The sequence below is a fragment of the Gilliamella sp. B2889 genome (assembly GCF_026536885.1).
GTDB lineage: Bacteria > Pseudomonadota > Gammaproteobacteria > Enterobacterales > Orbaceae > Gilliamella > Gilliamella apicola_E.
Genome location: NZ_JAFNNF010000001.1, coordinates 57,672 through 115,342 on the forward strand (window position 1 = coordinate 57,672; position 57,671 = coordinate 115,342).

A 57,671-nucleotide genomic window follows, 5' to 3' on the forward strand; every position below is an offset into this window, starting at 1 on the left:
ACTTTTGATTATTAATTCGATGGCACTGTTTAATGCATGAGTATTAACAATGGAATGAGTTTCGTCTATAGAGGATTTTTCCATAGCTTGAACTTTGCTATTTACTTCCTCAAGAGAGTCATTCAAATTAATATCATCTTGAAGAATTTCAGTACTAAGCTTTTGAGGAATTGAGCCGATAAGATCGACCTTAAAATCACTAAAACCTTTATAACCTAATTTGTTACAAAGTCGTAAAATGGTCGTTGTGCTAACATGATTGTGTTTTGCTAAGGTTTGTATACTCATATTTTTTAGCGCTTGAGTATTTGCAATAATATATTCGGATACTTTTAACTCCTTAGTTGATAAGTCTTTTTTTACTTCTCTGAGTTTTAGTTCAATCATTGCACACCTCAAAAAACTATTTTAGTGAAGCAAGTATATAAAATTCGTCTTAGAAATTAAAAATAATTTTATAATTTATTAATCAAATTTACTTCACATAATCCTATTAGTTGCTATCAATAATAAAAAAGTATTCAATAATATTAGACTTTTCCATAAAAAAACCCGCAAAAGCGGGTTTTTAGTGTAATAAAAGAAAATTATTTATCAAATTCACTGATAATTTCTTTTGCTGTTTTTCCATCAAGTTTATTTTTCATTTCAGTAAAGATTTTATTTTGATCGCCAGCATTAGCTTGGTTAAGTGCTGCAGCAGAAGCTACTTTAGTTACTGCTCGTCCAAAAGCAAGTTTATCAGAGTCACTTAATTTTTCAGTAGCTTTTTGAATAGAAGTCGCATAAGTTTCTTGAGTAGATAAATCAATTTTAGGTCCATCGTCACCACAACCAACTAGGACAAAACTTAATAATGATACAGCTAGTAATTTCTTGAACATTTCCTTTCCTTAAAAATATATTGTTAAATGCAGCGCTATTTTTATACTAAATATGGTCAATTATCAAGTGATAAATCAATTTCTATACAAAAATAAATATTATTTTAAATAATTTGGAATCTATAACACGAATTATATTCTTTTTATTTCTAGCTATATAAAAAGGTAATTTTTTACGTATAAAGTCGATTTTTAAACTCAAAAACCCCGTTCCTCAACTTTTTTTGCAATAATTTATCTTGACCTAGGTGATTTTAAATTTTTTATTAATGTCCTAAATATAGGACAATTGAAATAATCGCTACGACTGCTGTATTTATAACCTATTTAACCTTGACGATAGAGTAAGCCAATGCTAATATTTGCCACCTATTCAGATAGACCTCTACGGCGCGTTGGCAGAGTGGCCATGCTGCGGATTGCAAATCCGTCTACCTCGGTTCGACTCCGGGACGCGCCTCCATTAAAATCCCAAGAATTTTATTTTGCTCATAAAACAATATAGGCTAAATTTTTTATTAATAGTATTGGGTTAATGTATCCAATCCACAAGAAGTTTTTTAAAATTTTCTTTTCTTAATGTTTAAAATTATCAAAGATAAAAGTAACGCGACAATAGATGTTCGTGAGCTTACTATAGGCTATGAACTATTAACCAACAAAATATTGTTTGGTACCAACAAAAACCACAAAAACGGGTAGTATACAAAACTCTTTATTAATTTCATTTAACACATTGATAAAATTATAGATTTAACCGATTGAGGTTTAAGTGTCATCTGATTAAAAAAACATCAAAAAAATTGGTGGAATTTTATACCTTGCTATTTTAATTAATAAACAATAGGTTATAATAAGGGTGTTCCCTATATATATAGGGATAAACCTCAAACTCATTTCGCAAACGCAGGAGGTAATACGTGTTCCCTATATATATAGGGATAAACCGTATTACCGCCCTGCTGTCTCCTGCTGAGGAGATGTGTTCCCTATATATATAGGGATAAACCGCAGGAAATCATTGCGCCACAGGTTTGGATCGGGTGTTCCCTATATATATAGGGATAAACCGGCTAAGGAGTATTTGCTTGGGGACTATGAAACGTGTTCCCTATATATATATAGGGATAAACCGTTGAAATATCTATATTCAATAACACTAATGGTGTGTTCCCTATATATATAGGGATAAACCGCAGAATTCAACGGAATACTATGCCGGCCGATAGTGTTCCCTATATACATAGGGATAAACCGGTTTTCGAAGTTAGCAAAGAATTATATGCAACGTGTTCCCTATATACATAGGGATAAACCGGTGATATATTCAATATAAAACATTATCAAATCGCGTTCCTATGTACCTAGGTAAGTAAAATACCTGAGTGCGTAATAAAAAATAAATTACATAATAAACTGAAAAATAAGGAATAAATTTAAGTAAATTAAAAAATCAAGATAAGGCTTTTAAAATGGATTTTTCTTTAGTGAATGATACAGATGATAATGAAAATCGAATCAATAAAAGCACACACAGAGATTATATTGATCGCTTAACGTATTTTTCTTTAAATGAAATCAGTATAACCCCATGCAATAAAAGTTTTTATTTAAGTCCTAATAAAGTTGGTATTTTTTTAGTGCGAGTGAATATGTAATATATTATCAAATATATCCATACAGCTTTTAAACATTTATAAATTTATATTAACAGTTGATCAGTAATATTTATAAAAGTTAGTTATTTGAGTAAAAATTATGAGTAATAAAAAATCTTACACAAGGTGATATGTTTTTTTTGTGTGCTTAGTTAATGAAATTAATTAAATTTGTCAAAAACTAATATCCAGTTATAAAAGATTTATTATAACAACGTTTAGGCGAATTGAAAAAATGTTAGGGTATGTAAGAATTAAAATTATAACAAATTGAAAATCCGTCTACCTCGACTTGGGGACTCGTCTCAATTAAGGTCAATGTTTTAATTAATTAAAATTTCTATGATAAAACTAAGTTGCTATAAATTAGTGGTAGAGATATCTACCTCAATCCAAATCCTTTTAAAATAATTATATAATTCAATAAGTTAACAAGGTTCGCTGATGGTTTTATGTAATATTTATTTATATCATATTATCTAATATTGCTCGATAATCGGAATTTGCCATATTATTAATAAACTAAATTAAGCCGTTGCATTTTATTTTTATTAAATCTTTGTGGTTAGCACTTTTAGCCATGGTTCCGATTTTTATTTTTAAAAATTAACTTTATATCTTCAATGAAGATTTATCATTCAAAATTCAAAATTGATTAATTTGCGTTTTTCTATAATTTTGATTAATAGTTAGGATAATATAAATTATGAGTTATTTTAATTATCACGCTAAAGCCAAAAAATTGATAAAAGAGGGTTTTCTTACTCGATATGAGTTTGTCGATAATTGGAATGGTATCAAACCAGCACTAGTTTTATATTTTGAGAATTCAAATCCAATGCCGATACGAGAATATCGCTGGCAAGAGTATTTGCCGCTTATTGAGGCTGGTGATGAATAATTTAATTATATTTAAAAATTTAAGGTTATTTATCGAGTTGTAGTGCAATATAAAGCAGTACACGATCATCAAATTTCGATAAATCTAATCCAGTCAGTTTGGCAATATTATTCAATCTATACTCAAGTGTATTGCGATGTATAAATAGATTTTTGGCAGTATTGCTATTGTGCAAGTTATTAAAAAACCAAGTTTCAAGCGTATTTTGCAATAAACCATTTGTATCAGATGCTTTTAATTTATTTAAAGGGGAAAGTAATTCTTCAGCTTGCCAATCTTGATTTAAACCATCTAATAAAACCGGTAAGATAAGATCTTGATAATAGTAGTTACGGCATTCTGGTAATCTTTTTTTACCGATTTCTAAAGCTGTTTTAGCTGTTTGATAAGATCTTGCTATTGTGTCGTTTCCTTGATGAAAATATTTCCCTAAAGATATTTTTATTGCAAATTGACTAAGCAATTTTGTATGGTTAACTAGTTTTTCTAGTTTTGTTTTATGTTCTGAAAAATCCCATCGGTTAAACTTATTTAAAGCAGGTAGTAATATAACAATTTCGGTTAGTGACTTTATGGCCACTAGTTTGGTTAGTGTTTCGAGTTCATTTCGGATTTGTTGTAACTCCTCCATTGCTGTTTGAATTCCTAGCTGACCACTCTCGATTTCAATAATAACAGCAACATAAGCTAACGATAAGTCAATATTTAATTTTCGACTCCATTCATTTATATTTGAAAGCGTTTTATCTGATTGAATTACTGATAATATAAACTCTTCTTTTAACCGATTCTCTTGAGATTGTTGATTGAATGATAATGCTTGTTCCATTATCATCTCTGCTGTCATACTAACAAGTTCAGCAAATTGGATTATTTGTGCTGGTTCACCTGTTACGCCAATAACGCCAACAATTTCTTTTTTTAGTTTTAATGGAAAATTAACACCAGGTTTAACACCTTTAAGTTTTTTTGCAGTTGGATTGTCAATGGTAACAACCCTACCTTGTGATATTGCTAACACTGCACCTTCATGTAATTCGCCAATACGTTGTGTATCACCACTACCTATAATTTCACCATGATTATTCATTATATTGACATTACAATTGATGATTTTCATAGTTTTATCAACAATATATTGAGCAAGTATTGGTGAGATGCTTTGCGATTTCATAGCGATAAACCTTATATTATTAACAAGTTCTAATTTATAACTTATTGATTCTAATTTTATTACTATAATTCTTGTTGAGATCGTGTTAAAACTTTTTAATTATAGCAGACTTTAGGTCTGTTACTTTAAGATTAAGATTTATTTATGTTTAATTAGATAATAATTGGGGAATAAAGAATAGCCTCTTTATTTCCCCATGCTTTTGTTTGTTAGTGTCTAAAAATGTTAAAGTTAAGTAATACTAATTAAGCGACCAATATTTTCACTGGTTCGTTCAATATTTTTGAATCCATCAGCCAATAAATCTTCAATCTTAGATAGAGATGGGATAATTCCAAAAATGGCATTAATTCCTTCTGGATAAAGTTCTTCGATGTTTTCACCAATCATTCCTGCTAATGCAATAACTGGAATATTGTGTTTTTTGGCAGTTTGTGCAACACCATAAGGCGTTTTTCCAAATTTGGTTTGAAAATCAATTCCACCTTCTCCTGTAAAACAAAAATCGGCACCAATTAATTGGTTTTCTAAATTACTATATTTGATAACAATATCGATGCCTTTTTCCATTTTACTATTGGTAAATGCCATTAATCCTGCCCCTAATCCGCCAGCAGCACCAGCACCAGGAATAGTCGCAACATCTTTATTTAACTGAGATTTTATGATTGATGCATAATGTTGTAAGTTCGCATCCAATTGTTCAACCATCTCAGGGGTTGCTCCTTTTTGTGGTCCAAATACTCTTGAAGCACCTTTTTCACCACAGAGTGGGTTGGTAACATCACTTGCAACAATAAATTCTACTCTATCAAGTTGAGGATTTACTTCAGACATATCAATTCTAGCTAAATTGCCTAATGCTCCTCCACCTTTAGGGAGTAGTTGGTTGTTTTTATCGTAAAGCTTTACGCCTAAGGCTTGTGCCATTCCGGCTCCACCATCATTTGTCGCGCTACCTCCAATACCCAAAATAATTTTTTTAATACCCTGTTTTAAGCAGGCAAGAATCAATTCACCTGTACCAAAGGTTGTAGTAATTAATGGATTACGTTGTTCTTTGGTAACAAGATGGATACCACTTGCTGAGGCCATTTCAATGACTGCAGTGGTGTTATCTCCTAGGATTCCATAATAAGCCGTCACTTTGTTACCAAGTGGACCAGTAACTTCACAAGCATGTAAAGTTCCATTAGTCGCATCGACTAGTGATTGTGTTGTACCTTCACCACCATCGGCCATTGGGACATGAATATATTTGGCATCAGGAAATACCTTTTTTAAACCTGACTCCATTGCTTGACACACTTCCTTTGCTGTTAAGCTTTCTTTAAATGAGTCAGGAGCAAGAACAAATGTTTTCTGTTTCATAAAAATTACTCTTAATATTACATAATAAATTGATAGAAAATAATGGCAATAATTGTCATTGTTCCACCAACCATCGCTTCATATGGAATCAATTTCATACGTTGTTTAATTGTCATATTCATACTACCACCAGTTACATGAAAGTAATTCCCTTGCGGTAATGAATCAATAACTGTTGCACCAGTATGCATCATAACAGCTGCACTAAGAGCTGGTATTCCTAAATCTGTGATGGTTGAACCAAATGTACCTGTTGCTAAAATTACACCTGTTGAAGTTGATGCTGTAGCTGCTGCCATTAAGATACCTGAAATTGGTGATAAGTAATAACCAGAAATTCCCATTGAATCAATGATATTGATAACTTGAGCTGCTAGGTTTGATGAACCAATTAAACCTGCGATAGCACCAGCACCGACAAGAATAAGTACAGTTGGTGTCATTTTTTCAATCCCAGATTTGGTATACATTGCAATGTTACGATGTTGTCCCATTGCTAACATGCCGATGATCCCTGCTACAGGAAGCACATATAATGCATCAATCTTTAAATTAGCTAGTGCTTCAATATGGAAAATATTGCCTATAGGGCTAACCATTAATAGAAGGATTGCTGTTACAGGAGCAACGATTGCTTTGCCTAATGATGGATTTTTATTTTTCTGTTCAGCATCATTTTTTTGTAATGCAACGACTTCGTCGTTAGCAATTTTATCACCTTTATTTTTTATCAATGAAGCGATAACGACAGTTGCAATTAAACCAAATAGAGCAGGAATAAAACCCGCTATCATCACATCACTTAAGCTTAAATTGAAGCCATTGGCAACAGCGATAGTATTTGGGTTAGGTGATATAATATTCCCAGCTTTACCACCACCAGAAAGTGCTAATAATAACGCTAATCGAGAAATGCCCATTTTATTACCAACAGATAAAGCAATAGGTGCAACGATTAATACAGCAACTGGAATAAATACGCCTGATGCAGTAATAATACCTGTAGCTAATGCTAAAGCGAGTAATGCCTTTTTCTCACCTAATTTTCTAACGACAGCTTGAGCAATAGTTTCCGCTGCGCCTGATTCCATCATTACCCCTGCTAGAATACCCGCGGCTAATACTCTAATCACCGTGCCCATAATACTTTGTGTACCAGTAGTTAAAATCGTGACAGTTTGTATTAGATTTGCTCCACCAATGAAAGCACCAATTATCGCCCCAAAAAATAACGAATAGACTGGGTTTATTCCACGTAATATAAGAAAAATTGCAAGAAAAAGTCCTATTATAGCTCCATACCAACTAATGAGTTCAGTCATTTAAATTTTCCTCATGTTTTTATGACTATTAAAAAATATTGCGCTAATTTTATTATCGAATTAGTTTGCTATCTATGTGGTTTTGCACAAATGTGAGCTATAAAAACAAAAAAATATTGGGCTTTATAATAGCGTTATGTGATCTTCATCACAAATTTAGTGCGTTTTACATATCTAATTTTATAAAAATCTTGGTCAACAGTTTATTTAAAATTAGGCGATAAAATTAGATTTGAGAAATTTTTGTTTCTTATTGTGATTTTTCTGTTTCTTATTGTAAATACAATTAATTTGCCAATCATATAGCTAAAGCGTAAAATGCCCATCCTATTTTGCTTAATCTATTACCTAATAGGGTAATACTGACTTGAAATCAGAGGCATTTTTTAATGACAAATTTATATTCAAAACCAGAATTACTTTCTCCTGCTGGTTCGCTTAAAAATATGCGGTATGCTTTTGCCTATGGGGCAGATGCAGTTTATGCTGGTCAACCCCGCTATAGTTTGCGTGTTCGAAATAATGAATTCAATCATGAAAATTTAGCGATTGGAATTAATGAAGCACATGCGCAAGGCAAAAAATTTTATGTTGTTGTAAATATAGCTCCTCATAATTCAAAGCTGAAAACCTTTATTCGAGATTTAGAGCCTATAGTAAAAATGAAGCCTGATGCATTTATCATGTCTGATCCTGGCTTAATTATGTTGGTACGTGAGCATTTTCCTGAAATGGAAATTCATTTGTCTGTACAATCAAACGCCGTTAACTGGGCAACGGTAAAATTTTGGCACAATATTGGATTAACCCGCGTTGTATTATCACGAGAGTTGTCTCTTGACGAAATAAAAGAAATTCGTGAAAAAGTACCCGAGATGGAACTTGAAGTTTTTATTCATGGTGCGCTTTGTATGGCTTATTCGGGACGATGTTTATTATCTGGTTATATTAATAAACGTGACTCTAACCAAGGAACTTGTACCAATGCTTGTCGTTGGGAATATAAAGTGTCCGAAGGTAAGGAGGACGAAGTAGGGCAGATAGTACATAAATATGAACCAATTCCTGTAAAGCAAATTGAACCGACTTTGGGCATTGGCACAACAACAGATCAAGTCTTTATGTTAGAAGAATCAGGTCGTCCTGGCGAATATATGCAAGCTTTTGAAGATGAACATGGAACTTATATCATGAATTCCAAAGATTTAAGAGCGGTTGAATTAGTTGAAGATTTGACGAAAATAGGCGTACATTCATTAAAAATTGAAGGGCGGACAAAATCCTTTTATTACTGCGCTAGAACCGCTCAGGTTTATCGTCAAGCTATTGATGCAGCGAGTGAAGGTAAGCCATTTGATCCTCGTTTATTAACTGAACTTGATTCACTCGCTCATCGAGGATACACCGAAGGCTTTTTGCGTCGTCATAAACATGAAGATATGCAGAACTATGTTCATAGCCATTCAGTGTCAGATAGACAACAGTTTGTTGGTGAGTTTAGTGGTCAACGTTTAAATGGATTAGCTGAAATTATTGTGAAAAATAAATTTTCAGTAGGTGATAGTGTTGAGATGATGACACCAAAAGGTAACACAACGTTCATTATTGAACGAATGGAAAATAAAAAAGGCCAACCTGTTCCTGCTGGACTCGGTGATGGCCATATTGTTTATATTCCGGTAGCTGAAGATATCGATTTAAATTATGCGCTTTTAATGCGTAATTTTGATTAGTCCATCTCTATTTAGCTAACTGTTTGATTTTATAAACAGTTAGCTAATATCATCATTGGCGGATTAAATCTTCACCATAACCAATCCATTTATAAGTTGTTAATGCTTCTAGACCCATTGGTCCTCTGGCATGTAATTTTTGAGTACTGACAGCAACTTCGGCGCCTAAACCAAATTGTGCACCATCCGTAAATCGAGTTGATGCATTAACATAAACAGCAGCCGCATCAACTAGCTTAATGAATTGCTCCGCATTAAGTAGACTTCGAGTTAGAATGGCTTCTGAATGGCCACTTCCATATTCACGAATATGTTCAACTGCTAATTCAAGTGAATCAACAATCACTATGTTCAGATCTTTGGAAAGCCACTCTTGTCTAAGTTCGTCATCTTCTACTGGAAATAGATTTGCTACGCCTGAATTTAAAATTTTATAAGCATCAGGATCAGCATGTAATATGACGTGATTGTCAGCCATAATTTGACTAAGCTTAGGCAGAAAAGTATTTGCAATTTCAGTATGTACGAGTAATGTTTCTACAGAGTTACATGTACTTGGTCGTTGAGTTTTGGCATTTAGAATGATTGAAAAAGCTGCGTCAAAATCTGCGCTTTCATCGACAAAGATATGGCAAACTCCAATACCGCCAGTTATGACCGGAATGGTTGAATGTTCACGGCAAAGTTTATGTAGAGCCTCACCGCCTCGGGGAATAATCATATCTACATATTTATCAAGTTTGAGTAACTCAGTGATATATTTACGATCAGGATTATCGATTGATTGAATAGCAGTTTCAGGTAAGCCGGCTTGATTTAATGCTTGTTGAATAATGGATATGATAGCCGCATTAGTATTAACCGTTTCTTTTCCACCACGAAGTATTGCTGCATTACCTGTTTTTAAACAAAGAGCAGCAATATCTATAGTAACATTAGGGCGGGCTTCATATATTACACCAATTACACCCAGCGGAACTCGGTGACGTTGTAACTTTAATCCGTTCTCTAAAACTGACCCATCGATAGTTTGCCCAATAGGATCGGTTAAGGAGACAACTTTGCGAACATCATTAGCAATAGAGGATAGTCGCTCTGGAGTTAATAATAAACGATCAAGCATTGCTTCACTCAATCCTTGATTTTTTGCTATAGAAATATCTTTTTGATTCGCCTCTAAAATGCTTTGAGAGCTTTGCTCCAATAAATCAGCAATACTAATTAAAGCCTGATTTTTGATTTTAGTTGGGCATTGTGCTAATTGATATGAGGCTTGTTTTGCTAACTTTCCAATTTGGTTTATCATTGCTTAACCTTAATAGATTTTACTCACAACTGTGTTTGACAGAATACAGATTCTCTAAAAATAATTTGTCTAATGATATTATACATCCCACTCTAATTCTTATTTATAAAACTTATAGAATAAATAATAGAGCTAAAGAGGTATGAGCTGTCACCTTAAACAAATTTTGCTAATAGGAATCAATTTATTCCAACAATAATGTATTTTTCAGGCGATTGTCAATTATGAAGCTTAAAAGCAAGCTGAGATATATTCGATAACTTGAGTTGTATAGTGAATTCTAGTAAACAATTAATACACCTAACCAGTTGACTATTACGCCACCTATAGCTAGTTCCATTTAACCTCCTTATTATTTGATAATCATATCATTCCGATGTACGGCTACAGATCCATATTCATAGCCAATAATTTGACTAATTTCTTGTGAGTGATGTCCTGCTATTTGTTTTAGCGCATCACTATTATAACGGCTTACACCTCGTGCGATTTGTTTTCCTGACTTATCACAGATATTTATTACTTCTCCCCGCGAAAAATCTTTTTCAACCGCTATAATTCCTTTTGGTAAGAGCGAACTACCATTATTCAAAATAGCATTTATAGCACCATCATCAACTAACACCTTTCCTGCATTAGGTGCACCATATAGCCAATGTTTACGATGCTCTAATGGGGTTTTCTGTGATAAAAAACGCGTGCCTACCGATTGATTATTCACTGCATCAATAATCACATTTTCTTTATTCCCAGCGGCAATTATTACTTCTATTCCTGCACTACCTGCTACTTCAGCTGCTTGAATTTTTGTGCTCATACCACCGGTTCCCAGCCCTGAAACACTATCACCAGCTATGTTTCGTAAACTTTCATCAATATGAGAAACTTCTTTTATTAATTGAGCATTAGTATCAGATCTTGGGTCGGCAGTATATAATCCTTCAATATCTGTCAGTAATATGAGTTTATCTGCTTCTGCTAAAATTGCCGCTAGTGCTGATAGGTTATCATTATCACCCACTTTAATTTCGGCTGTAGCTACGGCGTCATTCTCATTGATGACCGGCACAATATGATTATCTAGCATCGCTTTTAGAACATCTTGTGCATTTAAAAAGCGTTCACGATCTTCTAAGTCAGCTCGTGTCAGTAACATTTGTCCAATAAAAATTTTATATATTGAAAACAGCTGTTCCCAAAGCTGGATAAGTTTACTTTGCCCAACAGAAGCAAGTAATTGTTTTGATGCAACAGTATTTGGAAGGTTAGGGAAGTTTAGATACTCTCGACCAGCAGCAATTGCTCCCGATGTAACTATTATAATTTTGTGACCAATTTGATGTAAATAAGAACATTGCCGAATCAGTTCAACAATTCGAGCACGATCTAACTGTTTAGTTCCACCAGTTAAAACACTGGTACCTAACTTAATAACGACAGTTTGCTTTTTTTTATTAGTCATAGCAATAATCTTATTTAAATCATCTCTTACAAAATAGATTCCATCCATTTAACTGATTGAGTTAAAGCATTTTGTAAGCCTTTTTGTAATGGTGTTTTAGGAATAGTCACAATTTTGCTTTGCTTTGAAGATTGAATTAATTTTGCTTCTGTTAAATTACTTAACTTATCATCTTCAAAGATGACATTCATAATTGGCACAGGACAAGAATGAGTTAATAATCCCTGGTTTTTTAGAGAAAAGTAATTTAATTCAGCAGCTAACTGCTGATTTGAAACTGATGTTAAACCTAATCGACAAGCTAGCATATCCTTATAACAATTTGGTAGATTTTGTTGTAAGGTTTTATCAACAAATATTTGATGTACAAAAGGTGTAAAGTTGAAAAGTCCTTTTATTTTATTTGGCATTAAATAAGCAAGACGTGTAGCAATGTGTGAACCAAAACGGAATCCTGCCACAATTACACGATTGCTATCAACCCAAGGTACTGTCGCTAGTTGTTCAATTATAGCTTGATGAATTTGGCTACTATTTTGTGTTAATACAAAATTTCGACTAAAGCCCACTGTTGGCAAATCTACTGTTAGCATTGCAAAACCTTGTGGCGCTAGGTATTCACTAAAGTAGCAATAATAGTCGATTTGTAAATTACCTAATGCATTACAGACTAACACGACAGGGCATACGCCATCACAGTTCTTAGGTAAATGTAAAATTGCTTTAACACTGCGATTTTCAACTTTAAATTCTATCTGTTTTGTCGTGTAAGGCGAAAACTCAAGTGCTTTTATATAAGATTGATATGCACAAGTTTGTGCATACATGGCAAGCTCATCATTTTTAAAATGAGGATAGCTAGCAATACTAGCAAATTCACTCGCAATTAAATAATCTTGATGTAAGTTATTTTTTGCTTCTTCAGATAAGTCAGATTGATCTATTGAATCCGCTTTAGCTTGCCATTTTGCAGCTTGATTTAAAAACTCATAAATCCAATTGCCAGGTTGATAACCAATAACCGAATCTAACCACTTTTCATTGGTATGACGTTTAGTCGAAATTGCGATTTGCGATAAAACTTCTTCGATTTCCAATTTCGGTAAGCCACGCCAAAACCATAGGATAGGATTAATGATTCGGTACCATTTTGAATCTACTTCACCATCAAATGGACTAATACTGCTACCATCGCTACTATCTAACCGATTGATTAGCGATGATGTTTCAGGATAATCATATTGTGGTTTAAATATCTTTTCAGAAAGGTTTTCAGTCATAGCAACCTTATTAAATTAATTATTAATGATCACTAAGTGGCTTAACAAACATAACGCCAGTATCCCATGGCTGTTCGATCCAAGTATCTTGAGCGATATCGACAACATAATCATCAACTAATGGTTTGCCAGCAGGTTTAGCAAAAATAGTTACAAAGTGAGCCTTTGGATACATTTCACGAATAGTATGAGCTGTGCTTCCGGTATCAACTAAATCGTCAACAACAATAAAGCCTTCGCCATCACCTTTCGCTTCTTTTAAAATTAGTTTTTCACGTTGATGATCGTGGTCATAACTTGAAATACAAACGGTATCGACATAACGAATGCTAAGTTCACGAGCTAGAATAGCCGCAGGAACTAAGCCTCCACGACTAACGGCAATGATGCCTTTCCATTGTTTGGCGGGTAATAATCTTTCAGAAAGTTGACGACCATAAGCTTGAAGCATTTCCCAAGTAACGTTGAATTTTTTCTTTTCAGCGATGAGCTCTGCTTTATGCTGTTTTTTGGCTTTGATTTCTTCTTCTGTTAAAGTTTGTTCTATTGACATGTGTAACCTGCAATTTTAATCGAATAAACGAATTTAATAAATTAATATTAATGGACTTGAAATAGATGTAAAATTGCACCTTATTATAGAGTGATTAGATAAAAAAAACCACTGATTAATTTGTTACCTAGCTAATACTGAGGATAAATTATGCTATCAACCCTAAATCCAAAATTTGTTTGGCAGATTTTTAATGATATTTGTAACATTCCCCATCCTTCTCATCATGAACAAATGATAACCAAATATATTGTCGATTTTGCAGCAACTCATCACATTGATTGTCAGCTTGATAAAACTGGAAACATTTTATTGAGCAAAACCGCAACTAAAGGTATGGAAAATTGCCCATCTATTGCTTTACAAGCCCATATGGATATGGTTCCTCAAAAAAACGAAGGTACAGAGCATGATTTTCTAATTGATCCAATCCAAGCTTATATAGACGATGAATGGGTTAAAGCAAAAGGTACAACATTAGGTGCTGACAATGGTGTAGGGCTTGCATCTGCTCTAGCTGTATTAATTGATCCATCTGTCGAACACGGTCCTCTTGAAGTTTTAGTTACGACTTCTGAAGAGACTGGTATGCATGGTGCTTTTGGTCTTCAACCTAATTGGTTAAAAAGCCGTTATCTCATTAATACTGATTCTGAAGATGAAGGTGAGATATTTACTGGTTGTGCAGGCGGTATAGACTTCTCAATGAATTTTACAATTACATACGCGGTTATGCCGGAGATTCACGATTGCTATGTACAACTTTCTCTAAAAGGTTTGAAAGGTGGACATTCAGGTTGTGATATCCATCTTGGACGAGGGAATGCCATAAAATTAATGGCAAGATTGCTAGCTCAATACGCACAAGATATCTCATTTAGATTAGCTGACATTCGAGGTGGTTCATTACGTAATGCGATACCTCGTGAAGCTTTTGCTGAATTAACTTTAAGCAAGCAAGATTTGCCTAAGTTAGAAGCAATTGTTAAACAATACCAATCAGTATTACAAAATGAATTTAGACAGATTGAACCAGATATTGAATTAACTTTAAAAGAAGTGAAAACGGATAAAGTTAAAAGAGTTATCGCGATTGATCAACAAAACAAAATCATCAATATTTTAAACACTTCGCCTAATGGTGTTGTCAGCATGAGCAAAGAGATCCATGGTGTGGTTGAAACTTCTTTAAATCTAGGCATTGTCAATATTAGTGACAATCAGTTAAGTGTAAACTTTTTAATTCGTTCTCAAGTTGATAGCGCGAAAGATGCAGTTGTTTCAACCTTAATATCATTAAGCCAATTAGTAAATGCCAATTATGAAATCAGTGGTGGTTATTCAGGTTGGGAACCTAATTTGAATTCTAGACTACTACAATTAGCTAAAGATAAGTACTTAGAGATTTTTTCAAAGCAAGCAAAAATTATGGTGATCCATGCTGGTTTAGAATGCGGTTTATTTAAACAGTCTTATCCATATATGGATATGATTTCAATTGGACCAACTATAGTTTCACCTCATTCACCTGATGAAAAAGTTAATATTCATAGTGTATATCGTTATTGGGAATTATTAATTGCGATCTTAAAATCGGCTTGTTATTTGAAATAAAAATTGCGGTTCCTCCTCCTGATTGATTAGAGAGGAGGAATCATCCGACTTATTTGCTTTACTAAAGATCGACTAATTTGAAAATAAATTCACTAAAAGTGAATAAAAATGCATTTTATGCTTGCTTTGTTTTTTCAGAAAGCCTACTATACTACCAAAAAAAACTTAGTGATAGATAAGGAAAGGTATGTTAAAAGCAATAGTTGTCGGAGCAAGTGGTTATGCAGGCGCAAAACTTGCATATTATTTAACAAAGCATCCAAATATTGAGTTAGTCGCATTAACCGTATCTGAAAATAGTCGTGATGGTGGAAAGTTAATCTCGGACTATGATTTATATCCTCAATTGAAAGGTGTAGTTGATCTCCCCTTAATTGCAACCGCCGACTATTCATCTCTCATTCATGATGTTGATATTGTTTTTTTAGCAACAGAACATTCAGTTAGTCACGATATCGCACCTTATTTTTTAGACAAAGGATGCACAGTATTCGACTTATCTGGCGCATTTCGTGTCAATTCATCCTCTTTTTATACTCAATTTTATGGTTTTGAACATCAACATAAACAGTGGCTTGAGAAGGCCGTTTATGGATTAGCTGAATGGAATTATGAGGCTATAAAACAAGCTCAGTTGATTGCAGTTCCTGGCTGTTATCCAACAGCATCCCAACTGCCATTAAAACCATTGATTGAAGAAGATTTGTTAGACAAAAGTCAATGGCCTATTATCAATGCTGTAAGTGGTGTAAGTGGCGCTGGACGAAAACCTTCGACTAACAATTTATTTTGTGAAGTGAGTTTACATGCTTATGGCTTATTTACACATCGTCATCAACCTGAAATTGCAACACACTTAGGCCAAGAAGTTATCTTTACGCCTCACCTAGGATGTTTCAAACAAGGCATTCATGCCACTATTACCTGTATGGTAAAGAAAGGCGTAACATCTGATGATATTCGTAACGCATTAAATAAATATTATCAAAATAAACCGTTAATTAGGGTTTACCAAAAACATTGGCCAGCATTAAAATCAGTAATAGATCTGCCATATTGCGATATTGGTTTTGTACTAAAAGGGCAACATTTGATTTTAATTTCAGTCGAAGATAATTTATTAAAAGGTGCAGCAGCACAAGCGGTACAGTGTATGAATATTCGATTTGGCTTTGATGAAACTACAGCCTTATTATAAATACTCATTTGTTAATAATATTAATCAAGTGACTTTGTTTAAATGGATAGGGAATAAAAATGAAACCATTAATTATTAAGTTTGGCGGTGTATTACTCGATAACAAAGATGCGTTAAGTAAATTATTCATTATTATTAGCGAATATAAAAAGAATTTTAATAGACCTTTAATTATTGTTCATGGTGGTGGTAGTGTTGTTGACGCCTTAATGGATCGTCTTTCATTACCGGTAGTACGACGCAATGGTTTACGCGTTACACCCGCAGACCAGATTGATGTGATTGTAGGTAGTCTTGCCGGTAGTGCCAATACGACAATATTGTCAGAAGCAAAAAAATTACAAATACCAAGTATCGGACTCTGCTTAGCCGATGGTGATAGTGTCAAGGTTAAACAAATTTCTGAAGAGTTAGGGTATGTAGGCGAAGCCGAAATAGGTGATCCAACCTTAATCAATTTACTGCTTAATAATGGTTATTTACCAATTGTTAGTTCAATTGGCATTACTGATCAAGGCAAGATGATGAATGTGAATGCCGATCACGCTGCCGTTGCACTCGCAAAAACAATAGATGCAGATTTAATTTTATTATCTGATGTTGCCGGTGTTTTAGATGCTAACAAACAACGAATTGAATCATTAACTCAAACAGAAGCTGATCACTTGATCGCACAAGGCATTATTACTGATGGCATGATTGTCAAAGTCAATTCTGCATTCGAAGCAGCAAAAACACTTGGGCGACCAATTGATATAGCTAGTTGGAAAGAATCCGACAAACTTATTGAATTATTTAATGGAAAATCAGGAATAACAGGTACAAGAATTATTGCTTAAATATAAATCAGTTAGTATATTATTTGAGTATATTTTTTATTAAATATACTTAATTTAATCTTTAAATCATTTATTTTTTCGTCAGTAAATTTAAGAAAGGGTATAACATGAAAAAAAGTGCAACAAAAAAGGTGGTTTTAGCCTATTCAGGTGGATTAGATACATCAGCTATTATTCCATGGCTAAAAGAAAATTATGGCGGTTGTGAAGTTTACGCTCTTGTCGCTAACGTTGGTCAAGATCCTAAAGAATTAAAAGATGTTGAGAAAAAAGCGAAAGCATCTGGAGCAGTAGCTTGTAAAGTTGTCGATTTACGAGAAGAATTTGTTAAAGATTATGTTTACCCTGTTTTAAAAACTGGCGCTTTATATGAAGGAACTTATTATCTTGGAACTTCAATGGCTCGCCCAATTATTGCTAAAGCCCAAGTTGAATATGCATTAGAAGTTGGTGCCGATACCCTTTGTCATGGAGCAACAGGTAAAGGTAATGACCAAGTTCGCTTCGAAACAACTTATACAGCTCTAGCACCACAACTTAAAGTTATTGCACCTTGGCGTGAATGGGATTTACGTTCGCGTGAAGCTTTAATTGATTACTTAAAAGTACGAAAAATTCCAACAACAGCAACCGTTGAAAAAATCTATAGCCGTGATGAAAATGCTTGGCACATTTCTACTGAGGGTGGTGTGCTTGAAAGCACTTGGAATCAAGCCAACGCGGATTGTTGGGCATGGACTGTCTCACCAGAAGATGCACCCAATAAACCAGAACTTGTTACCATTGGTATAGAAAAAGGTGAAGTCGTTTCTGTTAATGGTAAAAAACTCTCTCCATATAACTGCGTAGCAACACTTAATAAAATTGGTGCTAAACATGGTGTTGGTCGAGTTGATATCATTGAGAATCGCTTGGTGGGCATCAAATCTCGCGGTTGTTATGAAACCCCAGGTGGTACAATCATGATGACTGCATTACGTGGTTTAGAACAATTAATTTTAGATCGTGATAGCTTCAAATGGCGTGAACAACTTGGTTTAGAAATGGCATACGTTGTTTATGATGGTCGTTGGTTTGCACCATATCGTCGCTCAATTCAAGCCGCTGCTGATGTATTAGCAGAAGATATGACAGGTGAAGTTGTAGTTAAACTCTACAAAGGAAATGCAACAGCTGTTCAGAAAAAATCACCAAATAGCTTATATAGTGAAGAATTTGCGACTTTTGGTGAGGATGAAGTCTATGACCACAGTCATGCAGGTGGATTTATTCGCTTATTCTCATTATCTTCACGCATTCGAGCTCTAAATGAAGGTAAGAAAAAACAACCAGCTAAAAAAGCTACAGTTAAAAAAGATACAGCTAAAAAAACTGAAAAAACAGTCAAAAAAGTAGCTAAAGCTGATGCTAAAGCGACAGTTGCTCCAAAATCTAACGCAAAAGTGAAAGCGAAAGCCAAAGCTAAAAAGTAAGTTTTAATGACTTTTTACTTAGATATAAAACACAATATATACAGACTTTGGTCTGTATATATTTTTTATAGTATTATTGAATATCATTATTAAAAAAGCGATCAAACTAAAATCGCTTAGGATTAAAAATTGAGGTAATTATGGCATTATGGGGTGGGCGTTTTAGCCAAGCAGCAGATCAACGATTTAAACATTTTAATGATTCTCTACGCTTTGACTATCGGCTTGCGGAGCAAGATATCATTGGATCAATTGCATGGTCTAAAGCTTTGGTCACTGTTGACGTTTTATCTTATGATGAACAAAAAAAATTAGAAAAAGCTTTAAATGAATTATTAGAATCAGTACGGCAAAACCCAGAACAGATTCTACAAAGTGATGCGGAAGATATTCACAGTTGGGTAGAGCAAAAACTTATTGAAAAAATCGGTGATTTAGGTAAAAAATTACATACTGGTCGTAGCCGTAACGATCAATCAACAACCGATCTAAAATTATGGTGTAAAGATGAAATCGCTCATCTTATCACAGCTATCAATGAACTCAGAAAACGCTTAGTACTTACCGCTGAACAGCATCAAGATGCCGTTATGCCTGGCTATACTCATCTACAACGCGCACAACCAGTCACTTTTGCTCATTGGTGTTTAGCGTATTATGAAATGCTAACACGTGATGAAAGCCGTTTACAAGATACACTTAAACGCTTGGATGTAAGCCCTTTAGGTTGTGGCGCTTTAGCTGGAACTGCTTATCCAATGGATCGCGATCAGCTAGCCGATTGGTTAGGTTTTGCAACAGCAACCAATAATAGTTTAGATTCAGTATCTGATAGAGATCATGTACTTGAATTACTCAATAATGCATCTATAGGAATGGTGCATTTATCTCGGTTTGCAGAAGATTTAATTATCTTCAATAGTGGTGAAGCAGATTTTGTTGAACTATCTGATCGTGTCACATCAGGATCATCATTAATGCCACAGAAAAAAAATCCTGATGCATTAGAACTTATTCGAGGAAAAATAGGGCGAGTTGTTGGTGCACTAACTGGCGCCATGGTGACTTTTAAAGGCTTACCACTTGCTTACAATAAAGATCTACAGGAAGATAAAGAACATCTATTTGACGCACTTGATACTTGGCAAGAATGTTTAGACATGGCAGCGTTAGTTCTTGAAGATATTAAAATCAATTACCAAAGTTGCCAAAATGCAGCTAAACAAGGCTACTCAAATGCAACAGAACTTGCTGATTATCTCGTTGCTAAAGGTATTCCATTTAGACAAGCTCATCACATTGTAGGTGAAGCCGTTGTTGGCGCGATAGCTAAGCAAAAAGCATTAGAAGAGTTAACGTTGGATGAATTAAAAGTCTATAGTGATGTTATTGAAGATGACGTTTATCCAATTTTATCACTCGAATCTTGCCTAGCTAAACGATCTGCTAAAGGAGGCGTATCGCCTAAACAAGTTAAATTGGCAATCGACAATGCTAAAAAACAACTCTGTTTATAGTACTTTTTATTTTAAATACCGACTTTTGTCGGTATTTTTATGCTTCAAAAACCCCGTTCCTCAACTTTTTTTTGATAAAAATCTGTTTGTATATCGCTCAATAGAGTGTAAAAATAGATTTTCAATTTTTAGATGGATGAAAGTGAATTGCAATGAATAAAAGTTATAACTTTAGTGCAGGCCCAGCAAAACTCCCTGCAGATGTTTTAAAACAAGTACAAGCTGAATTATTAAATTGGCACGACACCGGCGCATCAGTAATGGAGTTAAGCCATCGCGGTAAAGATTTTGATGCATGTGCGATTGAAGCAACTAACGATCTTCGTGATATTTTAAATGTCCCTGAAAATTATAAAATTCTATTTTGCCAAGGTGGGGCTAGGGCACAATTTGCTGCTGTGCCAATGAATATTTCGGCAAAAAATGCTGATTACATTAACAGTGGCTATTGGAGCCAATGTGCAGCCAAAGAGGCAACCAAATACTGTAATGTGATTGAACAAAATGTGACAATTAAAAATCAAGGTATAACCTCAATTAAACCCATGTCCGAATGGCAACTAAGTGATAACAGTGATTATATCCATTATTGCCCTAATGAAACCATTGACGGGGTAGAGATATTCGAACAACCTAATTTTGGGGATAAAACCGTAGTTGCTGATTTATCATCTTGCATTTTATCGCAACCGATTGACGTAAGTCGCTATGGCATTATTTACGCAGGTGCGCAGAAAAATATTGGTCCTTCAGGAATCACAATTGTCATCGTTCGTGAAGATCTAATTGGACATGCTCAAAAAGCATTACCTTCCGTGTTAGATTATAAAATCTTAATGGATCATGACTCAATGTTTAACACACCACCAACATTTGCTTGGTACATGTCAGGTTTAGTCTTTAAATGGATTAAAAGCTTGGGTGGATTGAATGCAATGCAGCAACGAAATCAAGCTAAAGCAAAATTACTTTACCAATTTATCGATCAATCCGATTTTTATCGTAATACTGTGGCTATTGCTAATCGATCAATCATGAATGTCACCTTCTTATCACCAAATGAAGATCTCGATAAAAAGTTTGTTAGTGAAGCAACACAAGCAAATATCATTGGAATTAAAGGTCACCGAATTGCAGGTGGAATGAGGGCTTCGATTTATAATGCAATGGATATTGATGGAGTCAACTACCTAATAGATTTCATGAAACAATTTGAAAAACAAAATGGTTAGTTATATCGGCAAATAAAAAAGGGATACAGTAGTATCCCTTTTCTATTCTACACAATCTTATTTACAACTAAAGACTTCACCAGTCATCACAGCATCTGTCGGAGCAATATCTGAAACATATTGTAACGATGCATCTTGTGCGTTATAAATCACATTACCACCCATTGCAGCAGCTTTATTCATCAAATCATTAGCTGCATCACGAATCAACTCACTATGAGTTTTTAGACCAGAAAAGAAAGTACTACGGCGACCTTCAGCTTTACCGATAAATTGGCAATTTGCTGCTGGTTTAGTATCAATAAACTGAACTTGTCGACCAGCTGAAGTGGCTTGATAATCTGAACTACTACAACCATTTAAAAACAATGCAGAAGATAACGCTGCACTAATAAAAAGAATTTTCTTGATAGACATAATATTTCCCCAACCAATATAACGAGTAATAATAATTTAGATCATTGTAGCAGGTTAATTAACTAAAAAATATCGCTTATTACAAATGATGAAATGATAATAGGTTTCAGTTTAATAATTAACCAAATCAACCTATTTAGTTAATTAAATGTAGCAAATTAATTTTAACTCTATTATAATCGCAACCCTACTAAGTCAGTAGCACATCCAAATGGCCCCTTAGCTCAGTTGGTCAGAGCAGTCGACTCATAATCGATTGGTCACTGGTTCAAGTCCAGTAGGGGCCACCAATTCAAAAACTACATAGTTAACAAATTGTCTATAATCATCTTCTTAAAATAATCTAATTATATAAATTCAATGTAATCTAATTCTTTCAACTTTACATGTTTACTAAAAATTAATTAATAGACTTGGCTTATTTTTTTATTAAAAGAGTAGGATATATCAATTTAATTAAACAATTAATTTTATGTTCTCCAACCCAAAATAATAACAAGCGTTCCGAGTAGGATGATCATGGAACCGATTAAATCAAAAGTTGATAGTTTGACATGATCGACTAACTTAAGCCAAATAATGGAAGCTACTACATAAATACCACCATATGTTGCATAAATTCGACCACTAGCTTCAGGGTGTAAAGTAAGTAACCAAGCAAATAACATAAGGCATAATGCCGCCGGTATAAGAAACCAGGCAGAAACCACTTTTTTAGCCCAAATATAAACAAAATAACAGCCTGAAATTTCAGCTAAAGCGGTAAATATAAATAACACGATAATTTTTATCATAATTAAATTAAGCTATCATTAATAAGTTTCAGATTAGTATAAACAATACTAGATTGGTTTGAACATTATTTCTGTTTTGTTTTTTATAGATTTTTAAAGTTTAACATGGGCGTTATTTATTAACCTATGTTAATATCGAATTAGTAAATTAAATGTAAGATTGATTTATGGTAGCAAAGAAAATTTTTAATTAAAATTAATAGTCAAAAAAGGAGATTTTATGTTGAAAAGGACAATTTTACTTTCGATATTATTTTCGACAGCTGCGCAAGCTAAATTTATTCATCCAATGGACTTTGATGGTTCAGAGGCCCAAAAGCAAGAAGTTATCGAATATATTAAGGATAACGTAAAGAAAGATTATTGTGAACAAATTGACATGTGCCAACCTTCCAATTTGAGAATGATGGAGCAAGAGAATTTAGATGCATTTAAAAAAGCAACTAGGGCCACAAATAGAAAAATAATGGATCAAGTAATTAAAGATTATTGTAATAGTGGTATAGATATGTGTAGTTATAGCACCATACTAATGATGTATGAAGAAAACAATAAAGCTGATAAAGAGGAATTATCTTGGTAGATGTTTCATAATAGTACTCACAATAAAAAAATATTACATTAATGGTTATATTTGTAACCAATTAACTTTAAGATAGAATATTAAATTTCATTTATTGTTATATATAAAAGTGAATCAGAAATTCATGTATGAAAATCAATTTTTAAAAAAGCGGGGCGATTGATTGGATTATCAAGGTTTATGGTTTCAGCATGAAATTAGAACTAAGTGCCGTTTAGACCTTAATGAATCTATTTTCTGATGGAATGTTGAGAAAGTTGGAAGAGGGTTCAACTTGGAAAAAGAATAAAATAGTCGATCAAGCGTTTTATGAATTTAAAGCTAGATTGATTTGATAGGAAATAAATAATGCGAGCATATAAGATCACCGTAAAGAAGGTTTTAATTTTTAGTTTAATAATTTTTGCCATCTATATCATTACTTTTCCTAATGATGATTCGCCTCCAAATCCAACAATGGTTGCTTTAGCCGGTATTTCCGTTATTTCATTTATTGTTTGTTGTTTGATTTTGTTAGTTCGAGGAATATGTGGAATAGGCAAGAAATTTTTAAATTATAAGGCGCACAAAAATTTAAATTTAGAAAAAGCATCGTCTCAAGACACTTCATTCAATTATTCAACCAATTCTGAAGATTCTGTTGATTACGAACAGCAAGAATTAGATACTGATAATTTTAGAAATAACTTGACCACAATATGGAATTCAGACTTGTTTACGATTTCATTTAAACATTCCAACGTCAATAAAGAATTATTATTAGATAGAGTCCAAATAAATTCATCTAACGAGCTTTTTTTCACTGGTTACTGTTTTGAAAGCAAAGATGAACGTACATTTAAAATTGAAAACTTCAAATCTTATATTCAATACGCCGGAAGAGAATACAGCCTACACCAATTTTTTACTAAAGTCCTTGAATTGGATTCAGAGTATGTTGAAAGACTGGGAGTTTAAATTGAAAAGGGGCTCAATTAAAATGGTTGGCTAATGGTTAAGGAGAATTCCTACCTGAATACCAGCAATAACCCCAGCCGATTTTTTGCAGTTTTCGAGCTTCTTGGCATTCAATAAACTAATATTAGTTGACCTTATTTATTATTTTAATATGTATTTTTAAAAAGTACTCAAACCACATTCGAATAGTGGTAACTGCGCCCGATATAATTTACGGGTTTTTTATATCCATATCTATGATCGAGAGTTAGCCTAATAAAACATCCTCAGGAAATAAGTTCGCTGTCTCTTGGCAGTTTATAGCCTCTATTTTTCTTATTTAAAATTGGGGGAATATTAGGAAACTAATTAACAATAATTGCCACTGTAGTTACTAAAAGCAAATGAAACAAAATTGATAACAGCTAATATTTCCGCCGTATTTTCAACTAATCCCAAATCAAAAACACCACTCCTCAACTTTAATTTATCTTCGTTGAGAACCTTTGCGTATTTTTAGCACATCTTGCAAGGGTGTTTGGTTGAATAAGTTTTTATATTCTCGATTAAATTGTGTTGTACTTTCGTAACCGATTTTTAAGCTGGCTTGAATCGCAGTCATATTCTCGCTGACCATTAAACGCCGGCCTTCATGTAATCTTAGTTGTTTTTGAAACTGCAATGGGCTTAAACTTGTTACTTTTTTAAAATGACGATAAAAGCTAGAGAGTGACATATTCGCTTGATTGGCTAATTGTTCCATTTTTATCGGCTCTCTAAAATGTTCTTTTAGCCAATCTATCGTATTCGCAATACGATAACTTCTTGTTTCTGGCATACAAATTGATATTAGCGCTTCACCAAATGGACCGATTAAGAGTAGATAATGAATTTCTTTTATGATTAGTGGTGCTAAAACCGAAATTTGTTCAGGTTTATCCAGCAACTTAAGCAATCGATAAAAAGCATTGATTAGATCATCTTCCGCCTTTGAGATAATAATACCATTAAAACTTTGTTGCGAAGGTTTATTTAATTCTGGGTATTGTATTAATAACTCTTTAATTAAATTATTATCAATCAAAAGTGACAATGAAAGGAATGGGGCTTTCGTCGTTGCATTTTTAATTGTATTTATCGTTGGAATATCAATCGAGGTTATAAGATAATCACCTTCTTTATAATGATAAAGTTTGGTGCCAAGCAGAGAGCTTTTTTCACCTTGTATTATCATTGTAATCATAGGATGATAAAAACAATTTTCTAAACAGATATCTTTATTTTTGCCAACTTCACGCCTATAAATGCCAAAGTTTTTAATTTGTGTTGGATAGTCCCCCACAGTTGGCATTCTTTTTAGCATTATTTTTTTAATTTCTTTTTTTAACATAGAGATTTCTCTATTTATTTAAATTTCTCTATTAGCATATGATTTCTGATAGGATTAGGCAACTTTTTGGCAGGATCGGCTCTATTGGATATTATTAGCAGATCTTAAAATAATAAAAAACGAAGTGAAATACATTAGCATCAGCATCTAATAAATTATCTATCATTTTTAGTCGCACTTAATAGTCAAAATCTAGGGTGGTTAGCAAAAGTTTGCAGTATTAACTAATTGTTTAAGGGCAAAGGCTATGAATATTTTAACACCAAAAAAAGGATCGATTGTTACTATTTCCGCTTTTATGTCTAAAGGCGATATGATTGGCTTAAAGCAAGCTTTCATTGATGGATTGAATCAAGGATTAACCATCAATGAAATTAAAGAAATTTTAGTTCAACTTTATGCCTATGTAGGTTTTCCAAGAAGTTTAAATGGTTTGAGTGCCTTTAAAGCGCTACTAGAAGAACGTCAAAAAGAAGACATTACTGACACAGTTGGTTCTACTTCAGCACTATTACCGACTAATTTAAGCGCTTTAGAGTTGGGTACAAAAATTCAAACAAAAGTTGTAGGCAAACCGGTTACGGGTGGCATTATGGATTTTTCACCTACTATTGATCAATTTTTAAAAGCTCATCTTTTTGGCGATATTTTTGGTCGAGATATTTTAAGTTATGAAGATAGAGAGATAGCGACATTAGCCGCGCTATCAACCTTGCAAGGTGCCGATAGTCAGATTAAATCTCATGTTCAAATTGCGCAAAATGTCGGGGTATCTCCCACTCAATTAGATGGCATTGCGAATATTTTAAAATCAAAAATTGGTGAAATCGAATTTGAACGATTCAACCGTGCAGTAAAAGGCCAATAAAAAATTACAACCAAATGGATATAGTAAATACATCCGTGTTTCACAAAATAAGTTTTATTACACAGATAGCTTTAAATCATTTCCTGACGAGGATAGTTATTATGAAAATAATCAGTCAATCTGAATTTGAAAAACATAATTTATTTGGACAGGGTGAACCGAATGTAAATTATGCTAAATATTTTATTGGTCAATCCTACCTAAATTTATTAACAGCAAAGTCTCCCTTATTAGTTGCAAATGTCACATTTGAACCTGGCTGTCGAAATAATTGGCATATTCATCATGCATCGCAAGGTGGGGGGCAAATTTTATTATGTATAGCTGGTAGCGGTTGGTATCAAAAATATGGGGATAAGCCAATAAGTTTAGAACCCGGTATGGTTATCACCATTCCTGCGAATGTAAAACATTGGCATGGCGCTAAGATTGACTCATGGTTTAGCCATATCGCTATCGAAGTGCTGGGTGAGGATACCTATAATGAATGGTGTGAAGCGGTGTCTGAAGAAGATTTCCAAAAATTATGCTAATTAACTAGATTTAAAACATTAATTTCAATGTGAGAGATTGACATGAATGATATACATTCTCAAATTACAGTTCCACCTCAGACAATTCAGTTAGAACAACGTTGGGATAAGATTTTTCTGCAAAGTGATAAAGTTGAGCATTTTAAAGTCACGTTTAAAAATCGTTATGGCATTACGCTTGCCGCAGATCTATATCGCCCAAAAAACAGCCCAGATAAATTATCTGCTATTGTTGTCGCAGGACCATTTGGCGCCGTAAAAGAGCAGGTATCGGGTTTTTATGCGCAAACTTTAGCAGAGCGAGGATTTATTGCTTTGGCATTTGATCCCTCTTTTACTGGTGAAAGCAGTGGATTACCGCGTAATCAAGCATCTGTTGAAATCAATACCGAAGATTTTAGTGCCGCTATCGATTATCTTGGATCTATAGATTGCGTTGAGCGGGAGCTCATTGGCATTTTGGGGATTTGTGGTTGGGGTGGTATGGCTTTAAATGCTTCATCAATTGATACTCGAATTAAAGCGGTAGCAACCGTTGTCATGTACGATATGAGTCGAGTTATTCCTAAAGGTTATAATGATAGCATGACAGAAGGGCAACGATTAGCAATGAAACAGTCATTGAATAATAGCCGCTGGGACGATTCACAAAATAGTTATGCCACGTTGAATCCAAGAAACAATATTACCGTTGATCAAATCACGGATGAAACACCACAATTTATTGCAGATTATTCTCGTTTTTATACCACTAAACGTGGTTTTCATATTCGTTCTGTCAATTCAAATCCGAATGGTTCATGGGTGTTAAGTATGCCACTTTCATTTATTAATCAGTCGTTATTGAATCATGCCCATGAAATTGAGTGCCCAACATTAATTATCGCCGGTGAAAAAGCGCATTCTCGTTACTTTTCAGAAGATGCGTTTAAAATGGTTGGCAGTAAAAATAAAGAATTAATGATTATTCCTAATGCAGTGCATATTGATTTATATGATAATACCACCAATAAAATTCCCTTTGATAAATTAGAAACGTTTTTTAAAGATAGTTTGATATGAGGGTTTTTATCTCTATAGTCAAACACTAAAAACTTTTGGAAGGGAAAAATCATTGATTATTGAGTAGGAGCAAACTTTTTTATCAACAAATATATTAAGTTTTCATATGTATTCCAATTAAAATCAAACAACCATTAAATTATTTAATTAAGAACGATTGTATCGACTATGATTAAAAACATACTTGCTTTTTTTTTAATCAGAGCTTATAACTATCACTGATAAGCATTCGCTTATCTTAAATATACTGGAGGAGCTTATAATGGTACAAAAATTTGCTGCATACGGTAGTGATGTTTCAGCTGGCACTTATAAATGTGCTGACTGTGGATATATTTATTCCAACCAAAGTAAGAAATCGTTACCCCCTTGTCCGGATCATAATAAAAAACCACATAGTAAAAATGGTTGGTATATAGTTAGTGGGCAAGGAGATTCAGTTAAAGATCCTCATCCAAATAAAAAATAATTTTTGACTTTAAAAGGTAACACAATGTGTTACCTTTTTTGGTTTAAGGTAAGATCAAAACAGTTGAAAATATTCACATTATTAACTTTCAACTTAATAAAAAGTTATATAAAACTATGTTAGAATTTAAATGTGTTATCATTTCTAAAACTGTAATAATGGAAATATAGATTTGTTAGATTAAGGTATTGATGATGAAGCAAGTGATTAAATTGGCAATTTTGTTTTTGTGTTTTGCAATATTTTCAAATGTACATGCGTCTGGAACAGATAATGCTGCTGAGATTTCTAAAGCATTAGCTGATAGTGCAAAGAAATCTTTATTAGGCGATGAAGGAAAGTTTCCTTTAAAAGTCAAATCAGATTATGAAATAACTAATATTTCAGCTAATAACAATAATGTTGTTTTTGAATATAAAATGTCAACTGATAGCAAAAATACCGCACTAAATGAATTTATAGAAAATGTTAGATTAGGAATAAAAGGTCAGTTTTGTGATAAACCAGACGTATTTAATGTATTAAATACATATGATATCGGCTTTATTTTTCAGTTTGAATTTAGTGATAAACGAAAAATTCCTGTCACATTATCAATAAAAGAAATTTGTCTATGATTGAATCATGAATGCAAATTCCCTCCCTTATTGAAGGGGCTGAAAACATAGCTTAATAGCAGTACGTTTTCTATTTGGCTATCATTTTTAATTAAATATAGGCTCGTGATTTTTTAATCCAGATAATTAAAAATATCGACCTACCAAAACTAAATAGATTATAAGCTAACCATAAACCCTGGTTTCCCCAGATTGGTACAGCAATGTATTGTGCTACAAACCAAACCAATAACGCCAATAGCATTGAGTCGCGTATTGATGTTGTATAACTGATTCCAGAAAAAACACCATAATAGATTAATCCACCCGATGCAACAATTGGAAAAATGATTAACCAATATTGATATTGAAGCGATAGCGTTATGATATTAGTTTGATTGGTTAATAACTTTATGATGGTTGTATCGAAGGTTAGCCAAATTGCAATTAAGATAATTGGGCAAATAATGCAGGCTTGTAGTGACCACCGTAAAGTTTGATTGTAAAGGTGGATATTTTTATTTCCTTTAGCTCGTCCACTGAAAACGCTGGAAGCATTAGCAAAACCATCAAATAGATAAGCCATCATATAGTGAACTTGAAATAAAATGGCATTGGCGGCTAAAACTTCGGTATTGAACGTTGAACCAATAGAAATAAAGTGGTTAGTTACAATTAATAAGCAGATAGTCCGAATCATTAAATTAGTGTTTACTAGAATTACACCTTTTAATGATTGCCATGACAAAATAGATCTTAAATCCACTTTTTGTTCACTTTTAGGCAAATAACGGCAGGTAAACCAAATACCGACTAAAGTGCAACATATTTGTGCAATTAATGTTGCAAATGCTACGCCTTTAATGTCCCAATGAAACCACCAAACAAAAATTACTGCCATCAAAATGTTGAGTAAATTAATAAACACTTGTAAAAACAGAACGGCTTTTATTTTGGATATCCCCATTAACCAGCCAACTAGGACATAATTAATCAGAACAAAAGGTGCCCCCCAAATTAATATAGAAAAATAGATATCAGCATAATGTTGAACATCTTGATTCGGTTTGATGATGTGCATTGAAGCAACAAAAATCAATTTTTGAAAAATTATAAATGCCAAACCTAAAAAGATTGCGATAAAAAGCGGCCGTATAAGAGACGATCTTAATAACAAACAATTATCCAACGCTTGCGCGGCAAAACCGGTGGTACTTACTCTTAAAAATCCAAATAACCAATAAATAGTATTAAATATTACTGTTCCTATCGCAATTCCAGCAATAAAAGCTGGATTGGGTAAATGACCGACTAAAGCCGTATCGACCACGCCAAGAAGAGGGGTAGTAATGGTTGATAAAATAAATGGAATAACTAATTTAATATAATCTTTAAACTGATATTGCAAATTTGATGTTGATGACATTGTTTAAAAACCTAAAATTGATTCAAGTAACAGTTTAGAATAAGGATTTTTAACTTGACTGAGTTGTTCTATTTTATCAACGTATTCCACGATTTCACCTTGATAAAAAAATGCAACTTTATCACAAAGATAAGTAATTGTAGTTAAATCATGCGTGATAAAGATACTGGTCAAATTTAGCTGTTTTTGTAGATCGGCAAGTAATGTTAAGATTTGGCTTTGAACAGAAATATCCAACGAGCTTACCGCTTCATCAAATAAAATAAATTGAGGCGAGCAAGCTATTGCTCTGGCAATGCAGACACGCTGTAATTGACCACCACTCATTTCGTGAGGAAACCGTTCATAAAAAGAATGGTCTAATCCAACTTGTTCTAATAACGCATTGATACGATGCTGACGTTCCTCTTTTGATAGCTTTTCGTAAATATCAAGTGGCTCAGCAATAATTTGGCCGACATTAAAATATGGATTAACCGAAGAGTTATAATCTTGAAATACCGCACTGATATTTTTGCGTACAGCTGCTTTTTTCCATGTACGTTTGTTAATATCTTGCCCGCTAAAATAGATTTTGCCACTGTCAGGTTTCTCAAGGCCTAAAATTAGTTTTCCTAATGTACTTTTTCCGCTACCACTTTCACCAATAATACCAAGACACTCACCTTGTTTTAAATCGAATGATACATTTTTGATAATTGTGTTTTTTTTATGGCTAAATATACCAGGCTTCAAAAACGATTTTTTTACATTTACAACTTGCAATAACGGTGGCATCAAATTGTCTCCGAGATTAAATTTGGATTATTAGCGTAAATAACCGTATTAAATTTATTCAATAATTGCTTGCGAGTATCAATCAGGTAACGAGTATATTCATGTTTGGGATGATAAAAAATCTGATCACGGCTGCCAGATTCAACAATTTTACCTTTATTCATTACGATAATATCATCGGCTATATGATGAATTACACCTAAATCGTGAGAAATAAAAATCATAGTCGTTTTAGATTTTATCTCTTCAAGCATTTTTAAAATATAAAACTGACTAATTGAATCTAATGCGGTTGTTGGTTCATCGGCAATAATAAGCTCAGGTTCAAGTACTAATGCCATACCAATCATTATGCGTTGTAACATACCACCACTTAACTGATGCGGGTATTTTTTATAAATCTCTTTGGCATTATCGAGCCCTATATTTTCAATCATTAGTAAGGTTTTAGCAATAGCATCATTTTTATTGATAGTGAGATGAGCTTGAAGGGTTTCAACTACTTGTTTGCCAATACAATAAAGCGGATCAAAAGCAATCATAGGTTGTTGTAATATTATCGAAATAGCACTACCGCGAATTGGTCTTAATGTCTTTTCATTCTGTTTTAGCAGATCTAAAGTTGAATTAGCCTGTTTGAACAGGATTTGTCCTGTCACACTAAAATAGGATTCTAATAAGCCGATGATTGCTTTGCAGGTTAAACTTTTACCGCTGCCACTTTCTCCAACAATACCTAAACATTTATGATGATTGACGGTAAAAGATATATCATCAAGTAACTTGTTACCATTATTAAGCGTAACGGTCAGTTGCTTTACTGCTAACAATGGGCTACTCATGCTGTTTTTTCCTTAGGATCTAAGATATCTCGTAGACAATCACCTAACATATTAAATGCCGCTACAACAATTAAAATAGCTATACCAGGATAAACCATCTGCATAGGGTGCTGAGTCATTACGTTTTTTGCTTCACTTAACATTAGTCCCCATTCGGCAGTAGGCGCTTGGACGCCTAATCCTATAAAGGATAACGCTGAAATATTCAATATCACCCAGCCAGTGTCTAAGGTAGCCAATATAACTACTTCGGACATGACATTAGGCAATAAATGACGATAAATGATAAAAGAATGTGGTGCACCAATTGCTCGTGAAAAAAGGATATAGTTTTTTCTGCTATATTTAATTACTGAACTTCGGATCATTCGACTATACCAAGCCCATTTGACTACAATATTAGCAATAATAATGTTTTCAATACCCACACCTAAAACACCAACTATAGCTAAAATCATCACTTGGCTCGGAAATGACAACATGATGTCACAAAGACGCATAATACATTCGTCAAGTTTGCCTCGTTGATAACCAGAAATAAGACCAATGATACTACCAACAATTATTGTGATAATCATGGTTAACAGAGATAAGAATAGGGTAGAACGGATACCATAAAGTAACCGAGAAAAAATATCACGTCCAAGGTGGTCACAACCAAGCCAATGCTCGCTCGATATAGCGGCATATTTTCGCACTATCCGAACTTTATTTGGATCAAAAGGTGCAATATAAGGCGCTAATATACCTAAAACAATTATTGTAATGATGATTATCAAACAAACTAAAGCGGTTTTATTGCTAATTACTTGCTTAATTAAATTCATACAGAGCCACCATTACTTCGTAATCGTGGATCTAACCATTGATGAATAACATCAACAATAAAGTTACATACTACAAATAAAATGGCCATAATTAATATGTAAGCCTGAATTACTGGATAGTCGCGATTCATAATAGCGGCTATACATAATCTTCCTAAACCAGGCCAAGAAAATATATATTCGACAACAAAAGACCCTGCAATTAATTGAGGAATGGTCATACCTAACGCAGTAATTGTGGTATGTAGTGAATTGACTAATACATGCTTAAGAATGATTGTTCTCTCTTTCAAACCTCGACTACGGGCATAAAAGATCGAATAATTATGCATATTTTCCAGCATATTATTACGGATAAAACGAATATACGTTGAGATGTAAACAAACGATAAAGTTAATGTCGGTAAAATCAGGTTCTGCCAGGTTCCATACCCGTTGGTTGGCAATAGATCTAAATAAGTAGCAAACAGCCAAATAAATAGCAAACCTAACCAATAACTAGGCATTGCGGTACCTAAAAAAATAATAATTCGAACAATATGATCGAATGCTGAATTAGCAAAGATTGCACATAACACACCTAAAACTAAACTGACAATAAGTGTAAATAGAAATGACGACATTGCTAAAACTAATGTAGGAATTAAGCTACGGATAACTTCATCCCAAACTAATCTGTCACGATGAATAAACGAACGCCCAAAATCAAGATGTAAAACGTCATATAGCCAAGTAAAATATCGTTCAAAAAAAGGTTTATTTAATCCTAATTCCTGACGCATACTTTCAATAGCATCTGGGGTTGGCATTATTTCATTTAACCGTAAGGCAACTTCAGCAGGATCGGAAGGGGCTAGATTGATAAGCAAAAAAGCGATAAAAGAGATACCGAATAATATCGGTATCATCATCGTTAAACGTTTAACAATATAATTTAACATTATTGATTAAAAATATTTATGTACTAAAAATGCATTTTCTCAAATGGAATATCAAATTGAGAAGGCGCAAATTCAATTCCTTTTAAAGATTTAACAGCAATAGCCCGATTTCGTTCATAAGTTAATGGTATGTAAACCGCTTCATTATGTAATGTTTCAAGCACGTAACGGAAAAGATCTTGTCGCTCTTTTTCATCGGTTGAGATCAATGCTTTACTAATACTTGCATCGATTTGCGGTTTCTCTTTTAAGCCCTGTTGAGCCATATAGTCACCATAAACAGGTAGTTTCATACCGGATAAAAATGATTGTGGATCATATGGTGTACCCCATGAGATATCAAATACCATATCAAAATCCCCCGCTTTTTGGCGATCACGATAACCTTGCTCTTCTTCACCGTGAATATTAAGCTTTAATCCAACTTGCTCAAACTCATCTTGCATATATTGAGCAATTGTTTTTTGTGAAGCGGTGTTACTATCATAATAAAGTGTGATTTCAAAAGGTTTGCCATCTTTCTGACGATAATTTTGGCCTTTAACTTTTACCCAACCCGCTTTATCAAGTAGCGTTTCGGCTAATTTAGTGTCATATACATAAGGTTTTAACCCAATATTAGCATAAGGAATATTGGTTGCCATTAAAGTATCAGCAGGTGCTTCACTATTATTGAAAATACCTTCTGAAATATCTTTTTTACTAATGATATGTTCAATCGCTTGGCGGACATTAACATCACTTAGTTGGTCACGAGTCGTGTTCATTAATACAATTCGACTAGATACAGGTTTAGACATTAAAGTCTGAAACTTATCCATTGTTGAAAAACGTTCAAATGAATCTGCATCAACCATATTTTTACCATAGATGAGATCGATTTCACCTTTTTCGAGTGCCATTAGTCGGCTTTGGTTATCAGCAATAACTTTCATGGTCACTTTATTGAGTAATGGTTTAGTTCCCCAATAAGTTGGATTAGCGTTAAACACTGCATATTGATCTTTCTTATGATCACCTAATACATAAGGGCCGGTACCAATGTAAGATTTAACGCCATTTTTAGTTTCACCATCAATCATAGAATTAGGTGAAATAAAGCGCATCGGTCGGGTTACGGCAATTTCAATCATAAAAGGGTAATAGGGTTCGGAAAGGTTAACTTGTAGGGTATAATCATCTACTGCTTTGATTTCAGTAATTAAGCGAACCATTTCAAGCCAAGTGTGACGAACTTTGTTTGATAACACGGCATCCCAATTCAGTTTTGCACTGTGCGCATCAAATTTTGCGCCATCACTAAATGTCACGTCTTTTCTTAGTTTGAACGTGTAAGTTTTACCTTCGTTAGTAATAGTCCAGCTTTCTGCAAGCCAAGGTGAAAAAGTGCCATCTTCGTTATAATGAACCAATGATTCATACAACATATTTTGCGCCCACATTTCACCGGAATAGAGATGAGGGTTTAAGTCACGAATATCACGAAAATTAGCAAAAGTTATATCATCTTTAGCAAAACAGTTAATACTGACGCTAGCTAAAACTAATGCTAAAAGTAGATTTTTTATACGAGTGAAATTAAAAAACATATTTAGTCCATTAATTTATTGGGATTAGGAGCGAGATAGTAACATAAATGAGAATGATAATAAATATCACCTGCATGTTTTTTATAAAAAACATTTTAAAAATCATGGCATTTATTTTATCAAATTCTATTAATTGATTTAAATCTAATTAAGTTTAAATTTAAATAAAGTTAACTCGATTAGTTAAAAATATAGCTTAAAACTTTTTAAAAGTCTTTATGAATAAACAAAAAATATAATTAAGCATTTAATTACCATTGTTTGGCAGCCCCAAAATTGAGTTTAGATTGATCTATCTAATTTTAATAGAGAAGAAAAAGAGAAAATCATTGCCAATATAAATCGCTAAATGGTGTCTGTTCTATGCCTCGTTAAATATTCAAACATTTATTATTGAATTGCTTTATAATAGATTTGAATAATTTATTTCACGTTTATTTAGGAATCATTGCATGTCATTTGACTCTCTTGGCTTAGATGCCAAGATTTTAAAAGCTATTGAAGAACAAAACTATACCGATCCAACCCCCATTCAACAACAAGCTATTCCAGTAATTTTGTCAGGTAAAGATTTAATGGCGAGTGCTCAAACTGGTACAGGAAAAACAGCTGGGTTTGGTTTACCTATTTTACAAAAATTGCATGAAAAGCAATTTAATACAGAACCTAAAAGAGGAAAGCGTCCTTTATATGCGCTAATTTTGGCGCCCACTCGTGAATTAGCTGCACAAATAGGTGAAAATATTCGGGATTATAGCCGATATCTATCTATTCGTTCTTTGGTGGTGTTTGGTGGAGTAAGTATCAATCCTCAAATGATGAAACTTCGCGGTGGGGTGGATATCTTAATTGCAACACCGGGTCGGTTGTTAGATTTGGTTCATCAAAATGCGGTGGATCTCTCTACAGTAAAAATATTAGTACTTGATGAAGCGGATCGCATGTTAGACATGGGCTTTATTCACGATATTCGTCGAGTGATCGCTAAATTACCTAAAAAGCGACAAAACTTACTTTTTTCAGCGACATTCTCTGATGAAATAAAATCATTAGCTAATACAATTTTAAATTCACCCGAATCGATCGCTGTAGCCAAAACCAATAGTGCATCTGAGCAAATTACTCAATATATCCACCGAGTTGATAAACGCCGTAAACGTGAACTTCTTTCTTATTTAATTGGTAAAAACCAATGGCAACAGGTATTAGTTTTTACGCGAACGAAATACGGCGCTAATCATCTTGCCGAACAGCTTACTAAAGATGGTATTAAAGCCTCGGCAATTCATGGTAACAAAAGCCAAGGAGCAAGAACTAAAGCTTTGGCTGATTTTAAGTCAGGACAAATACGCGCCCTCGTTGCTACCGATATCGCTGCCAGAGGTTTAGATATTGAGCTATTACCTCATGTTGTCAATTATGAATTACCACAAGTGGCAGAAGATTATGTGCATCGTATAGGTCGAACAGGACGGGCACAAAATCAGGGGCAGGCAATATCATTAGTTTGTATTGATGAGCTTGCTCAATTAAAATCAATTGAGAAATTGATTAAAAAAACGATTCCAGAAATTTTTACTCAAGGATTTGAAGTCGATCCTCGAATTAAAGCGGAGCCAGCAAAAAAAGCCAAGCCTGCTCCAGCAAAAAGAAGACGTGTTGATAAAACTCGAACTTCTAAAAATAACCAGAATAGTATGAAGCAATCTAGCCATCATACATATTCTAAAACTAACTAAATTTTCTAAAGTAGAAGGATATTATTATGGCTAAGGTTAATCGCAGTCGTCGTTTAAGAAAAAAATTACATATTGAAGAGTTTAAAGAGTTAGGTTTTACCGTAAGTTGGTCATTTGACGAAGGGACGAGTGAAGACACTATTGATAACGTTGTTGATCAATTCATCATTGAAGCAATACAAGCAAACGGTTTGGCTTACGAAGGTAGCGGGTATTTAAACTGGAAAGGTATCATTTGTACGCAAAAATTGGGTAATTGCACTGAAGAAAATCGTGACGTTGTCACTAAATGGCTTGAAAGCCATGGCTTAAAAAATGTCAAAACCAGCAATTTAATTGATATTTGGTGGGATGAATTAGAATTTTAATTTCTAAGTTGAATAAATACTAAAATAGCCACTAATGTGGCTATTTTTATGGATTTTAACGTTACTCAATTCCTTGGCTACGCAAATAATCCTCATAATTACCGGTATAATCAATGACTTTTTCCGGCGTGATTTCAACAATTCTTGTTGCAAGTGAGCTAACAAATTCACGATCGTGCGACACAAAAAATAGCGTTCCTTGATAAAGCTCTAATGCCATATTTAACGATTCAATTGATTCCATATCCAAATGGTTGGTTGGTTCATCCATGACAATAATGTTTGGACGTTGCATCATTAATTTACCAAATAACATACGTCCTTTTTCACCACCAGATAGGACTTTAACTTGCTTTTTAATGTCATCTTGTGAAAATAATAAGCGACCTAAAATGCTGCGCACTGCTTGTTCATCATCGGTTGGTTGTTTCCATTGACTCATCCAATCAAATACGGTTAGATCCTCGTCAAATTCGTATTCATGATCCTGTGCGTAATAGCCAATATTGGCATTTTCTGACCATTTAATATCACCTTGTTCTGGCACTAATTCGCCCATAAGGGTTTTTAGTAGGGTAGTTTTACCAATACCATTAGTCCCCAAAATAGCCACTTTTTCGCCAACTTCAACCATTAAATTGAGATTTTTAAATAGTGGTCCGTTATCAAATCCTTTAGTGAGATTTTCAACGACCAGAGCATTACGAAACAGTTTTTTATCCTGTTCAAAACGAATAAACGGATTTTGTCGGCTTGATGCTTTCACTTCTTCTAATTTGATTTTCTCGATTTGTCTTGCACGTGAGGTTGCTTGTTTGGATTTTGCCGCATTAGCACTAAAACGACTAACAAACGATTGTAGTTCACTAATTTGTGCTTTCTTTTTCGCATTATCCGCTAATAGCCGTTCTCTCGCTTGAGTAGAGGCGGTCATATAATCATCATAATTACCAGGATAGATACGTAATTCACCGTAATCCATATCAGCCATATGAGTACAGACCATATTAAGAAAATGACGATCGTGCGATATGATAATCATCGTGCTTTCACGTTCATTTAAGGTATCTTCTAACCAGCGTATCGTATCGATATCTAAGTTATTGGTCGGTTCATCGAGTAATAAAATATCTGGATTAGAAAATAGGGCTTGGGCTAATAATACTCGCAATTTCCAACCCGGAGCGATTTCACTCATTAATCCGTAATGTTGTTCAATTGGTATACCGACACCGAGTAGTAATTCACCCGCACGTGATTCAGCGCTGTAACCGTCCATTTCAGCATATTGGGTTTCTAAATCTGCAACCTTAAAACCGTCTTCCTCACTCATTTCAGGTAATGAATAGATACGGTCACGCTCTTGTTTAATTTGCCATAATTCGGTGTGCCCCATAATTACGGTATCAAGTACGCTATATTCTTCAAAAGCAAATTGATCTTGGCGAAGTTTACCTAATCGTTCATGTGGATCAAGTGAAACATTACCTGAGGTTGGCACAAGATCACCACCAATAATTTTCATAAACGTGGACTTACCACTACCATTTGCGCCGATTAATCCATAACGATTACCATTACCAAATTTTACTGAAATGTTTTCAAATAGTGGCTTACTGCCAAATTGCATTGTGATATTACTTGTTGTTAACACGGATAATTACTCTCGAATTGATTTGTGCAACTCGTACTTAAAGCGTTCCCTTAAGCTAAAAGTGAAGTGGCTAAACTGTGATTTGGCGCACATTATGCCATAATAAAGCGATTTTTAGCACTTTTGTTACTAAATTTATGTTTCAAAAACCCCGCTCCTCAACTTTTTTTGATTAGTAAACATATCATCCTTATTACTGTTTACATTAATAAGCCGAATTGATACTATGCCAAACTTTCTTTTATCAATAAGAATTTAATATGTATTATCTTATTTTTGTGACGATAGTTTGGTCGTTTTCATTTAGTTTTATTGCTGTTCATTTAAGTGGGCAAGTTGATACGTGGTTTGCAGTTGTAATGCGCGTCTTGCTGGCTTTTATAACCTTTATTCCTTTTTTACGCTTTAAAGGTATTTCTGTAAAACAGATGGTGTTGTTGATGGGCGTTGGTGCCTGTCAATTAGGTATTATGTACTTTTTTTATTACAACTCTTTCCAATATATTTCAGTGCCTGAAGTGTTATTATTTACTATTTCAACGCCAATTTATGTCACGCTAATTTATGATTTCTTGCAAGGACATCGACTCAGACTTGTTTACCTATTAACCGCTGTTATAGCTGTAATTGGCGCAGCCGTTATTCGTTACGATCATATTAGTCGAGATTTTATTATCGGTTTTCTCCTGATTCAGGGCGCTAATATAGTTTTTGCCTTGGGGCAGGTTGGATATAAACGTATTATGGAGCTTTATCCATTACCGCAACATCAAGCTTTTGCATGGGTCTATTTAGGCGCAATACTGGTGGCTAGTATTGGCTGGTTTTTATTTGGCAATCCCGAAAAACTACCCACTACCCAATTACAATGGGGGATAATTATTTGGCTTGGGGTTGTGGCTTCTGGGTTATGCTATTTTTTATGGAATTATGGCGCAACCAAAGTCGATTCGGGTACGCTTGCCATTATGAATAATTTGGTTATTCCAACTGGTATTTTAGTTAATGTTATTATTTGGCACCAATCGATTGATTGGGGCCGATTTGCGCTAGGTAGTGCAATTATTGTTTCTGCTTTGATCTTGCATCATAAATTCAAAAAGCTAGAGGCAAATTAATTTTTCTAAGCAAACTGTAACATTATTGATAGAATTAGCGGTGTTGTCACGGATGATAATGCCGTTGATATCAATAAACTTGAAGCAATAGGACCTTGTAATACCTCAAACTGTCTTGCCATCATATAACAATTTATCGCAATTGATACCGAACTTAGTAATACAATAACTTGCAGTTCTAAAAGTGGTAATCCGACTATTATCGCTAAAATATAGGTCACAATCGGTAAGATAAATAGTTTTAAAACACAAATGGCTATTGTGATCGGTAAATCATCGCGGATCTTATATTCAGCAAGCCCCATTCCTAAAACGATTAATGAGAGAGGCGCTGTCATATCGCTTACCATCTTCGTCGCTTGATTGATGAAGAAAGGTAGTGGAATGTGTACATAATTGACAACTATTCCTGCAAAAATACCAATAATAATCGGATTTTTTGCTACATTTTTAAATGCTTTTATAAATCCTTTAGTCGATAATTTTCCCATCTGGACAAATTCGATGGATACCGTGGCTAATGTCCATAAAATTAACGCATTAAAAATCACAATAATAGCAACAATCGGAATGGCTTTTTCGCCTAATAACATTTTGATAATTGGTATGCCCACAAACACAGTATTGGTATAAATTCCACCCATTGCAAACATGGTACTTTGCGAGCCATTGAGTTTGAAAAATTTAACCGCAATAAAACAGCCTAATGCAAACACAATAAATGAGCCACCAAAAAAGACCAACAAAAGATTGGCATCAATTTCAGAATGTTCTGAAAAATGGCTCATAATCTGAAATAACATAATTGGGAAGGCAATATAAAACGTAAATTTGGTAACACTATCGGTCACCGTTTTTTGCCAACGACCCGCTCTAACTGCTATGTAGCCTAATAAAATCAAAACGAACAGAGGCAATGTAGTTAAAAACTGTTGCCATAATGTGATTAGAAATTCCATGTTACTTTTATGCGTGATTTCGGGTGAAGTACCATTCTAATTCAGTTGAGCGTTTTGAATCAAATTGGTAGCCTTCTAAATTAAAACTTTTAATATCGTCACTGTTATTAATGCTATTTTTTATAATAAATCGACTCATTAAACCTCGTGCTTTTTTAGCATAAAAGCTGATCACTTTATAATCATTTTTACTTTTATCTAAAAAGATGGGTTGAATAACCTTAGCTTTGAGTTGTTTAATTGCTTTGAAATATTCATTAGAAGCTAAATTAATTAACGTTGGATTGGTTGATTTTATCAACTCGTGATTTAAACACTCTGTTAACTTATCACCCCAAAATTGATATAGATTAGTATTATTACCATTTTTAAGGCGAATACCCATTTCTAGACGATAGGGTTGAATTAAATCAAGTGGTCGTAACAAGCCATATAATCCTGATAAAATGCGTAAATGAGATTGTGCAAATTTTAGATCGGCATCATTAAAATCTTCTACATGCAAACCCTCATAAACATCACCTTTAAAAGCCAAAATAGCTTGCCTTGCATTATCAAAATTAAAGTCAGTATGCCAGTTCTGAAAACGTTCATAATTGGTAGTGGCAAGTTTTGGGCTGATCGACATTAATTTAGCCAAGTCATCACTGCTAAGTTTTTTACAAATATCAATAAGTTGTTTAGTTGATTCTAAAAATTTGGGTAAGCTATGTTGTTTGGTAATTAAAGGAGTTTGATAATCAAGCGTTTTGGATGGAGAAATAATTGTTAGCATAAAAAATACCACCTATTGTGTTTTGTACCAATTGGGTTTATTTTACATCTAATCTTAGCAAATAAGGAGAAGAAATATGAATAGTACTAAAAAAGAAATACATGAAATTCGATCTTGGGCCAGCATTCGTGAAACTTCTATTGAGATAGCTGAAGCTATTTTTGAATTAGCTAAAAATGATGAAAAACTCGCTGAGCAAATTTGGGAAGAAGGTAGCGATGAAGTCTTAAAACTCGCTTTTTCCAAAACTAAAGCAGACAAACTCTTCTGGGGTGAACAAACCATTGAGCGCAAAAACGTTTAATCTTTTATGAAATTAACTTTTTTAGGAACGAGTGCTGGGTCACCAACAGCTGAACGCAATGTTAGCAGTATTATGCTTGATCTCCGGCAGGAAAGAGGGCGTTTATGGCTTTTTGATTGCGGTGAAGCGACTCAAATGCAAATGCAAAAGGCCAAATTTAGTCTGGCTAAATTAGAGATGATTTTTTTGACACATTTACATGGTGATCATCTGTTTGGTTTACCTGGCGTGTTAACAACTCGTTCTTTGATGCAAAACCAATCGCCATTGACCTTAGTTGGTCCAAAAGGCATTAAGCAATTTATTCAAACTGTTATTGATATTAGTTATTCTTGGCTGACTTATCCTTTAAATATTATTGAACTTGAGCAAGATGGTTTGGTTTTTGAGGATAATAAGTTTCGCGTTGAAGCCAAATTATTAGCGCATCGTGTTCCGTGTTTTGGATATCGGATTATTGAAAAAGATCTGCCAGCGTCATTGGACATTGATAAGTTAAAAAAGGATAACATTCACATTGGTTCTTTTTATCGTGATTTAAAAGAAGGTCGAACCGTTACGTTAGAAGATGGTAGGATTATTCATGGTAAGGACTATCTAGAAACCATTAGAAAAGGTAAAAAAATTGCTATTTTAGGCGATACCATTCCTTGTCTGGCTTCAATTGATTTAGCTCAGGGTGTCGATTTGTTAATCCATGAAGCAACCCAAGAGCAAGCTCTTGAAGAAAAGGCGCTTGAGCGAGGACATTCCACAACTGTACACGCGGCAACTATTGCCAAACAAGCTGATGCTAGGCGCCTTATTATTACGCATATTAGTCCTCGCTATAGCTTGAATGACAAAACAAAATTAGTCAATGAGGCTAGGAATATTTTTGCGCCCACTGAAATCGCAACTGATTTTGCTACTTTTGAAGTATAGTAAAATGAGCCGATCTTGTCGGCTAGTTGATTTTGTATAAGTTAGCTTCCTTCGTAAAAAATAATTCATCTTAAAAAGCCTCAATTCTGTAAAAAATATTGAGGAGTCTATACCGTCTTATTTTTCTTTACAGTATAAAATTAATAAATCTTATTGGGAGGTTTTGGATGAAGTGGTATATAAGGGCATGAAATAATATCCATAAATTCCCCTAAAGTGGAATATGGGTTATTAGACCGAGGTAAATCTTTGGTACCGATTTTAGATATGCTTTGCCAATGGGGAAATAGCCATAAAGATGACAAATTATCCTAATTTAAAGTAACTTCATTCGCCGACGATGTCGGCGTTTTTATATGATTAAAGACAGAAATCTTTGATCAAATTTTCTATCGTTAATTTTGTTGGTTTTATAAAGTCCATTGAAATAAACTCGTCTGGTTGATGAGCTTGTTCAATAGAGCCAGGACCTAAAACTATGGTTGGCGCAATTTGATTTAAATAAGGCGCTTCAGTACTGTAATTGACAGTTTGTGCTTGATGACCCACTAAATTTTCAATGTGTTGCAATGCGGGGTGATCTTTTTTACATTCGTATCCTGGAATGGGTGATACTTCATATTCTACTGAAATACGATTAGGGTATTTATCCATAACGGGTTTTAATGTTTCACATAATGCGTTATAAATCGAGTCAACATCATTATCAGGTAATACTCTTATATCAATAATTAATTCACAACACCCGCATATTCGGTTTGCAGCATCACCGCCATGAATCACACCTAAATTCAGAGTTGGATAGGGGACACTAAAGCCTTCATTATGATATTGTTCTTTGAATTTTTGTTTAAGGATTAATAGACGTTCAATGACTAAATGCATAATTTCTATAGCATTAATACCTTTGTCTGGATCGCTTGAGTGACCTGATTTTCCTATCACCTTTATTGAATTAGAAATAAATCCTTTATGTGCTCGTATAGGAATTAGTGAAGTAGGCTCGCCAATTATGGTGCAATCAGGTTTTAATTGAGTTTGTTTGGCAAAAAATGATGCACCAGCCATTGAGGTTTCTTCATCTGCGGTAGCTAGTACATAAATTGGTTTGGTGAGTTTTTTTAGATCAATATCTCGCAAAGCATCTAGAATAAAAGCAAAAAATCCTTTCATATCAGCCGTGCCTAATCCGTAAAGCTTGTTATTATCTTCTGTTAACTTAAATGGATCTTTGCTCCATTGTCCATCATCAAAAGGAACGGTATCGGTATGGCCACTTAGTAGTAGGCCTCCTTGGCTTTTGTTTTCACTATTTGAATAAGTTGCCAGCATATTGAATTTATGACGTGTGTTAGGGACGGCTTGAACATCAACAGTAAATCCTAAATCCGCAAACCATGTCGCTAATTTGTCTATTAAAGGTTTATTGGAATAATCCAATTTTTCGTTGGTGACATTACTAATAGTTGGAGTGGATATCAATTCATTATAAATTGTCAAAAAAGAGGGGATTGCCATAAATTCACCTTATTAAATAATAACGTTTAGCTTTCATCATTCTTTGTTCAATGCGCTTTGCGTTAATACTAGAATGCAAAATACTAAGATTCAAAATACTAAAATTCAAAATGGTTTACATGATAGCTTATTTTATATCAGCATGAATTAAAAAATTAATTATTAATCACTTATAAAATAATAGAAAGTGAAGATTAAATTATTTTAGGTTGCCATATTAGTAAATGTACATCACTTTCCATTTAAAGTTGAGACCGATATTGATGCGTTATAAAAGAATTTATTAGTTGTGATAACACTTTTTTAGATCGAATTAGAGTGATTTATGGTGATGATTTTCTAATGCTAACTTTTCCCAATAGTAATTTACTGATTTTTAGCATTTACTGCGTTTACATTTAGAGTCGATTCTATTTGTAAAAAACATTTGCTATTATGCGTAAATTGAAAATAAATAGATTATAACGGTTAAATTTTTCGTTAATATTTATTATAAATTGTTACTTTAGAATAGGTGTTATTCATGAAACAAATAAATAAAAAATGGATTATTATCGCAGTTGTAGTTGTTGCTATTGGATTTATCTTATGGCAACAATTTAAGCCTGATGGATATGGTTCAGATTTTACTAGCGGTAATGGACGTATCGAAGCAACTGAAATCAATATCTCAGCCAAGTTAGCCGGTAGAATTGAAAAAATTAATGTTGATGAGGGTGATTTTGTTAAGGCGGGTCAACCTTTAGTTGTTATGCAAACAGATACATTACAAGCTCAGTTAAATGAAGCTCAAGCACAATATCGACAAGCCTTGAGTAATGAAGCAACATCTAGAGCTCAAGTTGCCTTAAAAATGAGTGACAAAGTGGCTGCTTTAGCTGGTGTTACTCAAAGAGAAAGTGATTTAGATATTGCCAATAAGCATTTAGAACGAACAAAAACCCTTTATCAAAAAGGGGCAATTTCAGTTCAACAATTTGATGATGATACCGCTAAAGTAAATAGTGCAAAAGCAGCATTAGACTCTGCTAAATCACAAGTTACCGCTGCCGATGCAGCCATTGAAGCTGCGCAAGCCGGAGTAGAAAGTGCTAAATCAGCTATAAACGTAGCGCAAGCAAATATTAATCAAATCCAAGCGGATATTGATGACAGTACATTAACTGCACCAGTTGATGGACGTATTCAATATCGCATTGCTCAACCCGGTGAAGTTTTACCTTCAGGCGGTAAAGTGTTAAATCTGGTTAATCTTTCAGATGTTTATTTAACTTTCTTTTTACCAGAAACAATTGCAGGTAAAGTCGGAATTGGTGACGAAGTAAGATTGGTTCTTGATGCTTTACCAAATAAAGCAATTTCAGCCAAAATTTCATTTGTCTCAAGCGTTGCGCAATTTACGCCTAAAACTGTTGAAACTAAAGATGAACGTCAAAAACTCATGTTTAGAGTGAAAGCACAATTAAGCCCAGAATTGTTAAAATGCTATATAACTCATGTTAAAACCGGCCTTCCTGGTGTGGCTTGGGTAAGACTAGATCCTAATACGGAGTGGCCTTCAGGTTTATCTGATGTTGCAAAATGCCAAACTAAATAATTGGAGATAGCATATGTCAGAGTCAAATAAAAAGGATTTGACGTTACTTGCTGAAGATAAGGCCATTGATGATGCTGTTGTAAATGTAAGTAATGTATCGTTACATTATAAAAAAACGTGTGCGCTTAATGATGTTAGTATTGCCATCCCGCCTAGATGTATGGTGGGACTAATTGGTCCTGATGGTGTTGGTAAATCTAGCTTATTATCATTAATAGCGGGCGCACATGTCATTCAAGAGGGATTAGTTTACGTTTTAGATGGTGACATGAAAGATAAATCCCATCGTAAAAACGTCTGTACCCGTATTGCTTATATGCCACAAGGATTAGGGAAAAACCTTTATCCTACACTTTCAGTGGAAGAAAATTTGCAATTTTTTGCTCGTTTATTTGGTAACGATGCTGCTGAAAGGCGACGTCGTATTGATGAATTAACTAAAAGCACTGGGTTGTATCCTTTTTTATCTAGACCCGCTGGTCGCCTTTCTGGAGGGATGAAACAAAAAGTCAGCTTATGTTCTGCCTTGATTCATGATCCTGATTTACTTATTCTTGATGAACCAACAACAGGGGTCGATCCTCTTTCTCGCGCGCAATTCTGGCAATTAATCAATAAAATTCGTGAACAACGACCACAAATGAGCGTGATTGTTGCAACAGCTTATATGGATGAAGCGCAAAACTTTGATTGGCTGGTTGCAATGTATGGCGGTAAAATTCTTGAAACAGGCTCGCCTCAAGCATTATTAGCCAAAACTTGTAAAGATAATTTAGATGATGCCTTTATTCAATTGATGCCAGAAGATGCTAGAGAAGGTTATGAATCGGTTGAAATTCCCCCATTAGATTTAAATAAAGATTTACAAGTGGCGATTGAAGCAAAAGATTTAACCAAGCAATTTGGTGATTTTGTTGCGGTTGATCATGTTAACTTTTCAATCAAACAAGGTGAAATATTTGGTTTTTTAGGATCTAATGGTTGCGGTAAATCCACAACGATGAAGATGTTAACAGGGTTATTACCAATATCCTCAGGTGAAGCTTGGTTATTTGGTAAACCGGTTGATGCAAGTGATATTAATGTTAGACGTCATTTAGGTTATATGTCTCAGGCTTTTTCGCTTTACAGTGAATTAACGGTTGAACAAAACTTAGTTTTACATGCCCGTCTATTTGGTATTGAAGAAAGCAAAATTCCAGCAAGAGTTGAGGAGTTAGTTAAGCGTTTTGGCTTGGAAAATGAATTAAAAAGTTTACCAGATAGTCTACCGTTAGGGGTTAAGCAAAGACTTTCTTTATCTGTTGCGGTGGTTCATAATCCTGAGATTCTTATCCTAGATGAACCGACTTCCGGGGTTGATCCCATTGCTCGGGATGACTTTTGGCGTTTAATTATCGAACTTTCCCGAAAAGATAAAGTTACGGTATTTATTACTACCCATTTTATGAATGAGGCGGCACGCTGTGATAGGATTTCACTCATGCATGCTGGTAAAGTATTAGCCAGTGATACTCCTGATAATATCATCCATTCCAAAAATGCTAAAACGCTGGAAGAAGCTTTTATTCGTTATTTAGTTGATGCTGGTGCAGATGATACCAATAGTGATGAAAAGGCAAGTGAAGAGCCTAAAACTTTAACCAATAAACAAGCTAATACAACGCAAGATGCTCACCTACAGGGATTTAGCTTAACTCGGATGATTGGGTGTATGTGGCGTGAAACTTTAGAGCTATCGCGCGATCCATTGCGAGCTTTGTTAGCACTTTTAGGTTCAGCTATCTTAATGTTGGTAATGGGCTATGGTATCACCATGGATGTAGAAGATTTAAATTTTGCGGTGTTAGATCGTGATCAAACTATTACCAGTCAAAATTATATTACCAATCTTTCTGGATCTAAGCGCTATTTTATCGAGAAACCGCCAATCCTTGATTATGATGATATGGATCATAGGATGAGAAGTAATGAGATAGCATTAGCTATTGAGATTCCACCAAATTTTGGTCGAGATATTCAACGTGGTGATCCGGTTAGTATTGGAATATGGATTGATGGTGCAATGCCTTTGCGTGCCGATACGATTAAAGGATATGTACAAGGAATGCATCTTGCTTGGTTAAGTGACAAAATTAAAATGACTACCGGAACAACATCGAGCTCATTGGCAAATATCGAAACTCGATATCGTTATAATCCCGATATCAAAAGTTTACAAGCTATGGTACCTGCGGTTATTCCTATTTTATTATTAATGATTCCATCGATGTTAGCTGCACTATCCGTAGTGCGTGAAAAAGAGATGGGGTCGATAATTAACTTATATGTTACGCCTGTTACCAAAACTGAATTTTTATTAGGTAAGCAGGTTCCATATATTGTGATTTCGATGCTTAGCTTTTTATTATTGCTGCTTATGGCGGTTACAATATTTGGCGTACCAATTAAAGGCAGCTTGTTGACTTTGTGTTTGGCTGGATTAGCTTATTGTATTATTGCAACAGGTTTTGGATTACTAGCTTCAACAGTAACACGCAGTCAAATTGCGGTTATCTTTTTAACCTGTGTTGGTACCATGTTACCAGCGATACAATTTTCTGGTTTGCTTAATCCGGTTGCATCTTTAGAAGGTAGTGGACGATATATTGGTGAGGTTTATCCAACAACCCATATGCTTATTATTGCTCGAGGAGTCTTTAATAAGGCATTAGGATTTTTTGATTTACATAACTCAATATTTGCCTTGCTGATCACCATACCGATTATACTTGGTGCAAGTATATTCCTCCTCAAGAAACAAGAAGGATAGATATTATGCAAAGTTTTATTAATATTTATCGCTTAGGCATTAAAGAGTTATGGGGATTGATTCGTGATCCAATTATGTTGCTGTTAATTGCCTACTGTTTTACGCTTGATATCTATACTGCAGCAACAGCAACTTCAGACTCGCTTCATCATGCGTCGATTGCGGTAGTTGATGAAGATGATTCGCCATTATCCAGACAAATTATTGCGGCGTTTTATCCACCCATGTTTAACCAACCGGTAAAACTAAACTCTATGGATGAAGTTGATCGAGGTATGGATACCGATAGTTATACTTTTGCATTGAATATTCCGCCTAACTTTCAACGCGATGTGTTAAATAATCAAAGTCCAGAAATTCAACTTAATATTGATGCAACACGAATGGGGCAGGCTTTTGTTGGGAATGGTTATATTACCCAAATTGTGACCAACGAAATAACAAAATATTTCAATCAAATCGATAAACCCACTAGTTTGCCGGTGAATATTGAAGTTCATGCTGCATTTAATCCAAACTTGACCCGTTCTTGGTTTGGTTCCGTTATGGAAATCATCAATATTGTGACCACGTTGTCGATTATTTTAACTGGCGCAGCTTTAATGAAGGAGCGTGAACATGGTACTATCGATCACTTGCTTTCAATGCCAGTTACACCACTTCAAATCATGATATCAAAAGTTTGGTCGATGGGGCTTGTCGTGCTTGTTTCAACATGGGGGGCACTCTTAGTTGTTGTTCATGGTTGGCTAAATGTTCCAATTGAAGGCTCGATTACCTTGTTTTTAATTGGGGCAGCTCTACATTTATTCGTGACAACGTCACTTGGAATCTTTATGGCGACTGTTGCCAAATCAACAGCACAATTTGCCATGTTATTTATTTTAATTCTTCTACCTTTACAGATGCTTTCTGGTGGTAGTACACCACGTGAAAGTATGCCTGAAGTAGTCCAAAATATCATGTTGTTTGCACCAACAACGCATTTTGTTGAATTAGGGCAAGCAATTTTGTATCGAGGAGCTGGCTTTAGTGTTGTTTGGACATCTTATGCTTGGTTATTAGCTATTGGTAGTGTGTTCTTTCTTATTGCGCTTAAACGCTTTCGTAGTTCAATTGTTAATATGGGTTCTTAGAATAAACGTGCTGAACATAAGATTCAATCGGTTTTGTTCAGCACTTAAAAATATGGATATACTTGTTTGAAATGATCAAATATATCCATTGTTTAAATTATTATTAATTATCTATTTAGCAAAAGGTAACTCTTCCCAACGCGTTGTATACCGCTGGCTAAGCATATCTCGCTTGATTTGCCAAGCTGCGGTTTGTCTTATACCGCCTAAGTGAATAGTATTTTTTCCCATCTTTTGATTAATGTAATCCATTGTTTTCATTAGCTGTTCACTTTTTTGTGTTTCTGATATGTCAGGAATAAATAAATCGGATTGGCAATAATCATCTTTAGCTTTTAGATCAAGTAGCATCACACCTGATTTCATAAATAAAAAACCTTTTTTATAAATGGATTGTAATCCTTTTTGAGCGGCATGAATGATTAATCTCGAATCATCAGTTGTTGACAATAATGGAACAACAATTGATGGATTATATTGAGGTAATTCTGGCCGAAATCGATTAGTCTTTAAAAAGACCAGTACTGCACTAGCAACTGATTTTTGCTTTCTTAGTTTTTCTGCACCACGGCTTGCATGTACTCGAATTGCTTCTTGTATATCAAATAGATCACTCGTTAAATGACCAAAGCTACGCGATGTCATAATATTTTTTTTAGGTGTAGATAAATCATCTAATTCAATGCAGTTAATACCACGTAGTTCAAGTACTGTACGTTCAAGGACAACAGAAAATAACTGTCTAATTTGTTTCAAATTAGCTTGATGTAAGTCCCAAGCGGTATGAATATCTAATACTTTTAACCGTTGAGCAATTCGCCAACCAACGCCCCATATATCTTCAATTGAGAATTGCTTTAATATCGTCTTTATCGCCTCTTGATTAGTCGGTAAACAATAAACACCTTGATGAATTGGCTGTTTTTTGGCGATATGATTAGCTAATTTTGCTAACGTTCGAGTTGGTGCAATACCAATACTCACCGGGATACCTGTATCACGCTTTACTATTGTTTTTAAATTTTGACAATGAGTTAACACATTGTTAAATCCATTTAAATGGATGAATGCTTCATCGATAGAGTAAGGTTCAATATCTGCAGTATAATGACGAACGGTATCAAATACCCGCTGACTCATATCGCCATAAAGTTCATAATTAGAACTCAATAATTTAATTTTTTTTCTAATTTTGGGTTCAATTTTGTAGGCAGGCATTCCCATTGGTACTAAGGGTTTTAATTCATTAGAACGGGCGATTACGCAACCATCATTATTAGATAAGATACCAATAGGTTTTCCTTCTAATTTGAGATTAAAGACTCGTTCACATGATGCATAAAAATTATTACAATCAATTAGCCCAATCATGAATGTCCTCGCTTTCGTAGGGAGTGAATCGTATGTATTACGACTCCCCAAATATGGACTTCTTTCCCTGCTAGTGAAATAGGTGGATAAAGTCTATTGCCTGATACTAAATGATGTTCGCCATTAATAAAACTTAAACACTTACAAGTTAGTTCACCGTCAACAGCTGCGACAACAATATCATCTATTTTCGGTTCTAAAGATCGGTCAACAACAAGCAGATCACCACTGTAAATACCGTAATCAATCATTGAGTCACCAATCGCTTTAATATAATAAGTCGCACTAGGGTGCTTAACTAAATGGCTAGTTAAATCTAGTTTTGTTTCTAAATAATCATCAGCAGGTGAGGGAAATCCGGCTCTTACTGGCGTATCAACTAAAGGCAAATAAGTCGCAAGAGAGCTATTAGCTTGCCCAAGAACAACACAATATTTATTCAAGAAAACACTCCTAAAAAACAATAAAAAACGAATAGCGGAGATCTATTCGCATAAAAAAAAGATATATGTATAAATATACAGTATAAAATACTTAATTCAATAAAAACGAGTGTAAAAAATTAAAAATAGATTACTAAAAAAAGATAATCTGTTGTTTTACAAGTAAAGTTGCTAGCTAAACGACTTAGGTGCTTACTTTTCAATTTATCGAGAGATAAATTAAATTTAAATTTTGCTATTTATTTATACCCAAAAAAACTATACTTCCTAACCCTTATATGATAATGATTATCATTACTATTTATGTGGGTAATATTAATTTAATCGTGTTTATTTAATAACTATGCTTTTTAAAAGGAACTAGGTATGGGATATAAAAAAATAAGTATATTATTGCTTTGTATGAGTTTTTCTCTTCAAGCGGAACCTTCAAGTGGCGAGAATACTTCAGCAGAAGATGAACAAGAATCACAAATAAAAAGAAATAAAGATAACGTAAGTAGTGAAGATATTGATGATGTGATTACCGTTATAGCAAGATCACAAGATCAATTGAAAAAAATTAATAGTGTTATTGCCGGACGATCAACACTTACATCCGGTTTGATAGAACAAAAGCAAGCGGATAATGTAGCCGAATTACTCAATACATTACCAGGCGTGAGCGCCGCCGGTTCGGTTAGACCGGGTGGACAGACATTAAATATTTGGGGATTTGGTAAAGTAGAAGATGTAAAAATCATTGTTGATGGTGCGCAAAAAGGTTTCCAAAAATACCAACAAGGTTCGGTTTTTGTTGAGCCGGAATTACTTAAACGGGTTGAAGTGAATAAAGGCCCGCATGATGTCAAATTTGGTAATGGTGGCTTTGGGGGGGTAGTAACAATGGAAACTAAAGATGCGATTGATTTACTCGATCCTGATAAATATGTTGGCGCTTTGGTTAAATATAGTTTCCATTCAAATAATCATCAAAATATGGTAACAAGTGCTGTTTATGGTAGAACAAAAGATGATATGTTTGATGGGCTGTTTTACTACACTAACCGCGATAGTGGCAATTTTAAAAGACCGGATGGTTCTCGATTTGAATTCTCAGAAGATGATATGGACACTTATATGGGGAAATTGAATTTTAGACCCAATGAAGAGCATACGTTCACGATATCCGGTATCCGCTCAAAACGAGATTCATGGCAACCATGGGCAGCAAAATATGTTGAAAAGATGACGCCACCAACTGCTGCCCAAATTAAAAAATATGGATATAGAGCAGCTTGGCTACGAAAATTAGTCAAACGTGATCAAACAGATGAATCAGCGCAATTTAAATGGAACTATCAACCAACTTATAATCCATTAGTCGATTTTACCTTACGTGCCACATATTCAAAAACAAAGCAACACGATATGAGGCCGGCCAAATATAATCCGGTTGCTTCTTTAGGCACTATGGGCAATGAGAGTTGGGTCAGTTACACTGATAAAACTGTTGAGCTTGAAAATAACAGTATTTTTACTACAGGACCAATTGATAATCTTCTAAAAATTGGTGCGCAAGTGCATTTGCATGATCGTGATACCTTGATGTATTACAAGAATTACGAGAAAAAACCAAATTATAATCATGGTTATTTCCAACCTGCTTATATGCCTTCGGGAAAACAACAAACTTATAGTTTTTATCTACAAGATGAATTATCGATTAGCAATTTTGTCTTAACGCCAAGCCTTCGATATGATTATGTTCGTAATCATGGTAAGAAAAATTATGCATCAGCTTATAATGATCCCGATCCTCGTTATGGACACAATTATGCGCCTGTTACCTATACTGGTTGGACGCCAAGACTCGGTTCATATTGGCAAGCGACAGAAAATATCGGGTTTTTTGGTGATATCAGTTATGCATGGCAAGCGCCGACTGTTGATGAAACTTATGAGGTTCAATTCACCCCTAAAAATGGCGGTAGTGGTAAAATCTCTGCAACCAGTCGCAATTTAAAAAAAGAGCGTGATTTATCAATCCGATTGGGAAATATCCTCGATTTCAATAATCTAATGTTAAATGATGATAAATTACAAGTTCGAAGCACATTATTTAGACAGCGTGTTACTAACGAAATTTTTGTTACTCGTGGTTTTAATGGCTCCATTTGTGGCCCCGGTAGATTGTGCCCAGTTGGACAATCTAATTATCGAAATCTGCCCGGTAAGTTAGTGGTAAACGGATTTGAACTAGAAACTTTTTATGATAGTAAATATTGGTTTGCCAGTGCAACTTATTCCATTCAAAAAGGAGAGCGAGACACCGCGCCACAAGCTCCATGGATGCATAACAAAACTTATGTTGCGACAATTTCACCTCGTACAGCAACTTTAACTACCGGTTTTAAAATTCCTCAATGGAATTTAAGAGCAGGTTGGAATGCTCAATTTGTCAGAAAACAAGATCGAACAGGGTCAGAAGATAGAAATCATGATGGACTTGCTGATCTTGGCGCGTATGGTTTAGGTCGTTCATCAGGTTATTCATTACATAATTTATTTGCAACCTGGCAGCCAACATTTTTGCCAAAAGCTGAAGTTAAACTGGCCGTTGATAATATCTTTAACAAAGATTATCGACTATATTTAGGTGAAAATACTTATGGTTTAGCACGCAACTTTAAAGCAAGTTTTTCATATAAATTTTAATACTATCTAGCGTTAAGTTGATAAGTTTAAACAGTTAAAAAGTCTTGCAGGTTAAACTATAAAAAAAATAGTATTGATGTCTTATATAAATAAGGCATCAATAAAAATCACTGAGTTGTTAAACACATAATAAGCATTTCAAAAAGATCTAATATGATCCGCCACATCCGATTGAATCTGCATCAAACGATTAAAAGCGGGGTGTGAGTGCTGATTGATATATGAATTATATTAGCTTCATACATATCTCAAATTAAATAAGTTTCGATATTGAAATTACTCGTGACTTTTTTTAATGACTTTATCGGGTTTTTCATCAATTTTGAATATCGTGATATTTCAATAAAAGACCTAAGTTAATTAATGAAAATTTTTCATTAGTGCATGTTTTTTTACCTACTTTATCATTGTAGTAAGCTGTTTAATAATAGGCTAACTACAATAACTGAGGTATGAGCTATGAAAAAAACAATAACATTAAATAATGGTATCGAAATGCCTATCTTAGGGTTTGGTGTTTTTCAAATGACCGATAAGAAAGAGTGTGAAACAGCCGTACATGATGCAATTGATTCTAGCTATCGGTTGATTGATACAGCTGCAAGTTACCAAAATGAAACTGAAGTTGGTAATGCTATTCGTGCACATGGGATTGATCGAGCAGAATTATTTATTACGACTAAGTTATGGTTGCAAGATGCCAATTACAGTGGTGCTAAGGCTCAATTTGAACGTTCATTAAATCGTTTGCAATTAGACTATGTTGACTTATATTTAATTCATCAACCTTATGGTGATGTTCATGGTGCTTGGCAAGCAATGCAAGAGCTTTATTCAGCAGGTAAAACTCGTGCTATTGGCGTAAGTAATTTTCAACCTGATAGATTAGCTGATTTAACTGCATTTCATTCCATTATTCCTGCCGTAAATCAGATTGAAGTTAACCCATTCCAACAACAGCTTGAAGCCGTGCCTTATATGCAAAAAGAGAGCATAACTCCTCAAGCCTGGGCACCGTTTGCTGAAGGGAAAAATGGTTTATTTACCCATCCGGTGTTAGGTCAAATTGCCGTTAAATATGGTAAAACAATAGGGCAAGTGGTATTACGTTGGTTAGCACAACGAGGTATTGCAAGCTTGGCTAAATCTGTGCGTAAAGAGTGTATAATTGAAAATCAAGATATCTGGGATTTTGAGCTTTCGGATAATGATATGCAACAAATAGCAGCGCTTGATACAAATACAAGTCAATTTTTTGATCATCGAGATCCAGAAAAAGTAAAATGGTTAACCAGCCGGAGATTAGATGTTTAAATTTTTAGTTATTGAGGATAATTTGACATAAATGAATTGACAGTTTCTTTGTAAGATTTAACTAATTTTTCCGCTCGTTCAACGAGTTTTTGACGTATATGCTCAGGCTCTAAACAAATACATTTATGACCTAAGCTTAGTAAAATGCCATAACTGTAGTCATCATCAATAAAGTTAAAATCTACAAGATACTGTTGTCCATTTAATTTCTTAATATCTTTTTCATCACAAAAATCTAAAATACGTTCCAAAAGCGATTCATCTATTAGCAATTTTATTTTAAAAATCTTTTTTTTCATATCCGCTTGGAATAAAGAGAATGCTTCAGGCGTTGTCTGCTTAATAAATTTAGTGTTTGTTTTTCTAATATTTGACATTTTTGACAATTTAAATACACGAAAGTCATTTTTAGTTAGACAAAAAGCTTGTAAATACCATTCTTTTTCCTTAAAAATAAGTTTATATGGCTCAATTAAACGTGAGGCTTGTTTATTCCTAACACTTAAATAATCAAACGATAAAAGCATTTGCTCTTTCAGTGCCAGTCTTATAATAGATATTTTGTTATCAATATTTTGTTTAGATAACCAAGGCGATAAATCAACAATAAGTTGATTTAAGTTATTTGTCACTTCATCAAGTTCTTGTTCTGATAAAAAACTCTTTATTTTCTCGAGTGTTCTTAAATTTTCACTTTCTTTTAAAACCGGTGAGGATAATAAGTTGAGGCCTTTTAATAAAACAATGACATCTTCTTTAGTGAATAGACCTTTACTAATTTTATAATTTTTTAAAATACTTATTCCACCGGCACTTCCTTGATAGGTAATAATGGGTATTCCCGCTCCCTCTATAACTTGTATATCTCGGTAAATAGTACGCAATGATACATTTAATTTTTCTGCTAATTCTTTACCAGTTATTTTTTCTCTTTGTAGCAATACCATGATGGTAGTAATTATACGATTAATTTTCATGCTTTATGTTTGCAAAATAATTTAGATTGAATTTTAAATATGACATACGGTTGTCAGCAATGCTACATCAAAATAGAGATAACTAAAATTAATTGAACTAATTTTTATCACTAAAAGGAAAGAAAAATGTTTAAACCTAATAGCGTTATTGTTTATGTCAAAGATGTCGATGCTAGCACAGAGTTTTACACAAAAATACTAGGGCGTCCACCAGCTAAAACTTATCCTGGCTTTGCTGTATTTTTATTGAATGATGGTTTTATTTTGGGACTTCAAGAGGCCGATAAAATAACACCAAAGGCACCTAATCATTATGGGGGATTTGAGCTTTCATTTAGTGATGTAACAAAAAATGAAGTAGATGAGATTTATGCGACATGGAAAGAACTAAACGTCAAA

51 protein-coding genes, 2 tRNA genes, 1 pseudogene and 1 CRISPR repeat array (2 of these 55 cut by a window edge) are annotated in these 57,671 nt (G+C 34.1%); of the genes and pseudogenes, 29 read left to right on the plus strand and 25 right to left on the minus strand.

From position 1 onward, the window contains the following. Together J3U09_RS00260 and J3U09_RS00265 are read right to left on the minus strand one after the other, a co-directional pair. Positions 1-387, minus strand: the 5' end (the start) of a protein-coding gene (locus tag J3U09_RS00260) for a MurR/RpiR family transcriptional regulator (protein ID WP_065734047.1). Its footprint begins 465 nt before the window's first position; 387 of the gene's 852 nt are visible here — the first part of the coding sequence; it begins with the start codon at positions 385-387; the stop codon falls past the left edge of the window. A gap of 200 nt (positions 388-587) precedes the next feature. Continuing rightward, positions 588-884 carry a DUF6694 family lipoprotein gene (locus J3U09_RS00265; RefSeq protein WP_267356614.1) on the minus strand — a complete coding sequence of 99 codons (297 nt, stop codon included), beginning with the start codon at positions 882-884 and terminating at the stop codon, positions 588-590. Between the two features lie 389 nt (positions 885-1,273). Here J3U09_RS00265 and J3U09_RS00270 point away from each other — a divergent pair. Both J3U09_RS00270 and J3U09_RS00275 read left to right on the plus strand, forming a co-directional pair. Then, positions 1,274-1,347 (plus strand) — tRNA-Cys (locus J3U09_RS00270). A 396-nt stretch (positions 1,348-1,743) separates the two neighbouring features. Beyond that, positions 1,744-2,202: a CRISPR direct-repeat array (repeat unit 29 nt; unit sequence GTGTTCCCTATATATATAGGGATAAACCG). A 1,046-nt stretch (positions 2,203-3,248) separates the two neighbouring features. Continuing rightward, on the plus strand, positions 3,249-3,443 hold the full coding sequence (locus J3U09_RS00275) for a thermostable hemolysin delta-VPH (RefSeq protein ID WP_065734052.1): 195 nt from the start codon (positions 3,249-3,251) through the stop codon (positions 3,441-3,443). Between the two features lie 25 nt (positions 3,444-3,468). On the opposite strand, the gene J3U09_RS00280 is transcribed toward J3U09_RS00275, so the two are convergent. The 3 genes from J3U09_RS00280 to J3U09_RS00290 form a co-directional block, all read right to left on the minus strand. Then, the gene (locus J3U09_RS00280) at positions 3,469-4,617 is read right to left on the minus strand and encodes a sugar diacid recognition domain-containing protein (protein WP_267356615.1); all 1,149 of its coding nucleotides are present in this window, start codon (positions 4,615-4,617) and stop codon (positions 3,469-3,471) included. A gap of 231 nt (positions 4,618-4,848) precedes the next feature. Then, entirely contained in the window at positions 4,849-5,988 is a 1,140-nt protein-coding gene (locus tag J3U09_RS00285; protein ID WP_267353194.1) for a glycerate kinase, read from the minus strand. A gap of 17 nt (positions 5,989-6,005) precedes the next feature. Then, entirely contained in the window at positions 6,006-7,310 is a 1,305-nt protein-coding gene (locus J3U09_RS00290) for a GntP family permease (protein WP_065734055.1), read from the minus strand. 389 nt (positions 7,311-7,699) lie between these two features. On the opposite strand from J3U09_RS00290, the gene yegQ reads away from it, so the two are divergent. Further along, on the plus strand, positions 7,700-9,043 hold the full coding sequence (gene yegQ / locus J3U09_RS00295; RefSeq protein ID WP_267356617.1) for a tRNA 5-hydroxyuridine modification protein YegQ: 1,344 nt from the start codon (positions 7,700-7,702) through the stop codon (positions 9,041-9,043). Between the two features lie 52 nt (positions 9,044-9,095). On the opposite strand, the gene proA is transcribed toward yegQ, so the two are convergent. The 4 genes from proA to gpt all read right to left on the minus strand — a co-directional run bounded on the left by proA (position 9,096) and on the right by gpt (position 13,644). Further along, a complete protein-coding gene (proA, locus tag J3U09_RS00300; protein WP_267356619.1) occupies positions 9,096-10,349 on the minus strand; it encodes a glutamate-5-semialdehyde dehydrogenase in 1,254 nt (417 codons plus the stop codon). Between the two features lie 352 nt (positions 10,350-10,701). Continuing rightward, positions 10,702-11,811, minus strand: coding sequence for a glutamate 5-kinase (gene proB / locus J3U09_RS00305; protein ID WP_267356621.1), 1,110 nt, complete (start codon positions 11,809-11,811; stop codon positions 10,702-10,704). 26 nt (positions 11,812-11,837) lie between these two features. Next, positions 11,838-13,091 (minus strand): alpha/beta hydrolase, encoded by a 1,254-nt coding sequence (locus tag J3U09_RS00310; RefSeq protein WP_267356623.1) that lies wholly within the window; start codon positions 13,089-13,091, stop codon positions 11,838-11,840. 22 nt (positions 13,092-13,113) lie between these two features. Next, complete coding sequence (gene gpt / locus J3U09_RS00315; protein ID WP_081299561.1) at positions 13,114-13,644, minus strand: xanthine phosphoribosyltransferase; 531 nt, start codon at positions 13,642-13,644, stop codon at positions 13,114-13,116. A 150-nt stretch (positions 13,645-13,794) separates the two neighbouring features. Between gpt and J3U09_RS00320 the strand changes: the two genes are divergently transcribed. From J3U09_RS00320 to serC, 6 genes and pseudogenes are all read left to right on the plus strand, one after another. Next, on the plus strand, positions 13,795-15,258 hold the full coding sequence (locus tag J3U09_RS00320) for an aminoacyl-histidine dipeptidase (protein ID WP_267356625.1): 1,464 nt from the start codon (positions 13,795-13,797) through the stop codon (positions 15,256-15,258). A gap of 187 nt (positions 15,259-15,445) precedes the next feature. After that, entirely contained in the window at positions 15,446-16,456 is a 1,011-nt protein-coding gene (gene argC / locus J3U09_RS00325; protein ID WP_065563515.1) for an N-acetyl-gamma-glutamyl-phosphate reductase, read from the plus strand. 59 nt (positions 16,457-16,515) lie between these two features. Beyond that, entirely contained in the window at positions 16,516-17,295 is a 780-nt protein-coding gene (gene argB, locus J3U09_RS00330) for an acetylglutamate kinase (protein ID WP_267338677.1), read from the plus strand. Positions 17,296-17,402: 107 nt separating this feature from the next. Beyond that, positions 17,403-18,620, plus strand: a pseudogene (locus J3U09_RS00335) (argininosuccinate synthase); the annotation flags it as partial. Between the two features lie 287 nt (positions 18,621-18,907). Further along, positions 18,908-20,284, plus strand: coding sequence for an argininosuccinate lyase (argH, locus tag J3U09_RS00340; RefSeq protein WP_267356629.1), 1,377 nt, complete (start codon positions 18,908-18,910; stop codon positions 20,282-20,284). A gap of 152 nt (positions 20,285-20,436) precedes the next feature. Continuing rightward, the gene (serC, locus tag J3U09_RS00345; protein WP_267356631.1) at positions 20,437-21,516 is read left to right on the plus strand and encodes a 3-phosphoserine/phosphohydroxythreonine transaminase; all 1,080 of its coding nucleotides are present in this window, start codon (positions 20,437-20,439) and stop codon (positions 21,514-21,516) included. A gap of 57 nt (positions 21,517-21,573) precedes the next feature. On the opposite strand, the gene J3U09_RS00350 is transcribed toward serC, so the two are convergent. After that, positions 21,574-21,933 (minus strand): DUF4156 domain-containing protein, encoded by a 360-nt coding sequence (locus J3U09_RS00350; protein WP_065734066.1) that lies wholly within the window; start codon positions 21,931-21,933, stop codon positions 21,574-21,576. Between the two features lie 213 nt (positions 21,934-22,146). On the opposite strand from J3U09_RS00350, the gene J3U09_RS00355 reads away from it, so the two are divergent. Further along, positions 22,147-22,223: transfer RNA gene (locus J3U09_RS00355), tRNA-Ile, on the plus strand. Between the two features lie 180 nt (positions 22,224-22,403). Here J3U09_RS00355 and J3U09_RS00360 read toward each other — a convergent pair. After that, a complete protein-coding gene (locus J3U09_RS00360) occupies positions 22,404-22,727 on the minus strand; it encodes a YnfA family protein (protein WP_267356632.1) in 324 nt (107 codons plus the stop codon). 220 nt (positions 22,728-22,947) lie between these two features. On the opposite strand from J3U09_RS00360, the gene J3U09_RS00365 reads away from it, so the two are divergent. Continuing rightward, complete coding sequence (locus J3U09_RS00365) at positions 22,948-23,310, plus strand: hypothetical protein (RefSeq protein WP_267356633.1); 363 nt, start codon at positions 22,948-22,950, stop codon at positions 23,308-23,310. Between the two features lie 348 nt (positions 23,311-23,658). Beyond that, a complete protein-coding gene (locus J3U09_RS00370; RefSeq protein ID WP_267331890.1) occupies positions 23,659-24,267 on the plus strand; it encodes a hypothetical protein in 609 nt (202 codons plus the stop codon). Positions 24,268-24,733: 466 nt separating this feature from the next. On the opposite strand, the gene J3U09_RS00375 is transcribed toward J3U09_RS00370, so the two are convergent. Next, positions 24,734-25,636: an AraC family transcriptional regulator gene (locus J3U09_RS00375; protein WP_267356634.1), complete on the minus strand. Its 903-nt coding sequence runs from the start codon at positions 25,634-25,636 to the stop codon at positions 24,734-24,736. Between the two features lie 247 nt (positions 25,637-25,883). Here J3U09_RS00375 and J3U09_RS00380 point away from each other — a divergent pair, with 247 nt between their 5' ends. From J3U09_RS00380 to J3U09_RS00400, 5 genes are all read left to right on the plus strand, one after another. Further along, positions 25,884-26,504 carry a carboxymuconolactone decarboxylase family protein gene (locus J3U09_RS00380; RefSeq protein ID WP_267356636.1) on the plus strand — a complete coding sequence of 207 codons (621 nt, stop codon included), beginning with the start codon at positions 25,884-25,886 and terminating at the stop codon, positions 26,502-26,504. A gap of 101 nt (positions 26,505-26,605) precedes the next feature. Next, entirely contained in the window at positions 26,606-27,037 is a 432-nt protein-coding gene (locus J3U09_RS00385) for a cupin domain-containing protein (RefSeq protein WP_267356638.1), read from the plus strand. 42 nt (positions 27,038-27,079) lie between these two features. Beyond that, entirely contained in the window at positions 27,080-28,099 is a 1,020-nt protein-coding gene (locus tag J3U09_RS00390; RefSeq protein WP_267356640.1) for an alpha/beta hydrolase, read from the plus strand. Positions 28,100-28,361: 262 nt separating this feature from the next. Then, positions 28,362-28,568 (plus strand): hypothetical protein, encoded by a 207-nt coding sequence (locus tag J3U09_RS00395; RefSeq protein ID WP_065562090.1) that lies wholly within the window; start codon positions 28,362-28,364, stop codon positions 28,566-28,568. A 191-nt stretch (positions 28,569-28,759) separates the two neighbouring features. After that, positions 28,760-29,185 carry a hypothetical protein gene (locus J3U09_RS00400; RefSeq protein WP_267356642.1) on the plus strand — a complete coding sequence of 142 codons (426 nt, stop codon included), beginning with the start codon at positions 28,760-28,762 and terminating at the stop codon, positions 29,183-29,185. Between the two features lie 91 nt (positions 29,186-29,276). Here the strand turns inward: J3U09_RS00400 and J3U09_RS00405 are convergent, their stop codons facing one another. Genes J3U09_RS00405 through nikA form a run of 6 tightly spaced genes read right to left on the minus strand, consistent with a single transcriptional unit; the run spans position 29,277 to position 35,566 of the window. After that, positions 29,277-30,590, minus strand: a complete 1,314-nt coding sequence (locus J3U09_RS00405) for an MATE family efflux transporter (protein WP_220226008.1) — start codon at positions 30,588-30,590, stop codon at positions 29,277-29,279. A 3-nt stretch (positions 30,591-30,593) separates the two neighbouring features. Continuing rightward, positions 30,594-31,367 (minus strand): ABC transporter ATP-binding protein, encoded by a 774-nt coding sequence (locus J3U09_RS00410; RefSeq protein WP_267331051.1) that lies wholly within the window; start codon positions 31,365-31,367, stop codon positions 30,594-30,596. Next, positions 31,367-32,209, minus strand: coding sequence for an ABC transporter ATP-binding protein (locus J3U09_RS00415; protein WP_065734076.1), 843 nt, complete (start codon positions 32,207-32,209; stop codon positions 31,367-31,369). The genes J3U09_RS00410 and J3U09_RS00415 overlap by 1 nt, the downstream gene beginning before the upstream one ends. Further along, a complete protein-coding gene (gene opp1C, locus J3U09_RS00420; protein ID WP_065734077.1) occupies positions 32,206-33,036 on the minus strand; it encodes a nickel/cobalt ABC transporter permease in 831 nt (276 codons plus the stop codon). Before opp1C ends, J3U09_RS00415 begins: the two co-directional genes overlap by 4 nt. Further along, entirely contained in the window at positions 33,033-33,977 is a 945-nt protein-coding gene (opp1B, locus tag J3U09_RS00425; RefSeq protein ID WP_065734078.1) for a nickel/cobalt ABC transporter permease, read from the minus strand. The genes opp1C and opp1B overlap by 4 nt, the downstream gene beginning before the upstream one ends. A gap of 23 nt (positions 33,978-34,000) precedes the next feature. Beyond that, positions 34,001-35,566 (minus strand): nickel ABC transporter substrate-binding protein, encoded by a 1,566-nt coding sequence (gene nikA / locus J3U09_RS00430; RefSeq protein ID WP_267331901.1) that lies wholly within the window; start codon positions 35,564-35,566, stop codon positions 34,001-34,003. Between the two features lie 452 nt (positions 35,567-36,018). Here nikA and rhlE point away from each other — a divergent pair, with 452 nt between their 5' ends. After that, positions 36,019-37,305 carry an ATP-dependent RNA helicase RhlE gene (gene rhlE, locus J3U09_RS00435; protein WP_220226013.1) on the plus strand — a complete coding sequence of 429 codons (1,287 nt, stop codon included), beginning with the start codon at positions 36,019-36,021 and terminating at the stop codon, positions 37,303-37,305. A 26-nt stretch (positions 37,306-37,331) separates the two neighbouring features. Further along, positions 37,332-37,673 (plus strand): YggL family protein, encoded by a 342-nt coding sequence (locus J3U09_RS00440; protein ID WP_065562082.1) that lies wholly within the window; start codon positions 37,332-37,334, stop codon positions 37,671-37,673. A gap of 61 nt (positions 37,674-37,734) precedes the next feature. Here J3U09_RS00440 and J3U09_RS00445 read toward each other — a convergent pair whose 3' ends face one another. Further along, positions 37,735-39,327 carry an ABC-F family ATPase gene (locus tag J3U09_RS00445; protein WP_220226014.1) on the minus strand — a complete coding sequence of 531 codons (1,593 nt, stop codon included), beginning with the start codon at positions 39,325-39,327 and terminating at the stop codon, positions 37,735-37,737. Positions 39,328-39,587: 260 nt separating this feature from the next. Between J3U09_RS00445 and J3U09_RS00450 the strand changes: the two genes are divergently transcribed. Next, a complete protein-coding gene (locus J3U09_RS00450) occupies positions 39,588-40,445 on the plus strand; it encodes a carboxylate/amino acid/amine transporter (protein ID WP_065734082.1) in 858 nt (285 codons plus the stop codon). 5 nt (positions 40,446-40,450) lie between these two features. Here the strand turns inward: J3U09_RS00450 and J3U09_RS00455 are convergent, their stop codons facing one another. Together J3U09_RS00455 and yaaA are read right to left on the minus strand one after the other, a co-directional pair. Beyond that, on the minus strand, positions 40,451-41,404 hold the full coding sequence (locus J3U09_RS00455) for an AEC family transporter (RefSeq protein ID WP_065562079.1): 954 nt from the start codon (positions 41,402-41,404) through the stop codon (positions 40,451-40,453). A gap of 7 nt (positions 41,405-41,411) precedes the next feature. Next, the gene (gene yaaA, locus J3U09_RS00460) at positions 41,412-42,179 is read right to left on the minus strand and encodes a peroxide stress protein YaaA (RefSeq protein WP_267356644.1); all 768 of its coding nucleotides are present in this window, start codon (positions 42,177-42,179) and stop codon (positions 41,412-41,414) included. Between the two features lie 76 nt (positions 42,180-42,255). Between yaaA and J3U09_RS00465 the strand changes: the two genes are divergently transcribed. From J3U09_RS00465 to J3U09_RS10925, 3 genes are all read left to right on the plus strand, one after another. After that, positions 42,256-42,483, plus strand: a complete 228-nt coding sequence (locus J3U09_RS00465; protein ID WP_065562077.1) for a YccJ family protein — start codon at positions 42,256-42,258, stop codon at positions 42,481-42,483. A gap of 6 nt (positions 42,484-42,489) precedes the next feature. Continuing rightward, on the plus strand, positions 42,490-43,407 hold the full coding sequence (gene rnz, locus J3U09_RS00470) for a ribonuclease Z (RefSeq protein WP_267356646.1): 918 nt from the start codon (positions 42,490-42,492) through the stop codon (positions 43,405-43,407). 201 nt (positions 43,408-43,608) lie between these two features. Beyond that, positions 43,609-43,722 carry a winged helix-turn-helix transcriptional regulator gene (locus J3U09_RS10925; RefSeq protein ID WP_416380022.1) on the plus strand — a complete coding sequence of 38 codons (114 nt, stop codon included), beginning with the start codon at positions 43,609-43,611 and terminating at the stop codon, positions 43,720-43,722. Positions 43,723-43,767: 45 nt separating this feature from the next. Here J3U09_RS10925 and argE read toward each other — a convergent pair whose 3' ends face one another. Then, a complete protein-coding gene (argE, locus tag J3U09_RS00475; RefSeq protein WP_267356648.1) occupies positions 43,768-44,925 on the minus strand; it encodes an acetylornithine deacetylase in 1,158 nt (385 codons plus the stop codon). Between the two features lie 523 nt (positions 44,926-45,448). Between argE and J3U09_RS00480 the strand changes: the two genes are divergently transcribed. The 3 genes from J3U09_RS00480 to J3U09_RS00490 are packed head-to-tail and all read left to right on the plus strand — an operon-like array spanning position 45,449 to position 50,470. After that, entirely contained in the window at positions 45,449-46,522 is a 1,074-nt protein-coding gene (locus tag J3U09_RS00480) for an HlyD family secretion protein (RefSeq protein ID WP_065562074.1), read from the plus strand. Positions 46,523-46,535: 13 nt separating this feature from the next. Next, positions 46,536-49,334 carry a ribosome-associated ATPase/putative transporter RbbA gene (gene rbbA / locus J3U09_RS00485; RefSeq protein ID WP_267356650.1) on the plus strand — a complete coding sequence of 933 codons (2,799 nt, stop codon included), beginning with the start codon at positions 46,536-46,538 and terminating at the stop codon, positions 49,332-49,334. Positions 49,335-49,339: 5 nt separating this feature from the next. Then, positions 49,340-50,470, plus strand: coding sequence for an ABC transporter permease (locus J3U09_RS00490; protein WP_065562073.1), 1,131 nt, complete (start codon positions 49,340-49,342; stop codon positions 50,468-50,470). 111 nt (positions 50,471-50,581) lie between these two features. On the opposite strand, the gene J3U09_RS00495 is transcribed toward J3U09_RS00490, so the two are convergent. Both J3U09_RS00495 and J3U09_RS00500 read right to left on the minus strand, forming a co-directional pair. Next, entirely contained in the window at positions 50,582-51,841 is a 1,260-nt protein-coding gene (locus J3U09_RS00495; RefSeq protein ID WP_267356652.1) for a Y-family DNA polymerase, read from the minus strand. Further along, complete coding sequence (locus J3U09_RS00500; protein ID WP_220226022.1) at positions 51,838-52,284, minus strand: LexA family protein; 447 nt, start codon at positions 52,282-52,284, stop codon at positions 51,838-51,840. Before J3U09_RS00500 ends, J3U09_RS00495 begins: the two co-directional genes overlap by 4 nt. 366 nt (positions 52,285-52,650) lie before the next feature. Between J3U09_RS00500 and J3U09_RS00505 the strand changes: the two genes are divergently transcribed. Continuing rightward, entirely contained in the window at positions 52,651-54,981 is a 2,331-nt protein-coding gene (locus J3U09_RS00505) for a TonB-dependent hemoglobin/transferrin/lactoferrin family receptor (RefSeq protein ID WP_267356654.1), read from the plus strand. Between the two features lie 459 nt (positions 54,982-55,440). After that, positions 55,441-56,295 (plus strand): aldo/keto reductase, encoded by an 855-nt coding sequence (locus J3U09_RS00510; RefSeq protein WP_267356656.1) that lies wholly within the window; start codon positions 55,441-55,443, stop codon positions 56,293-56,295. A gap of 8 nt (positions 56,296-56,303) precedes the next feature. On the opposite strand, the gene J3U09_RS00515 is transcribed toward J3U09_RS00510, so the two are convergent. Then, the gene (locus tag J3U09_RS00515) at positions 56,304-57,272 is read right to left on the minus strand and encodes a helix-turn-helix transcriptional regulator (protein ID WP_267356658.1); all 969 of its coding nucleotides are present in this window, start codon (positions 57,270-57,272) and stop codon (positions 56,304-56,306) included. Positions 57,273-57,398: 126 nt separating this feature from the next. Between J3U09_RS00515 and J3U09_RS00520 the strand changes: the two genes are divergently transcribed. Next, a protein-coding gene (locus J3U09_RS00520; RefSeq protein WP_065734095.1) for a VOC family protein crosses the window boundary here: on the plus strand, positions 57,399-57,671 show its 5' portion. Its footprint extends 108 nt past the window's final position; the window shows 273 of its 381 coding nt (coding positions 1-273); it begins with the start codon at positions 57,399-57,401; its stop codon lies off the right edge, out of view.

Coding starts and splice junctions, on each gene's coding strand:
- opp1B (WP_065734078.1), bottom strand. CDS start 33,977: ATGTTAAATTATATTGTTAAACGTTTAACGATGATGATACCGATATTA.
- J3U09_RS00370 (WP_267331890.1), top strand. CDS start 23,659: ATGCGAGCATATAAGATCACCGTAAAGAAGGTTTTAATTTTTAGTTTA.
- J3U09_RS00495 (WP_267356652.1), bottom strand. CDS start 51,841: ATGATTGGGCTAATTGATTGTAATAATTTTTATGCATCATGTGAACGA.
- rhlE (WP_220226013.1), top strand. CDS start 36,019: ATGTCATTTGACTCTCTTGGCTTAGATGCCAAGATTTTAAAAGCTATT.
- J3U09_RS00490 (WP_065562073.1), top strand. CDS start 49,340: ATGCAAAGTTTTATTAATATTTATCGCTTAGGCATTAAAGAGTTATGG.
- J3U09_RS00390 (WP_267356640.1), top strand. CDS start 27,080: ATGAATGATATACATTCTCAAATTACAGTTCCACCTCAGACAATTCAG.
- J3U09_RS00440 (WP_065562082.1), top strand. CDS start 37,332: ATGGCTAAGGTTAATCGCAGTCGTCGTTTAAGAAAAAAATTACATATT.
- argB (WP_267338677.1), top strand. CDS start 16,516: ATGAAACCATTAATTATTAAGTTTGGCGGTGTATTACTCGATAACAAA.
- J3U09_RS00400 (WP_267356642.1), top strand. CDS start 28,760: ATGATGAAGCAAGTGATTAAATTGGCAATTTTGTTTTTGTGTTTTGCA.
- J3U09_RS00410 (WP_267331051.1), bottom strand. CDS start 31,367: ATGCCACCGTTATTGCAAGTTGTAAATGTAAAAAAATCGTTTTTGAAG.
- J3U09_RS00405 (WP_220226008.1), bottom strand. CDS start 30,590: ATGTCATCAACATCAAATTTGCAATATCAGTTTAAAGATTATATTAAA.
- rbbA (WP_267356650.1), top strand. CDS start 46,536: ATGTCAGAGTCAAATAAAAAGGATTTGACGTTACTTGCTGAAGATAAG.
- proA (WP_267356619.1), bottom strand. CDS start 10,349: ATGATAAACCAAATTGGAAAGTTAGCAAAACAAGCCTCATATCAATTA.
- J3U09_RS00360 (WP_267356632.1), bottom strand. CDS start 22,727: ATGATAAAAATTATCGTGTTATTTATATTTACCGCTTTAGCTGAAATT.
- J3U09_RS00290 (WP_065734055.1), bottom strand. CDS start 7,310: ATGACTGAACTCATTAGTTGGTATGGAGCTATAATAGGACTTTTTCTT.
- J3U09_RS00415 (WP_065734076.1), bottom strand. CDS start 32,209: ATGAGTAGCCCATTGTTAGCAGTAAAGCAACTGACCGTTACGCTTAAT.
- argH (WP_267356629.1), top strand. CDS start 18,908: ATGGCATTATGGGGTGGGCGTTTTAGCCAAGCAGCAGATCAACGATTT.
- J3U09_RS00375 (WP_267356634.1), bottom strand. CDS start 25,636: ATGTTAAAAAAAGAAATTAAAAAAATAATGCTAAAAAGAATGCCAACT.
- J3U09_RS00350 (WP_065734066.1), bottom strand. CDS start 21,933: ATGTCTATCAAGAAAATTCTTTTTATTAGTGCAGCGTTATCTTCTGCA.
- opp1C (WP_065734077.1), bottom strand. CDS start 33,036: ATGAATTTAATTAAGCAAGTAATTAGCAATAAAACCGCTTTAGTTTGT.
- J3U09_RS00365 (WP_267356633.1), top strand. CDS start 22,948: ATGTTGAAAAGGACAATTTTACTTTCGATATTATTTTCGACAGCTGCG.
- J3U09_RS00465 (WP_065562077.1), top strand. CDS start 42,256: ATGAATAGTACTAAAAAAGAAATACATGAAATTCGATCTTGGGCCAGC.
- nikA (WP_267331901.1), bottom strand. CDS start 35,566: ATGTTTTTTAATTTCACTCGTATAAAAAATCTACTTTTAGCATTAGTT.
- rnz (WP_267356646.1), top strand. CDS start 42,490: ATGAAATTAACTTTTTTAGGAACGAGTGCTGGGTCACCAACAGCTGAA.
- J3U09_RS00450 (WP_065734082.1), top strand. CDS start 39,588: ATGTATTATCTTATTTTTGTGACGATAGTTTGGTCGTTTTCATTTAGT.
- J3U09_RS00265 (WP_267356614.1), bottom strand. CDS start 884: ATGTTCAAGAAATTACTAGCTGTATCATTATTAAGTTTTGTCCTAGTT.
- J3U09_RS00455 (WP_065562079.1), bottom strand. CDS start 41,404: ATGGAATTTCTAATCACATTATGGCAACAGTTTTTAACTACATTGCCT.
- J3U09_RS00385 (WP_267356638.1), top strand. CDS start 26,606: ATGAAAATAATCAGTCAATCTGAATTTGAAAAACATAATTTATTTGGA.
- argC (WP_065563515.1), top strand. CDS start 15,446: ATGTTAAAAGCAATAGTTGTCGGAGCAAGTGGTTATGCAGGCGCAAAA.
- gpt (WP_081299561.1), bottom strand. CDS start 13,644: ATGTCAATAGAACAAACTTTAACAGAAGAAGAAATCAAAGCCAAAAAA.
- J3U09_RS00320 (WP_267356625.1), top strand. CDS start 13,795: ATGCTATCAACCCTAAATCCAAAATTTGTTTGGCAGATTTTTAATGAT.
- J3U09_RS00515 (WP_267356658.1), bottom strand. CDS start 57,272: ATGAAAATTAATCGTATAATTACTACCATCATGGTATTGCTACAAAGA.
- J3U09_RS00280 (WP_267356615.1), bottom strand. CDS start 4,617: ATGAAATCGCAAAGCATCTCACCAATACTTGCTCAATATATTGTTGAT.
- argE (WP_267356648.1), bottom strand. CDS start 44,925: ATGGCAATCCCCTCTTTTTTGACAATTTATAATGAATTGATATCCACT.
- serC (WP_267356631.1), top strand. CDS start 20,437: ATGAATAAAAGTTATAACTTTAGTGCAGGCCCAGCAAAACTCCCTGCA.
- J3U09_RS00380 (WP_267356636.1), top strand. CDS start 25,884: ATGAATATTTTAACACCAAAAAAAGGATCGATTGTTACTATTTCCGCT.
- J3U09_RS00275 (WP_065734052.1), top strand. CDS start 3,249: ATGAGTTATTTTAATTATCACGCTAAAGCCAAAAAATTGATAAAAGAG.
- J3U09_RS00310 (WP_267356623.1), bottom strand. CDS start 13,091: ATGACTGAAAACCTTTCTGAAAAGATATTTAAACCACAATATGATTAT.
- yegQ (WP_267356617.1), top strand. CDS start 7,700: ATGACAAATTTATATTCAAAACCAGAATTACTTTCTCCTGCTGGTTCG.
- J3U09_RS00480 (WP_065562074.1), top strand. CDS start 45,449: ATGAAACAAATAAATAAAAAATGGATTATTATCGCAGTTGTAGTTGTT.
- yaaA (WP_267356644.1), bottom strand. CDS start 42,179: ATGCTAACAATTATTTCTCCATCCAAAACGCTTGATTATCAAACTCCT.
- J3U09_RS00505 (WP_267356654.1), top strand. CDS start 52,651: ATGGGATATAAAAAAATAAGTATATTATTGCTTTGTATGAGTTTTTCT.
- proB (WP_267356621.1), bottom strand. CDS start 11,811: ATGACTAATAAAAAAAAGCAAACTGTCGTTATTAAGTTAGGTACCAGT.
- J3U09_RS00510 (WP_267356656.1), top strand. CDS start 55,441: ATGAAAAAAACAATAACATTAAATAATGGTATCGAAATGCCTATCTTA.
- J3U09_RS00285 (WP_267353194.1), bottom strand. CDS start 5,988: ATGAAACAGAAAACATTTGTTCTTGCTCCTGACTCATTTAAAGAAAGC.
- J3U09_RS00395 (WP_065562090.1), top strand. CDS start 28,362: ATGGTACAAAAATTTGCTGCATACGGTAGTGATGTTTCAGCTGGCACT.